This window comes from Paenibacillus wulumuqiensis (assembly GCF_000971965.1).
GTDB lineage: Bacteria > Bacillota > Bacilli > Paenibacillales > Paenibacillaceae > Saccharibacillus > Saccharibacillus wulumuqiensis.
The window spans coordinates 173,014-230,684 of record NZ_KQ040795.1; the positions used below are offsets into that span (position 1 = coordinate 173,014).

A 57,671-nucleotide genomic window follows, 5' to 3' on the forward strand; every position below is an offset into this window, starting at 1 on the left:
GAAGCGTGCCGTCCAGATCGGATCATACAGTTCCACCCTGTCTCGTTCCGGCATGCAGGCATCCACAATCCGCTGAATATCCGGCAGCGCCATCTCTGCCGAACCGTTATGGTTTGAATTCAGCGGTGCATATTCACCTTCGGCATCGTCAGGTTCCGGTCGGGACCATTCTCCATGAGAAGAAGTAACATCCGTCTGACCATGCGCCGACGAACCGCTCTGACGCTGCTCACCGGTGAACGGGGCATCCGGCGGTGCAGCGATAATGACCCGGTACCGCTCTTCGGGCATTGGGAAAAAGGCTGCAATATACCCTTGATGCAGATAAATTCGTACTCCCTCCGGCTTCACCGGCCAATGAACATGGACATCGGCCAGTCCAAACTGCTGGGCAATCGCATCTCCGCCAAAGGAGAGACCGAGCAGATGCCGGACTGTACTATGGGCTCCATCGCAGCCGACGACCCAGCGGGTACGAATCATTTCGCTTCCCTTGGCAGAGGTAATCGTCGCTTGCACCGTAGTATCCGATAAATCCGCCCCTTCCCCCTGCAGCTGCTCCAACGCTACCAGCTCGGTGGATCGCTCGACAATTCCTCCCTGCATGGTCAACCGCTCATACAGTACCTGTTCTGTCCGGCTCTGCGGCAGGGTGAGAATATACGGATACCGACTGCGGATAATCGGTGTCAACTCCACATCCGCCAGTATACTGGTACCGCTGCGTACCTGTACGGCTTTTACCGGCTGTCCCTGCTCCACCAGCTGCTCCGTAATACCCGAATGATCCAGCAGTTCCAGCGTACGCGCCATGATGCCCAGCGCCTTGCTCTGGCGGGAAGGCTCTGCTGCCTTGTCGATAATCCGGCAGCTTACCCCTCTGCGCATTAATTCTATCGCCAGTGTCAGCCCGGTCGGACCGGCTCCGACGATCAGTACATCACACTGCTGCCCTTCTTCCGGTGGTCTGCGTTCCTGATTGCTCGGCATTGCCCCGCCTCCTTGGATCGATTGGACTGTCCCTCATTTGGAATAGTGTCCGGTGTGGTTCGATGAGATTCTCTCCGTATAAAAAAAGACCGCTATTTATAATATAAACAGCGGTCTGCCCATCGTCGTCTTGATCGAATAAAGCGAATTTAATTCTATTATCTTCCTGCTTGCCGTCCTGCCTAATATTTCATTTCATATTCATCCCGGTCATTGGACCTAATATCTGCGTAATGGATTGTATTCCATATAACGTCATTGCGTAACTATCAGGAAAAGCACCGGGTTGGAAAACATCAGATTACGGAGTTTCGGTGTCAGTTTCGGTTTCAGTATCTGAACCAGCCAGTTCGGTGAGTGAAGTGACCGGATACTGCTTGCCATCGACTTTGACCTGATTAATATTGGTGACTTCAATATCTTTGGGCAGGCTGACGGTTACCGTAAAGGGATGCGTCGTCTCCAGCTCTTCCTCGGTCAGCGTCTCCAGTGCGGCGGAATCGGTATCCGTGCCGGCTGCTGAACTGCCGCTTGCCGAAGAGCCGGTTTCAGTTCCGCTACCATTGGTGGATGTTCCGGTACTTGAACGGTTTGCCGAACTATCCGTCACTGCTGTAGATGAATCTTCTTTGGTCACAACGTTCGGGTCATTGGTCGCTGCAGTCCCGGCAGCTGCGCCGCTGCTCGTCTCTGCTGATGTGCCGGTAGCAGCGTCCGTATTTGTTTCCGAACCGGTGCTTCCCGCTGTACCCTTGCTGTCAGCAGTGGAAGAATCCGCCGCTCCCGCATCGGCAGCAGGGGCGTCGCAGGCAGACTGCGGTTTAAGCTGATTGTAGTCTGCCGTCTGTCCGGTACCCAGGATGAATGTAGCCTGTTTGGGCTGGAATGCCTGACAGGCCGTCATGCTGGTAAAATGGAACACCATTCGCACATCATCTGCCGAACCGGTCGTCGAGCTTCCGGTTCCGGTAGACGTGCCGGTGCTGCTCGTCTTGACAACGCCGGAAGATGCAGCGGCTGTGTTGCTCCCGGTTAGGGAGGCTGCGTCGGTCGAGTCGGTCGCTGCTCCTGCGGCATCTTCCTCATCCGGCAGCCCGGTCAGCGTCACGATCACTTCCGGCAGATCGGCCGCTGGCTGCGGATCGGTTCCTGTGCCTGGTTGAGACGTGGTCGGAGTCGCGACCTGGATCGGATCGCCACTGAATACGTTTACCAGATAGAATGCCAGTCCGACGATAACAGCCAGCCCAACCACCGACAGCAGTCCTAGAAAAGGCAGCCGCTTGCGGTTGCGCTTCATCCATTTGGCCAGCGGTGTCGCCAGTTCGTCGCGGGCACGGCCGTAGACCGCCCGCAGAGCGGGTCCTTCGCTGCCAGAGTCGCTTTTGGACAGCGCGCCTTTGCGGAATGCTTCCGGATCGTATTTACGGAAATAAGCCAGGATGGCCGCTTCATAGGCAGGGACAAAGCGCCGCTCTGCCGCTGCACGCTTGGTTGTCCGCTCATTACGAGCGCCGCGTTCGGCAGCTCGCTGCGCCGGTTCGGGGAATCCACGATCATTTCCTCCAGCCTCCCGTATAAATTCGGGACGTCCCTCTGACCAACGGAAAAAGTCATAGATCGTCTGCGAATCCGGTGCCTGTTTGCGTACTTCTTCCACCATGCCGGAATAGTCCATATCGTTCGGCTGGGCGCTGTAGCTAAAAGCTCCCAGCAGTCGCCCAAATTGCTTGCTGCATATATCTTCACCGAGCCAAGAGCGGCCCAACTGCTGAATCCGGTCCTTTTCCGCAATAGGCAGATGTTCAAGCAAATCGACTACCTGCTCGGGATTTTTAGTTTCGGTAAACCAGATGTACAGCAGCTGAAGTGCTAGTTTTTTGGAAGCGGTACGACGTTCTGCCAGTTCGGGATAATCGTCGCTTGGCAGCGGACTCGCCAGAAAATCCGCCTGCAGCAGGCGTTCCCGGGTGAGCGAGGACCATTCCAGTTCGCTGAGCAGGAAACGTTCTGCCAGTGCACGCATTTCCTGACCAAGACCGGATCTGATCCAGGCTTCGCTGTTGATATCTGCTGCCTGGTTATCCTGCTCCACTTCCTCCAGCATATGAAAGGCATTACCGGTCGCAGTCATGAGATCCGGACTGCGACGCAGTGCCTCCATAAATGACTGACTGGCGCGACTGCAGTAATCTTCCATTTCCAGCAGCTGTGGATATTTGCTGCCCCACTCGGCAGCGAGGTGAATCACTTCCTCCACCGACTGTGCCTGCTGGAACTTGCGGTCGATCAGCGGTGTCAGCAGCATCGTAGCCAGACCCGGCTGGCTGCCGACAATAGCGAGGAATGCCTCATACAGTCGGGGCTGATTCTCCATCATCGCATAAAAAGCCTGACTCTTGACCGTCTGGCCGCTGCTAATCGCGTTGCGGATCGCCCAGATAAAATATTCCACAATTTTACGGCCGGTATGGTCCGGATCAATGCCGTAATATTCCGCAAATACTTCAGCGATCGATACATCCGGCACCTGACCATTCCGCACTACGTCAAATTCACGGTCAAACCGCGACAGAAAAAGATCATTCAGCCGGATCGCCGACTCCAGTGCACCGGCCGGACGCAGATGCTTGAGCAGAGACTGCAGAATCATGCCCTGCTGCTCGCGGTACAGCTGCTCGTCTCCCTGTTCCACCCGGAACAGCAAGGTCCATTCATCATACTGCCCCGGATCAGGCAGCGATTCCCCGGCAGCATCGATACCCGCCTGTCCCTGATCGGCAAATTCCAGCAGTTCACGCAGCCGCTCCGGCTGATTCAGATGCCGCCAGGCCCAGTCGATATAGATCTGACCGGATTTGCCCGCCTGGGCTGCCTGAATACGTCCATTGCTCAGGTCGAAAATGTAATCCCGTTCAATATTGCGGTCACCCGCACGGATCGAGCCGGTCTCCACGAATAATAGCTGCATGCCTTTACGGCTTTCCGGCTCTTTGGCATATGTAGTGAAGCCCAGTCTGCGGCGGAACGCATACGGCAGTGCCTGCATGAGGACGCCGATCAGCTTTTTCGCCTGCACCGGCAGTTCCAGTACAGGTACATTCAGCGAAATATATACTTTGCGGTGCTTATGAATCGCCGACATGACAGCGCCCAGCATTTGCCGGAACATCGCTTCATCGATATTCAGTTCAGCCAGCACGGTTAATGGATCTGCAGCGGCAGCCGGCTCTTGCGGCAGTTCATTCAGCGGCTCCAGCACCGTGCCCTGCTCCACATCATAACTGCTGCGGAAGGAAGCATTCAGCCACCGCTCATAATGATGCACCCACTCCTCTGTCAAAGTCGAAGCAAATACGTAGTTATGGGTAAAAAAGGTACTGCGCAGACCGGTAAAGTCGGCAGCGACATACTGGCTGCGGCCAAGTACCGTATCCCGGTTATCCAGCCTCACCAGCTGCAGCGATTCGGGATAGAGCGATGCATCTTTCTCTCCCTGTGATGACAGTTCCACCGGTGCATCGTAGCTGCAGAGCGGGTGAAGATACTTTTTGATATAGGCGTCATCGAGACCGGGCGACCGGGCAATCGTATCGTAGCCCTCGGTCGTCCGGAAAATGCCGCTTTTCTCGCGTGTATACAGCTGCTGCTGAATCGGAGTGTTCGACAGTAAACTCAAACTTTTCGTCTCCCCTCAATATAATTCAGTTTGTAAAGCAGCCAGATAAACGGCTCATCCACCCGGATCGGGCTGACCACACTCTGCAGCTTCTGCTCGACCGGGTTGCTGCCCAGCGCCGAGACGGCAAAGTAGGCGGTATCCTTGAAGTACACATCCATTGTCCCTTTAAAAGGACGATCCACCCGCTCAATAAAGCGGCGGATCTCTCCGTCGATATTCTCAAACTCATCCAGATCAAAATGATCCCGGTGCACGACATTATGGAAAATATTGCTGTTGGACTTGATATATTCGCCATCATCGCCGCGCAGCGATTCCAGCATGTCACTTTTCGTCAGTACAACAGCCGTCGGAATATCCGTCTTGCTGTCTTCCTGATGGGCGATAAAGTCACTAAACAGCGTCAGCACCACATCACGCGGCTCGTCATAACGGGACACCCATTCGCCGCGGCTGTCACCGAGCTGAATACGGATACGGTCGCGGATGGACCGGATCTGCAGCGGATCAACCATGAACAGGATGCCTGACGAATTTTTGATATGCTGACCGTGCAGTCCCAGATAATCCTGATCCACCATTCCCTCACCGGCCACATCAAAAAAGACCAGTGTGAGCGGCGGCTTATCCTCATCCTTGAACACAAACTGGAAAATAAATGGCTCCTGCATCCGCTCCTTCTGGGTAGATGCCAGCAGATCACCGCGCTCAAACAATGGTTCCTCATAATTCATGCGGAACTTGCGGCTGATCTCCGTCGTCAACGGCATACAGGCCGCTTCAAAATTATCCGCTGTCGTGTTCTGCAGCGTATGAATCAGCGCCGTCATATAGACCGATTTGCCGACCTGGGAAGCGCCGACGATCGAGATAATATTGCTTGGCACTTTGCCGGCAGTAACCGGCAGCTCGTTATGACAGTCCGGACAGAGACGACGACGGGTGACCTCGCCATACCGGTCATTCAGTCCCACCAGTACATGATCCGAGTAGATCCGGTGCTCTTCCGGCACATCTCCCGGCAGCAGCACCGCTTCCATATCACGGACCGTATCCAGACCGAAGCGCTCACGATAGCGGTTCAGACGCGCATCTTCACGCAGCGCATAATCTTCATCATCCTCACGATGATGGCTCGCCCGGAATTCCACATCATCCGGTGAGAACTTGTTAAAGCAAAACGGGCACACGATATCGTAAAATAGCGGTCTGGGTTCGGCATCCGGCTTTTTCTTGAACCAATCGAAGATCTTCATCTCACCATCTTCCCCCTATTCCAAAATCAATTCATACATCTGTCCATACATACGCCCATCGGTAAAAAAGAGCCGTACATACTCGTTCTTGCCCATCTCTATAGCCGGCAGCTCATTGCGTCCAGCCTGGAATGGTTCCGCAAACGGGTAGACGATTCCGTCTTCCCGGTTTGCCGGATAACCGCCTTCTTTTTTGACATAACAGAGCACATCGCGGGCGACCGGTACTTCGGCATGCACCTCGATGCGCACCGTTTTCCGTTTACTCAGCCAGCTGCCCTGCTGACGGATCGAATAATGGATCTTCGCCCGGCCAGCGCTGACTTCAATCCGGTTGCGCCCATCCGGCTGGCGCAGCAGCGCCTGTTCACCGTTATGCTCGACAACCAGGTGGATCACATAGCCCATTTTGCCAAACTGGTCGAGCCGGTCACGGTAGCCATTGGCGGCTTTATATTCTTCACGGGTATACAGCTTCAGTCCGGCAGCGGAAGGAGCCTGGCCGCTTTGCCTATCCGCTGCTGCCGAAGCATATTCTTCATTAGCGACAGCAGGATCTGCTGTGCCGCTCCCGGATAATCGCTGAATATATACAGCTTCGGCGTCACGCGGCCATAACCACCGCAGTGTACACCATCCATCCTCCACCTGAGCGGTCAGCCCATGAATCTCCTGCTCACCTTCAGGCTCTGCATCGATATAACGCATTGCACCATCTCCTTCCTGCTCGGGACTTGATTGTACCCTCATATTTATGATCTACTTTCATTATCCATGCAATTGTAAATGATACCACTCTACCGCTGGAAGCTGCGCGCACTCTCACCGCGTCTGCGGCGTGGACTGCCTGAGCTTGTTGGCGGTGGCGGTGTGTCGTTGCGGCGAATCATGCGCTTGTTGTTCTCTCCGATTGGAATCACAAGGGTGAACAGGGCAATGACCAGCGCCAGAATCATAATCGCCAGAAAGCGAATAACACCGTCCGTCCAGTCCGTCTTGCCAATCCCCCATTCCAATAGCAGACCGGCCAGCAGACCGCCAACGCCGCCTCCAATACCGAAGCTTCGTGCCAGGAACCGATTATCAAACAGCAGGCCAAGACCTACGCCGAGCAGTGCTCCCAGAATCATGATCAGGACCACATGCAGAATCTGATAGTACAGGTTGCTGTTGAATGGTTCACTGCGCTCTGTGACCAGTGTACGCTTGTCCAGCGTGTCATAGATCTGCTGGAATGTTTTCGGCAGGTCGGTAGCCTGGGACACATCATAGTATTGTCCACCGGTTTGCGAAGCAATCTCAGGCAGCAGATTCGGATTCACCCCATTTTGCAGACTCAGACCAATCGTATGAATGGCAATTCCCTGCTGCTGAAAAGGCTGCAATGTGTTGGAATCCAGCGTACTGTCTCCATCCGACAGCATAATAACGACAGTACCGCGGGTATCATCATTTTGTTCCTGGATCATCTGCATCGCCGTGTTAAGGGCAAGCGTAAAATCCGTACCGCCATCGGTCGTAACCATCGTATCCATGGTCTGATGCACCTGCTGCTTGGAAGCTGGATTCAGTACGGTCAGCGGTAGTGCCACACTGGCTTCATCACTGAACTGCACAATGCCGACACGCATATCCTTATCCATGGAATCAACCATGTTCTTCACAGCTTGATAGCGCAGATTCTGTGGATCGGTTCCCTGCATACTGCCCGAATTATCAATGACAACCACAACATCTTTTACCGTCTTGGCTCCGTTAAAATCAAGCTGGTACAGTGCCTCGGCCGCCAGTCCGCCGATGAACATGACAACGAGCGTAGCCGGCACGAGCAATTTCCATGATACATCCGTATACCGCTGTCTCCACGACGCCCCGTTTAATTTAGGCGAAATCACTTCAGCCAGCAGGCAAAAAATGCCGATCATCAGACTGATAATCCCAAAATAAATCCCCATCAAAAAAATACGGGGCATCCGGTCCAGATAGGAATGTAAAAACCATTCGCTGAGAATAAAACCGATTGCTCCTCCGATCAGACTGAATAAAACCATAAGCCAGTTTACTTTGCGCTGCATCTCTGGCGTCTCCCCTTTTCACATTATAAGTATCCATCGGTTCTCTTGCTGCATCTGTCCGTGGGTGGGCGGAAGGGACAGCGCTGCGGGGGAAGATGATCCAGCCGATCGCTGTTGAAAACGGATATCCGAAATGACTGCCTGCCGCAGTCGATATCCGTTTTCAAAGGCGAACGCTTCGCTTCTATTGGATCATTCTTCCCCCTTCGCTCCGTGCTTCCTGCCACCCGGGAACAGACTGGCAAAGAGAATGATGGCTTGCGCTGCGCGCGCTGTTATGTCGGTAAATATTAGTGGTTGTAGAATCTGGTAGTCTTTGATTGCTACTTTTATTGATTTGATGCTTGTTGAATCTGCTGTATGGATCAGTTGGTGTGAATCGCTGTATCCGTAAAGTCTTCTTTATGATTCTACCTCTTAACCGGTGGATCTACTGCAACTTATGTTTCTTTCAGGCCGGATTCTTCGGTATGGAATTCGTAGCCGTTTTGGACATACGTATCGTAGTACGTTTTGCCGTTGCGGTAGTAGATCAGATCGGTGATGCCGAAGCCGCCCATCAGGTTGAGTTTTTCGACGCCGCTGGTGCGGTCTTCATGGATGAAGCCGGTTTTGTAAATGCGGGTCGTATTATCGACGCCGGCGGCGTAGCGGACGAATTCTCCGTTCGCGTTGCCGAACATGTACTTTTCTTCATACCGGTGCTTATGGGTATAATCCAGCAGCCGGATATGAATGGTCGCCCGGTCTTCGAGCGTCCGGTACAGCTCCTTGAACAGGTCCTCCTGCGACAGGGCCTGTTTGTTGGCGTAGTCGATCGTAACATTCGCCCGCTGCAGCAGCTCCTGCTCGAACGTCTGGGACAGCGCCGGTGACGGCAGCAGTTCCTGGCGGCATACGGTAATCAGGCGTTCGATCAGTACCGCGGAACCCTGCTCCAGCAGATGAGTTACATCCGCCATGCTGCGCTCTTCGAAAAAGGCTTTCTCGCCGCGCTTATCCTCGATATCCCGCATCACTTCGGCCGTCAGGCGGCTGTAGTAGTCGGTGATATTCTGGCCGATATAATCATCGGCGGTACGGATACTTTCTGCCGCTGCAATATGCAGGTCCTGACCGATCTGATCCATCCGGCGCACCAGTTCCATGCTGCCCCGGTGCAGAGCAGCCAGCTGCTCTTCCCAGCTGCGATACAGCCGGAGCCGGGTCTGCAGACGAAGAATATGCAGACGATGCGGATAGATCGCCTGAATCAGCGCCCGGGTCAGATTACGCACATTATGCTTGTCCATAAACGGCATTTTGGGAAAGGACAGCTCATCGGCTCGGCTGTTATACCATTGTTCCAGCTCCAGCTGCGCCTGCTCGATCGCTATATTCAGATCGCGGATACGGCTGCGCAGCATTTCCCACAGACTGGTGCTCTCCGCTTCATCACTCCACGCAGCCAACTGGTAAAAGTGTACATCCGGATGCTCCTTCATCTGTTCGTCAACCAGTGCCTTGAATTCCTGTGCAGCATTCCACTGGGCCAGTCTGCGTTCGGCTTCCTGCTCATAATTGTCCCGGAAGAACGCATCGCCGCCCTTTTCAAATAAAGCATACTCCGCTTCCCGCAGACTCATCGATTTGAGTGAAGAGAAGCTGACCGAACGCGTCATCAGGCTGTTCATATCCTCCAGCCGCGATTCGTCCGGAATCAGACGATCCAGCCGCCGGTCCATCGATGGTTCATCCATCCCCAGCAGCTGTTCGCGCTCCCGCATATTCAGCGCAGGCTCCCGCTTCATCCGCTCCACAATTCCCCGGAAAAAGTGCTCCAATACAGTCAGCGCAATTGCCAGATCCGGTCTGCGCACACGGGCATACCCGGCCGAGACGAGCCCCTGGCTGCCATCCGCATTACGGATATTGTTTTTAAAAGCCGTATTGTTGTAATCCGAGCCGCTAAAAGCCAGATCACTGCTGCCTTCCAGACGCTGCCGGTTTTTGAGCAGGCTGATCCGGCAGATCATATCGTAGTTGCTGTTCACGCCGCCGCTCACCGCCACCCCGCGCTCGTTACGATCCGACAGTATATAAGCCAGTTCAAACAGCGGAGCCGCCGTATGATGGACCATCACCGCCAGTCCATCCTCGGTGCGCTGCAGTGGTGCACTCAGACTGTAATCTTCCCGCTGCATCTGCTCCAGCTCTCGCAGAAAAGCAACTCCGGCCGAATTGGCATAACCAAAGTTCTCCTCCTGCTCTCCTTCGTGAATCAGCGCATAGACATCCATCTGCACTGATTTGAAGGACTGTCCCAGAATCGAGCGGGCCAGCAGAGCAATCTGCGGAACCAGTATATTCATTGGATCTTCCACCCGTGTCACCACCGACAGATGCAGCCGGTCAAAGGAAGAATACATTCTTCCAAAGTCGGCCAGTCTGCGGGCCGCCTGGCGAAATGCCCGGTTCAGCTCCAGCAGATGCTTGCCGTCTTCCCGGAAATGCGTACTCCAATCCGGTCGCTGCACCCGCTTGCCGGAAGATACAGCAGGTAAAGACAGGTATGACAAAATCTGCTGCGGATCATCCGCTTCTGGTGATCGGGAAGAAGAGTCTGCAGCAGATTCCGGTAATACTTCAACATACATGACACCAGCGCCATTATCCCACTTTTGTGCATTTACGCTTCTGATATGAGCAGCCGCATCGCGGACATGGTCCCCGATAAACAGGAAAACGGCGGGGTAGTGAATACTGCTCCGCCCGTCTCCCTGCCCGGCTGTTTTCTCTTCAGCAGCAGCATATGCCTCTGCGAATTGTCTCAGCCGAACATCCATATTATCTCAGCTTCCGGCGCAGATCGTTTAATTTGGTTACCATTTGCTTGTAGAACTGGTAGGCTTCATCCCCATTAACCAGCTCGACACGCTCGTATTCCAGACGATCGCGCGCTTCCAGATAAGTCTCATATAATTCATCCAGCTTGGACAGCAGCGGGGTAATATCCTCGGATGCTGTCAGCTCGTTGTCCCGGCGGTCGGCTTTGCGCATCAGTACCGCACGGTTTTTCTCATCCAGCTTGCGGAAGGCTTCAAACACTTCGAACTCGACTACATTTTTGGTTTTCATCAAGTTGGCAAATGGTTCCCAGGCTTCTTCTTCCGGATCGCGATCATACACATACAATGCACCTTTTTTGGTAATCGTATCGGTATACAGTGCCTGTACAAACTGATCGGTCAGCTTTTCCTCGCCTTCAAAGCGGCCCAGCATACTTTCCAGCTCGCTGATTTTCAGCTGGATCGCATCATACTTGGCCAGCTCCGTGCGTACACGTTCGATCAGTTTCGGGGAACGGATCAGGTTCTCTGCCGCCAGATCTTCGTTATAGCTGTTGAAGATATCTTTGGACGATTCAGCCGGCAGACCTTCGCTCACCAGACGGCGCAGTTCGGTCAGCGCACGCTTGATTTCACCCAGATTCGGACGGGCAGCATCCAGACGCAGATCGTATCCGCTCAGTACCGCATCCAGATCGAACGGCTGACTGAAGCGGATCGCGAACCGGTTGCTTGTGTTTTGCTCCACATCTTTTTCCGAAATGATACCCAACGCATGGGCACGGGCAAAATCAGCCCGGATACGCGCATTGTACGATTGTACACGCGGATTGACATACGTCTCTCCCCATGAGCGCTCAGGGATCGGAGACGGCAGGTACGTCCAGTTTTCTTTCTCGGTCATTACCAGGTGACGACCTACGCCTTCACGGTCCAGAATGGTACGCTCGTAGTTCTCCTCGTACACCTTGAGTGGTGTATACACGAACAGCGGCACACCGTTACGGGTGTTCAGCCAGAAGATCCGGTTTTTCACCTGACTCTCCTTGATTGTGAAATGGGACTTGCCGATCGCATTGGTCTGGTAGTTACGAATACCGCGCAGAATGCTTGGCGCCTGTACCGGCACCGACACAAAGCCCCACGAAGGGAAGTGCAGATTGCCTGCGCTGTTGCTCAGGTGAAATACCGGTACCGCATCATCATCCAGACGACTGGCAATCTGGCGCTCCACAAATTTCTCGATCGGCTCGTCTTCGCCGTATTTCATCACGAGGAAGTCTTCCATCGAACGGGTGATCAGATCGCCGAACTTGTCGCTCAGGAAATCCGAGATGGAGCGCACAATGTCCACTTCCTGCTCTTTGACCCACTGGTCGGAATGATCCAGCAGTTGAGTGGAGAAATCACGAATCAGATCATCGCCGTCCTTGCTGTCCATAATGTCGCTGACCGCTTTGGAGATGTCCGGCACGCTGACCAGATTCCAGTAGTACGTTTTGTTGCCGCGATGATCGGCCTGCTCGGTTCCGCTGGTCAGCAGCTCACCATTTTTCTCGAAAATGGAGCTCAGAGCATTCAGCACTTCCGTGAACACGCCGTAAATCCGGTTATTCTCACGATTCAGCAGCTGATACAGATCTTCATAGAATTCGATCATCTGCTGGGTACGCTCGATATCCGCACGCAGCCAGTATTCGTCGATTTTCGCTTCGATATACACATTTTTCTTTTTATCTTTGGAGACAAAAGCGCTCTTGGCATCGCCCAGACGATCATTCGCATACTCTGCCGCCGATTCGATATCACGCGGGATGCGTGTCAGGCTCTCACGCAGTGTCTCGATATAGGACAGCAGCATTTTGAGCAGAGAGAAGCCATTTTCCGTATACAGCAGGCGGGATACGTAGAACGGTCCCTGTTCCGGATGCAGGAACATGCGGCGGATCTGGTCGGAAAATTGACCGACAATCTCGCCCGGCAGCTGCTGCTTGGCCTTGATATATTCTTCACGGGCACGAACGAGGAACGTCTGCTCCAGCTCGGTATCCATATTGACCGCCTGCATTTTGACTACATTGTTGTAGCTCAGACGCTCGCTGTTCTCAAAGCCCGGCAGCGGCTCCGGTACACGGGACTCGAATGTTTTGGTCATCGTATCCAGATCAACGCCCAGCTTGCGGGCAAAGTTCTCTACCGCTTCCTGATCCGGTGCCTGATCAAACATTTTGTCCATCTTCTGGAACAGTCGGTACGCCAGATAGGTCGTCATTTCCTCAATCGGCAGCACCGCGGAAGAGGCACCGATAATGTTGTATTCATAGTTCGCCGGATACGCGCGGTTCATCTGCGCGATATTCGTACGGATATTGCTGATATAGTCATGAATCGCGAACTCTTCGCCGGAGGCTTTTTCCTCACTGGCCATAAAGTTGGTGATATTCTCAGCTGTTACATTCATACAGTAATCGTAGGCATTCTCCAGCAGTTTGCCCTCGGTATTGGTCGCCGAGATCAGGTGACACAGGTTAAATGGCGGCAGCGGAGAATTCACGTTCAGGATGCTGCCGTACTGCTGCTTGAAGCGTTCGCCGCGGCTGTCCACGTTCATCCAGTAATCCAGTTCCTTGAGCGCGGCATAGCCGTTTTTGCGGATATATTCACGGGTGTGCTCGCTCAGGCTCTTATTGGACAGGTTAACGTCCGGTGTGAACAGGTAGCCCAGCATGGTCAGACGGTCGATCCCGGCAGAGCCGTAATCGCGCTCCACAATACCGCGTACGATATACGAGATATCGAGGAACGAGCCGCTGCCCGTACCGCCGGACAGACCGGTCAGCAGGAACACCATCAGCTTTTTATTGGTGCCGACAGACAGGGTTTTGATCTTTTTATCGATGCTCTGTACGACCTGGTTGATCTTGGTGAACAGCAGCAGACGACCGGCCTGGCGTACACCGGCCGCTCCGTTCATGCCGTCGGTGATGCTCATCTCCGGCGACAGCCATTCGGTGATATAAGGCTCCAGCAGGCTTCGGTTTTGCAGCAGTCCGCCGATCTCCGGATTGGACAGCAGTACAAATTCGTTATGCGGATCAAGGCCGATGCCTTTATATTTTTTGTTGCGGTCCTGTTCGTTGGTCTCAAAAGCGAGGAATTCCACATTATCCGGTTTTTCCTGCTTTTTCTTGGTAACCGGATCTTCCGGCAGACGGAAGCGGCGGTTAATCTGGTATTTCAGACGCAGCAGGGCATCAATCCCTGTGCCTCCAAGGCCGATAATCAGGATCGGATTGTCGATGGTATCGACTCTTATTTTCTCACTGACAATACCGCCGCCAAGCGATACGTCGAGCTGTTGGATATGTTCTCTAACGATTGGTTTCATGGATGATCCCCCTTGTAACCTTCTATTTTTAACGTATTGAATTATGCTTTGTTTGGTTTCCCATTTGTCTGTTGTATTTTGGTATTTCCAGTTGGTGTCTGATTTATTGTACGGTTCAATAATGAATTAAATATGTCCGGCTATCTGTCTGCACCCAACTGCCATGCCATCTCCCCGTTAACCTTGGCTATGGAAATGGCATGTTCATCATCAGGTCAGGTATTCCAGCAGAACGGTCTTGTCCACCTGGCGCAGTGCAATCGTCAGACGATCGCCGCTCTTCAGTTCATAGCCGCGGGAAGCATCGATTGCACGGCCGGATTTCTCAATGATGCTGTCCGCACTGTTGCGAACGATGATACGGTCATTATTGCCCGGTGTAAAGGTAATGCTCTCGGTCTCCTTCAACTCCGGCGCCAGCTGCAGCAGCTGATGCAGGTTGAACTTGCCGCGGAAGGTCGTCAGTTTCTTGTACTGCGGGTAGGATTTCTCCCCGGTGTTCTCGTCGCGGATCTCAATGACCATCTGACCGACGAATCCTCTGTTTTTCTGCTTGAGCAGACGCAGCAGGAACCAGATTCCGGTCAGTACGAGCAGAACGCCGATCGCGATCAGTACCCATGCCATTGTGCCAAGGCCGGCCGCTTCCTCTGCGCTGCCGGTCCCTGCACCACCGCCGGTCGCATCTAAAGTAACCGGAGTCGTCTCCCGGTAAAAGCTCTGCTCTTCCGCTCTCACAACGAGCTGGTATTTATGATTATCCGGCACTTCAAAAGTTCCTTTGAACTCTGTTCCATTGCCGCTAAGTGGCACCTGGCTGGTCGCTCCGGTGTCCATGTCTTTGACGTTCAGTACGGCTTTGAGGTTACCTACCTGTGAGGCATCGGTCAGCTTTTGCCCATTGCTGGTCAGATAGGATACGATATCGATTTTATCGCCTTTGCCATAGTTTTTGGCAGGAATCGGGTCCAGCGCCATCTCCAGGCTGTAGTTGAAGATCAGGTTGATATCGATATTATCCTGATCGGCACCTTTGACTTGCAGCGTCCAGTCTCCCTGCTGCGGCTTCAGCAGTTTGACCAGGGAATAACTTTTGGAAGTAGAGACGCTCACCTGATCCGAAGGAACATCCACCGCTTTGCCTGACGGATCGACCAGCTTCACTTCCACTTTCTGTGAAGACATGATCGAGATATTGGCTTCCTTGACGCTGGCATTCGGGATATTGATCTTCACATCCTGAAATTGTCCGTTACCGGTAATCGAATCCACCGGCACGACATTCACCTGCTGGTGAGCCGCAAAGATTTCACTCAGGATCCCCGGCAAATCATCCGCTGAGCTGGTTACAAAAGATTTACCACCTGTCTCGGTGGCGATGTTCTTCAGCGCCTGCTGATTCAGCTTGCCGTCGGCATTCAGACCGACCGTATAGACCGGATAGCCCTTCTGCTTGGCCTGCTGCACCGCTTCCTGCAGCTGCTGATCGGCTTCGCTGTTGGAGCGGCCGGAGTTGCTGTTGAGTTCGTTATTGCCATCTGCGAACAGCACGATCATCGGCTCATTGCCCTGCTGCGAACTGTCCTGCAAAATATTGACCGCTTCTCTCATCCCGATCGAAATATCGGTATACGGACCGCGGTTCAGATCATCGATAAAGTTTTTGAGATTCGTTTTGTCATCGGCTGAGTTAATGCCTGTCAGCGCCTTCTCCCGTTCAATCTGATCGGTATAGGCAACCACGCCGACCCGGTCACCCTGGGTGGGCAGCATATCGATAAACAGCTTCATCGCTTCATTCCCGAGCTGCTCGGGGTCACTGGATTTCATCGAGTTGCTGACATCCAGCAGCAGTACCGCGTCCACCTCAGAGGACGGGCTGTTATTGTTGGCTGCGGCCGATGCGGCGAACAGCGTACCTGGCAGCTGTGTCAGACACAGAATCATTGCCAACGTTATATACATAAGATTGAGTTTTCTACGGAACATCATTCTACTCCTTCGCTTAAGGTAAAATGTAGACACACAGGACAGGCGATTTTCTCATAGTTTAGCGGATTATGATTAAGAGCCGGTTAAATTCACCTTAACATGCCTTAAAACACATAAAGTGAAAAATTTGATACCATTTTCACCACAATATCCATAATAATCCATCCACATCCAAAAAGTCTCGTTTGCCATCTGATTCTTCAAAGGAAGCCGGATACCATTATAACGTATCCGCTCGAATTCTTTCCCCACCCTAAGACGGGGGAAATCACTGGACTACAGGCTAAAAGTTGAATATTCTTCACCGCTCCCTTTATTCTGGAATAGAATTTCGCATAAAATAGAAAATAACCAAACTTCTACTACCTGAACATACAGAAAGGATTATCCTATGGATATACTTGCATACGCATGTGTCGCGATTATGTTTCTTTTTGTCGTAAGCCGGTTGTTATCTTATGCCTTTCGCCGTAAAAAAGCCCCTTCCGAGGAAGAATTGGAGAAACAGCTGCTGGCCGCCGTCAACGAACGGGAATAACCAAATATGAATTACAGAGAGTGATTGCATACTATGACAACTACCAAAAAAGCGGTTCAGCTGCCTGTGCTTGAACGAAGCCGCCGCAACTATGACCGGCTGCGGACCTGCCGCCGATGCGGGAAGTACACCATCCTGCCCGGCGAATCCTGTCCGAACTGCGGCAGAGCCAGGCTGGTACCGGTAATGGAACGGGCGCGCTCCCGGGCACGCCGGAAAATGCTGAACGAAATTTTATTTACAGTGCTGCTTATTATCATAGCCATTTTGCTGGCACAGGATATGACCCAGATCGCTATTGCCGCCGGTACCGGTCTGATCCTGCTGGCTCTGCTCGTACTCGTACAACGCCGGATGACAGGCCGGGAGACGTTGCGTCAGCTCAGCCGGATGTTCCGCTATGATCATGCCACCATCCATGACGGACTCGTGCATGACCAGTCGACCGGCGTAGAGACCGTGCGCAGCGGGAAAGATGTGGAAGGCTATCATATTTTGCGTCAGACCGCCGTACTCGTCCGCAATGATCGACTGCGGCTCGCGCTGCTGTCCCTGCTGCAGAACTTCCGGCTGCGCAGCGATATGGATCTGGAGCTGGAATCGCTGATTACCAGGGATTTTGATCCGCTGGTCGCCGATTATATCGGGGAAATTGCCCGGCTCAAACGGGATATGATCAAGGACCGGGCGATCCGCTACATTATTGCCAACGAACCGCGAATTCTGGAAATGGAAAACGGCTGGAATATTCTGATCAGCGTGGCATCGGCTGCTGTGCGCATGAAGCGGTATGTGACCATGTATCAGGGCTTTATCCGCCGGTACGCCCGCTTCCTGCCCCGGGAACGCTTCGTCCGATTATATCATGTGGTCCACAGCGATCCGGCTTTGCAGAGCGAAGTACTTGGTCAGGATATGGAAAGTATCCGGGCAGAACTGTATCCGTCCGATCCTGCCTTTGAACCGGATGCCGCCGGAGCTGAACGTCCATGAGCGTGCTTCGGCTGTTTTCGTTACGCAATCTGCTGCTCGTCTGCTGCACAGTGGGCCTGATACTGATCGTGTTCAAAAGTGTCGGCATTTATCACAAGATCAGCTGGATCAAGCTGGCGGATCAGTATTATGCCCGCCAGGAATGGATTCCGGCAGAACAGTGGTACAGCCGGGCGGCCGAGAACCGGTATCTGTCCTACCAGGAACAGCATATCCGCAGCCGGCTGGCTGAGCTGCAGCCAATCAGCCAGTGGAACAGCGTCGTATCCGCCAGTGCCAGTGAGCTGCAGGCTGCTATCGACACCCGGCAATTCGATTCCTTTCTCAGCGCCTATGAGCGCTGGAGCGGGCAGGTCAGCGCTCAACAGCAGGCCGACGATCGCTTTCAAAAGGAATACAAACAGATTCAACAAAACTATACGATGGAAGAAAAGCTGCAGACCGGTTTCACCCAATTTCGCCAGAGCTTCGAAGAAGGTCTGCAGCAGAATCTCAAGACTGCGAATTACAAGGATGAATCCCATAAATGGAACCTGCTGCGTATCCCGCAGGCTTACTGGGATACCAGGGAACCGATGCAGCAGTATATCCGCGATGTGCTGGAAAGCTATGACCAGACCAAGCTGAACCGGCTGGCCGCAGCAGGGAATTTCACGGAATTTCTGAATCAAGCGGTATATGCAGCAGAGACGTATAAGCAGCACGATTACCAAGCTCCATGGATCGTGACCCTCGCCGAAAACGGGACCCGATCGGTCATTACCAAGGACATTCAGGCAAAACGGACTGCGCAGTTTGTAGCCCATGCCCGCAGCTTCAGGGATGCTGCCAGCGAGCTGGGACTGGATTCATCTCCGGTGCTGACGCAAATCAGCCAGCAGATCCTTTCCCTTCAGGGTCAGGCTGCTTCATTGTCTGCTGCCGGGCAGTTCCAGCAGGCTGTGAATCTGTATGAATCCCTGGGCACACTGGAAGATATGAGTGAGCCGATCGCCCGTACTCAGATTGCCTGGGCGACCGCCGATCCAGTCCATCTGCTGCAGAGCTCCAACGCTTCTGTCGCCTACGAGCATGTAACCGGCGGGGTCAACTGGGCGGATGTGCCGGTGTACAGCATCGCTACCGATCATAATAACCGTCTGTTTTTCGGTAAAATGTCGTCCGATGGCGCAGCCAGTGTATGGTCCGGGGAGATTGGCCAGACTGCGAATCAGATACTGTCGCTGACCCTTGAGCCGCGGCTCAGCAGCAGCGAGCAGCCGGTCATCGTCGTCCAGTCCGGCTCGGCTGAAGATGACCGTCATCAGTATTCCTTTTATGGACTGACCGGAAGCGGGTTCCGCAGTCTGCTGTCTGTTGCGGCCGCCGGTTATGAGACCGCAGAGGATGGCAGTATTGATGTACATGAACCTGCTGACGGCGCTGCTGGACAGACGGATATTTACCGCCCTGTTCAGGATGGCAGCTATACACTCAGCGACAGCCGGACCGATAACAGCATGTATCGCTCTATCACAGCTGCTGAAGTGGCTTCTCATCCGAATGAGACGATACAGTTCAGCGCCGAGATCATATCGGTGGATGAGAATGGTGCGCTGGCACGGCAGAGAGACAGTTATGTATGGCTGACCGGCGATATGGAATTTGCCACCGGCAGCTTTACCATTTATGGACAGTTTAACGGACAATTCCAATCGCTGACCCCGGAGCAATCCGGAGCAGGCGCCGATAATACAGACAACAGTCCCGATTCCGGTGCTGCCACGGATAATGAAGCTAACGGCAGTGCAGATACCGGAGCACCGGGAATGCCCGATCCGGAATTTGAACCGGAATATGGATTGGGCGACACCCAACCATCCGGGCTGATCGGTGTAACTACGAGTGCTCCTGTGGTCCGTGTCGATCGGATCGAATAATGTGATTCCTACGAGCACCGACTCCACTTCAATAACCGATTCACCTTCACAATGAATCGCTAACAAGCCCATGCAGATATTACAGCTGCATGGGCTTGTTGGGTAAGTCGATATGGTTTACATATTTATATTATAGATGATGGTCTTCCGGCTTGATGGATCTACAGCCTTAATAGGAACGCAGCATTAGGAGCTGCCGCCCAGACCAATGAAGATCATGATAAATACGAGTTCCAGCATATATCCGATCACCAGCATCATTGGAATGGTAATAATCAGCAGAACTTTCTGCAGTCCCGGCTCGACCTTGTAGGTGGTCATCCAGCGTCGCAGCCAGAACCATGCCATTACCAGCGCAGGCACCAGGATCAGTATGCCTACGATCACAACCCCGTAATACAGCCACATCGCTGCCTGCGTACCTCCAGCACCCTCCAGCCATCTTTCCTTGCCGATTATTAGCGCAATTACCGATGCTGCCATGATCAGATAATATATTTTAAGTATTGTACTGGAGCGAAATGTACTCTTTTTCACGTTTTTCATCCTCTCACTCTTCATGGTACCGGCTCCGGCGCAATCTGTAAATTTTGCGTGGTCTGCCGCGTACCGACTGCTGCTCTTCCCCTTCCACTTCAGCCAATCCGATCCGGCACAGACTGCTCAGGATACGCTGTGCATTGCGAATCGTCATGGACAGCTGCTGAGCCAGCTGGGAAGTGGTAAAGCCGTCCCAATTCAGATGGCGGGTCAGCGCTTCGATTCGGTTATAGGTTTTGACGCTGATTCCGGCTTCATTCAACAGAGCGAGCAGGCTGGGGTCCACGGACCGTGAAGCATAGCTCCACTGCGCTTCATCTTTGACCATTTCACGAATGTCGCCGTTATCCTGCATGATGACCAGGAGCGGCTGCTGCCGACTCCGTACATGCTGCAGTGCCAGTATCGCATGATTGCCCGCTGCAAAAGCCGTATCTCCATAACCGATGCCGACCGATACCGGAATATCCAGCTCCAGCTCCAGTTTGCCAATCGCCCGCCGCAGCTCCGGCAGCTCCCGCTCAATCGCGCCGCGGGTACTGATCAGCTGGTAGCTGCCTATTCCATGCGGCATCATGACCCCATCGATACGCTCACACAGCTCCAGCATACGCTGCTGCATCCGCAGCTCCGCATACTGGATGGAGTAACGTCCTCTTCCTGTACGATTGCTCAGCGTCATCAGATCCGCCTCGATCATCTGCATGCCGATCTGGGTATCCTTGAAATACGAGCTGCGCGCCTGCTGGATGAGCAGCTCGGCCGCCTGACGAATATCCTGCCGTGTAATGGTCAGCCGGTATACCGGCATGCCATGCTTCTGCAGCTCGCTGTAAATAAAATGCATACAGGTCAGTGCAGCAGCGCTTTTGCCACTTTTCCATAACTGCAGGTGGAAATCGATAATCGTCTCCGGATCTTCTGCCGCATCAAAAATATGCATATACAATCCTTCCGTCGCAATCCCCAGCTCTGCCAGGGATTCATGCAGATCCAGATCTTCCGAACGTACCATATCAATGGAATAGGGCGAGCTTCCGATATTTTGCGTCATCAGCATCTGCACCATTCCCCTGTAGAGTCCGGAGCCGGCAGGCTTGCAGTAGACCGACAGTTCCGCTTCCCGCAAGTAAGGACGCGCCACAGACATCGGTACCGGACCGGAGAAGAGCCAGCCTTTGAGACCGGGACGATTCTGCTCCAGAATGCCGGAAATCTCCTGCGGATGATTATAGACAAATGGAATAAACTGCGCATCCTCTGCCATATTCCGGGTCACTTCCAGAATATGATCGATGGACGGCTGAGGTCCGATTACACCAAGACGGTACGTCATAGCATTCTCCTTCACCGTGTCACCTGTTATCAATCCAGCTATCATTATTACAGCAAGTATACCAATTTCCCTATCAAAAAGAAGCAATGAAAAAGCCTGACCTCCCTTTACCGGGAAATCAGGCTTGCTGTGTACAGTTACATTTATTTACTGCGTTTGCGTGCAGCGGTCACCCATGCTCCGATGGCTGCGATCAGAGCGACGATGGAAATGATCAATGTCGCTGTCTGCATACCGCTGTTTGCGGCTGGAGCGGCTGCCGGAGCAGCATTTGCATTGCTGTCTGCAGCTGGCTGCGCGGAGCCAGCTGTATCTTCATCAGTCGCAGCATGTCCGCTATCCGTACCGGCAGTGCCGCTGCCTGCCGTACCTGCACTATTATGCCCATGATCAGCCGGCGCTGCTGCACCGGACGCTTCGGCACTGACCACAGTCATGGAGTGAGGCGTATCACTGCCCTCGTCTCCGGTCCATTCCACAATACTGCCGTCACTGTAGTACTGGTAGGCATCCCAGGCGAGTTCGCTATCCTTGGCCGGGTTCTCGCCGACAAATACAAACTGCTGGAACTGTCCGGCTTCAATGCCGCCGCTTTCCGCTTCCCAGGTGATGGCTGTGATTTCGCCCGCATCATTTTTCTCGGTGGTCGTCTTCCAGCCCGGAACCGGCTGATACTGTTTGAAAGAAAGATTTTCCGGTACTTTCAGTGTTACCTTGGTTGTCGGAATTTCCTTTTCCGAAGGTACCTTGATCGTGTAGGTTTCCCAGGCACCGGTCATGGATGCGGCAGGCTTGACGGTCACGTGCGCACTGGCAACGCCTGCGAATGTGACGAATCCGGCCAGAACAGCAGCCGAGATAAGCGAGATCATACGGGTAAATACGGATTTGGATTTCATAAATGAATAAGCCCCTTTGTCTGAGTTATGCACATTCCATCATGCAATGTGTCCTGCGATTATTGCTGTTTATTATCCTACCTTGATCGTAAACTGCACATCCATGCTATCCAGCTTTTTGGTCAGGATATGCATGTCGATCTGCCAGCGTCCGTTCATGCTGATCATGGACTTTTTCTGGTAGACGCCATTTTGCTCATCTGCGCTGCTCATCGTGAATTCCGCAGGTGCCATCGTCATATCCATGTGCGTCATCGTGATCTGAATCTGCTCCACATCCACCGGCTTTCCTTTGGCATCCTTGACCGTCACGATAAAGTCATTGCTGCCCATCTCCAGCGGTGTCGCTTTGAGACTCACTTCATAGCCTTCGATCTGCTGCGTCTGGGCGGTAATCTCTTCCGGCTTGACCTTGACCAGCGAGCCGCCCATAGGCGACAGATGCACGAGGATCGCAGCCAGCACCAGAATGACGAATCCGGTCAGCACTTCCCAGATCAGATCCTTGCCCAGCTCTTCCTCCTGCTTGCGGCCTTTGACATAATTCAATCCGGCAAAAGCAGCCATAATCAGGAACAGCAGAATTTTGCCCAGCAGTGTCAATCCATACGCAGTCGTGAACAGCGAATTCAGCTCCGGCAAATAGACCAGACTGCCATAAATCCCGGTCACCAGCAGCGCCGCTACCGATACGATCGCCCACCAGGAGAACCGGCGAACGATGCTCCAGTATACAAGTCGGCGCTCTTCACCGCTGTACGCTTCCGTAATCTTCGGCAGAAATAGTGCCAGTGCAAGCAGCGCTCCGCTCCAGATCAGAGCCGACAGTAGATGGATAAAGTCAGCCGCAATCGCAATACCTGCATACGGCTCTGCATAGGCATGTCCATCAAATGCCTTGGCCAGCAGCGCCACGACCAGCATTACAAATGCTGTCATACCGATCCCTTTGCGGATCGATACGGATAACTTGCGCAGCTGCATGAGCAGCAGACCTGCGATGCCCAGTACGGTAAAGATCATCTGGAACAACCAGACCTTGCCGAACACGGTCGCCTGCAAAGTCGTCATCACTTCGGCACCGGTGCCGGACAGCGGTACATCCGCATCCCAGGCGATTCGCAGCGGCAGCTGTGCCACCAGAGCTGCCAAGGCAATCACACCGCCCGCTATCACGAACCAGCGGTAGCGGCCGCCTGTCATCCATCCGGTATGCTCCCCGGCACGCAGCCGCTGCGGCAGCAGGAACAGGGTCAGACAGAGCGCCCCGAGCAGCATCGCCTGTCCGGCATACTGCAGCCATCGCATAACGACCAGCAGCGGATTGACCGGCTTGTCGCTGATACGCACATCCGTATCGTTTACGTCTTTGCCGGCGCCATCGCCGACCTGGAACACGATTCCGCCCTGTACCGGATGTCCGTCGCCGGATACGGCTTTCCAGGAAATATTGTAAATATCGCCTGCCAGCTTCATCGGCACATCCGCTTTTAACACGGTACCGTCATTCTCATCAATCTTCGCCTGGATCGGTCCGATCACCTTGCCGGACGAATCCATCAGCTGGATGCTGTAATACGCACGCTGAATATCTTCATTAAAACGGATCTTGATCTGCTGCGGGGATTGCTCCAGCACTTCATTCTGTGACGGTGATGATTCCACCACCGCCGAGTGCGCCATACCTTGCTGCGGGAACAGTACACACATCAGCAGTACCAGCAGAGCAAGTACGCTGTGCAGCAAAGCTTTGCTTCTGCCTGCTGCGCCAAGCCGGGCTGCATGCTTTCCGCGGTAGCTCCCACTTTTCGCAGACCCGTCATAGCGATCAGCGAACGATAATAACCCTGCTGTCTGTACATTCTGTGATTTATCTGATCGTATTATCATGTTGCTCAATCCTTCACCTGCTTTCCGAACGGTCATGGGACCCCAATCCAATGAACCTTTCTCATCATAACGGAACATCTGCCAGTGGAAAATGACTACATAGGGCTATATAACCGTCATTCACCGGTTCAAATTTGAATGAATTATGGACGCGGACGCTGATCCGAAGCCAAGCCCTGCTCCAGCGCATATCGGGTCAGCTGTACACGGTTCTCAAGTTGCAATTTTTGCAAAATATTTTTGAGATGATTTTTGACCGTCTGCTCGGAAATGACCAGCTCGGCGGCAATCTCCCGGTTAGTCATCCCGGAGGATACCCACTGCAGAATCTCCCGCTCCCGCCGGGTCAATGTATCGGCAGCCGGATCGCTCTGCGCCTTGCCAAACGGAAATTCCTGCAGGATGCGATGGGCAATCTCCTGGCTCATGCCTTCCCGGTCGGATGCCACACTGCGCAGATATTCCAGCCAGGTGGACGGAGGCAGACTTTTGAGCAGATATCCCTGCGCGCCCTGCTTGATTGCTTCGAACAGATGGGCGGCATCATCCGACACGGTCATCATAATAATTTTGACATACGGAAATCGCAGCTTGATCAGCCGCGTGGTCTCCAGTCCATCCATCCCTTTCATGGAAATATCCATCAGGATGAGATCCGGCATCCATTTCTCCGTAAACTCCAGCGCTTCCTGTCCGCTGGCAGCGGTACCGGTCACTTCAAACATCGGTTCTTCCGATAAAATCACGCTCGTTGCCTCACGGGCATGCGCATGATCATCCACAATCAGTACACGTACTCTATCCATGTCTGCTTCCTCCTGTCAGTATGAACCGGGTCCATTCCCCTTCCCGCCGGAGCGCAAAGGTCCATCCTCTCAGCTCGGCCCGTTCCGCGGTAATGCGCAGCCCGAATTTGCCGGGATCGTTCAGTGCCTGTTCATCATATCCATGCCCATTATCCTGCACGGTCACCTGCCACGCCTCGGCTTGCTGTATACCGGAAATAGTCGCATTCCGTGCGCCCGCATGCTTGTGAATATTCAGCAGAGCCTCACGGATGCAGGCGAGCAGCTCCGCCTGCTCATCCGGGCGCAGCAGTGCCTCGTCCAGCTGCCAGCCCAGCTCCACCTTGACTCCGGCAAGTGGAATCATCTCGCGAATACGATATTCCAGTGAAGTCTCGCCGGCATCTTCCTGGCGCGGTGAATATTTGAGATTGGCAATCGACTGCCGTACATCATGATTGGCTTCGCTGACGGTACGGCTAATATCGTTCAGCATCTTCTGCACTTCGGGATCATCGAATCGGCGCCGGGCCTGATCCAGCTTGACTCCGAGCAGGAACAGCGATTGTGCGACTCCGTCATGCAGCTCTCCGGCCAGCAGCTGCCGCTCTTCCAGCTTGCCTTTGGCAATCCGTTCCTGATCCAGTGCTGCCTGCGTATGCTCCATCATCGTAAACATCCGGCGCAGCAGAGTAACGCTGACTATATATACAATGACCGGCGACAGCCAGTTGCCGGCCTCCATGGACAGATACGGCATCAGCAGCTGATGCCTCACATACTCCCATAACCCAATTGTAACGGTCGGTAAAAACAAGATTGTCCATTTCATCCATCGGTAAGACATATCATTCTCCTTTAGTAGCTTAATCGGTACAAAATGAATTGACTGGCTGCTTTCATTATTCCAGAATGTGCTTGCTGCATCTACTATTGTAATTATCCCATGATCCAACCGTGTATAACCTGTGAACAGTTGAAGATTTTCCAAAAAAATTTAGATAAATGGTTTGCAATTCACCGGTTGAATGCTTACAATGAGAATGTAGATGTGATAATGATTATCATTCCTGATCGGTTGATAATCGATTGATAATTACTTATATAAGGAAATGCTGTTACTGCCGCAACGTGCACACTGTGCCTCATTATATACGCGCTGCTATCCCTGCGCTTCAAAGGAGACGGAATCTTGATGAACGCAATGACCCAGAAAACCTCACTACAAATCGACGATTATCTTGATCTTCTCAATCTGGCTGTTCATGTGGGTGACCACAAATGGCAAAAGGAAATCATTCGCAAGCTGGAATATCTAAAAAAGTGCTCTATTCCTTCCCGCAGCCGCTAATCATCCGCAGCCATTGGAACAGACTCATCCATATATGACAAAACCGACCCATAACGAGGAGTCGGTTTTTTTGTTTTATTCTTTTATTCATGGGCTAATATGAAATTCGGCGACCGGAGGCAGAGCCGGCTGGTATCGCTTGGGCGTTACATTGTGCTTTTTTGCTAAATAGTTCAATAAAAATAGTCCGGTAAAGTGAGAAATAAGAACCTCGAATTGCCATACCAGGAAGAGTGGAGATTATCCTACACTCCTCCTGGTATTACTAATCCGTTTAAACCTTTTCCCCCATGTTTTTTCAATATAACCTGTGCCAAATAAAACACCAGCTACAATAAACACAAATCCAATCAATTGTGGAGCTGTAATAGTTTCATTTAAGAAGAGGGCTGAGAATACAAGACCAAAAAATGGAACAAAGTTATTAAATATCGCTGTTTGTCCAGCCCCTATCTGCTGAATAGCTGCATTAAAAACTATATATCCTACTCCTGTTGCCACTATCCCGGATACGATAAATAAGAAGTAAATAAATAAAGAAGCTGAAGTCATTTCACTGAGTCCTTTAGGCTCCGTTATAAAACTAATGATCAACAAACCAATTGAACCTAGTAGGTACATTATTGTTGTGACCTGTTTTGAATCAATCGTTGCAGTTGCTTTTTTTACGAAAATAAAACTAATGGCTTGGACAACCATAGCAATTAATAAAATCAATTCTCCTTGAGATAATTGCATATTACTCAATGAACCGCCCTGAATAAAAAAGACGCCAGTTAACGCAAGAATAAAACCAACAATTCGCAATTTTGTTAATTGTTCACTTAAAAAAAGGACGGCAAGTATTGCTGTTGTAAGTGGTACTAATGCAAGAATCAAAGAAGCATTCGAAGCATCAATCATTGTTAGACCTACTGCTATAAGCGAGTGATGTAAAATCACTCCAAATAACATGCCGAGTAGTGTATAAATCCATTCCTTTTTGGATAAATGGCGAAATGACTTTCCAAGAACGATTGTAATTAATGCCGTAAACCCAGCCATCATAATTCGAAATGCCGTCATTGTTTGTGGAGGTAAATATTCTACCAATACTTTAATAATAACAATATTAAGTCCCCAAATAGCCGTTACAAAAAATACTAACCCGTAAGTAAGGAATAGTCTTTTTTGATTCATAATTTCTCCTTCTTTCATTATGGATTAGATTATTCACTTACCTTGATTCAGCCTTCAGAGGCTTTATTGCGACCTAACGGAATCCCGGTAAATGTATCATATGACTTTTTAGTTAGTGGTCTCATTTCCCATCCTTAAAATTAGCAACATATCGTTTATCTGTCTTTCTATAAAAAATCCTCTGTTCCCCAATCCAGTTTCATTTTTCCATTCCCACCATCTTCCTTCCATTTAATGTATTGTTCAACTTCATGGGTTATATCTTACTTCGTCATATGTATAACACTCAATGTGGTACTATAACACTACATATACGTATAACATTAAGGAGATCATTTATTATGCGAATTGATATCCAAAGAAATGTAGGAGTATCACTTTCTGACCAAATATATCAATCAATTGTTGACCGTATTCGCTCAGGACTTTTGAAAGAAGGACTGAAGTTGCCATCAGTACGCATCCTTTCAAAACAACTGGAAGTAAGTTTGGTTACAGTTTTCAAGGCATATAAACAATTAGAACAAGATGGTTTTATTACTTCTATCCAAGGAAAAGGTACATTTATAAAAGCTAAAATAATAGAGGAAAGGGGAGAAAAAGAAATAATTCCTTCATACGATTGGCAATTATCGCTTCAAGATTATTTACCTAGATCCCAGTTTGCTCGTTATCATATTGCTCCTCAAAAGGTCCATCTTTCATCATCGATGATAGATCCCAAACTTTTCCCCAATCGATATTTCGAGCGTGAGGTTCACCAAGTTCTTACGGAAAACCCAGAGTTATTGTCTCTATATGGAAACATACAAGGGGATAGTCAACTAAGAAACGAAATGTCTAAGTATTTAAAAAGGTCAGGGGTTCTTTCTACACCAGAAAACATTTTAGTTACAAGTGGTCTTCAACAAGGTATTGATTTAATAGCTCGTACATTTGTTGGATCTGGGGATTTTGTAATAATGGAAGCCCCTACCTACCCTGGAGCAATTGATGTTTTTCGTGGAAGGGGCGCTACCATACTTACTGTGCCTGTTGATAAGGATGGACTGCGAATAGATATACTCCAAAATGTTTGTGAAAAATATAAACCCAAAGTTATTTTTACAATTCCTACTTTTCATAATCCAACCGGTGTTGTTATGACATTAAAACGACGTAAGCAGTTACTCGATATAGCTCAAAGCATCCAATGTATTATTGTAGAGGACGATCCATGCAGTGAAATTTATTTTGAAAAGAAACCACCTGCTACACTTAAAAGTATGGATCAGTTCGGGCATGTGATTTATTTGCGAGGATTAAGTAAAACCATTGCACCAAGTTGCAGAATAGGAGTATTAACAGCTTCAGGCTCCATTTTTCGCCGTTTATTAGCCGCCAAAGCAAATGCTGATTTAGGAAGTCCTTTACTCACACAAAAGGCAATTCTTCCTTTAATTAACTCTAAAAGAATGCTAGATCACACAAAGAAATTGCGGATAGCTTTAAAAATTCGAAGAGATTTAGTTATTGATTTACTCACAAGACTTTCACCTGATGATGTATCTTGGACAATACCAGAGGGAGGGTTAAATTTATGGATTAGTTTACCGACCTGGATTGATAGTCACCTACTTTTATCAGAAGCAAAAAAACAACAGATTACATTTTTACCAGGGTCAGCATGTTACCCGGTTGGACAAGAATATAATCATTTGCGAATTAGTTACTCATATGTAAATGAGGAACTGCTAACTTATGGAATCACAACACTGTGTGCTATACTTCACGATATGATCTTATCGAGAATGATAAGCGATAATAAACCTTATTTTTAAAAGATGGAAAATGTTATGATAAAAATCACCCTTAATCTAGTATGCTTCCGTAAATTATTGAAGTACATTACACAGTGCATCCATTTTTTGCATCTTTACTTGCTTAAGCTTACCAGTTAATCATGCGCTTATCGAGGGTGGAGGTAGTTTATAAACTGGTGTATCTTCTAACCGCCTGCCTATACTCTGACAGTATTCAAAAAGCCCGGTGAGCAGTTCACCGGGCTTCTTTTTATGCAATTAAACAGGTTGTTGTATACGTTATGCCATTTACAGCAGTGCTTCAATATCTTCTTCGAGATCATAAGGATCAGTCGTAGGCTCGAAGCGTTTGACAACTTCGCCATTCCGATCAATCAGGAACTTGGTGAAATTCCATTTGATTGAATCGCCCGGCATGTATTCCGGATGGCGCTCATGCAGCAGCGGCAGCAGAATCTTTGCGACCGAGTGCGTCATATCAAACCCTTCAAACGGCTTGGAATCCGCCAGATACGTAAACAAAGGATGCGCATTTTGATCCCGCACGTCTACCTTTTGGAACATCGGGAACGTAACACCATAATTCAGCATGCAGAAAGCCTGTATGCGCTCATTGTCGCCAGGTTCCTGATCTGCAAACTGGTTGGAAGGAAAGCCGAGTACGATAAGTCCTCTGTCTTTGTAACGATCATATAACTTCTGTAGGTCCTCAAATTGAAAAGTAAATCCGCACTGACTTGCTGTGTTGACGACCAGAATTACCTGATCACGATATTCCCCCAAAGATACTTCCTTACCAGCCATGTTTGTTGCCGAGAATTGATATACGCTCATAATGGGCTTTGCGCTCTCCTTTGATTACAATGATGTATTTGCTTATTTTATTATAACCAATTTAAGCTTAATTTGAAACTATAGTCCTAAAATATTTTTATTAATCAAAGGTATTTAGGACTAGTTAAGCAATTATTTTGTCGAATGCGGAGTAAAGGGTTAGCAATCTGGCTGATCTGTCTCATTTCAGAATTCTTTTTATAATAACCAGCCTGTTAGTCCTGATCTGCAGAATGCTCATCAATCGGATGGGTATCCATAAAGGGCTTGTTCACATAATAGTACATCATCGACATAAAGACCGATCCGCCGATCAGATTACCGATTGTCACCGGAATCAGATTATGGATTACACCTGCAAAATTGATCGTCGATGGATGATCCACTACAAGCGCAATCGCAAATGTACACATATTCGCGATACTATGTTCATAGCCCGAGATAAAGAAGCAAAATACAAACAGCATCATACAGAACAGCTTGGCCACTTCATTTTTGAGTCCCATTGGGATAAAGAAGGCCAGACAGACGAGCCAGTTACATAAAATCGCCCTGAAAAACAGCTGCGATGTAGGTGCCTGCATTTTGTGTTCGACCACATTCAACAAAAAGGCATTGACCGAGTGATCCGAATAAAGTCCTGTCAGATAGATCAACAATGCAAATGCACAGGCCCCCATGATATTGCCGATATAACTGGTCACCCACATCTTTACAACTTGCAGCCAGCGCAGCCTGCGCCTAAGTGCCGCATAGGAATAATAGAACGTATCCCCCGTAAACAGATCCCCTCCGCCCAGCGAGATCAGAATAATCGCCGCTCCAAAGGTAAGTGCTGCCATCGGGTAGGCTGCCGGGGATTCCACCGCATAAAAGAAATTACCTGTCTTAAAAGCGACAATAACCCCGAATCCGATAAACATACTCGCCAGCATGGAGCGCGACAGGTAGCGGAGTTTGCTCTGTCTGAAGATCATGTTCTTTTCCAGCGCCAGCTTCTCCACCTGTTTTAACGATTGTACTTCCATTCATTCACCATCCTAGTATAAATTCGATTTGATTGATTCCCTGCTTTCCAGAATGCATCGATAGCTGTTCCTGGCTGTTCTACAATACCACATCCACATCATCGCATGATTATGCAGATACATTCCCTTATAAAACTATCTACACGCAAATCACCCATTTTAACCCGATCCTTTTAGCCCACTCACGTTTAGTTCATTAGGCATAGGAAATTATTCCTATTCTTCGACAAATTATGACTAAAGTCACAAAAGCTATTCACTTAGTGAAACATTCTGCCGAAATGATATTATAAGCAAACACAGTCACAAATTAGACACATCATTTTTCTGTAACCAATGATTATGGTGTTTTCACACCTAATCTTGATGATATATAGATGTTATCAGTGATTAATTCATTTCAATGTCGGGTATTCTATGAAAAAAGTAACATATTTAAGCTCGTTTTAATGAACATTTTGTGAAAGTGTGTTAATGTAAATTTACAATCAAAATATGAGGTGACCGAAAATGACAAACCATAACAAAGTACAGCAACTTCGGGAATTGCTGCCACAAGAACAACAAGGAATTACACGCTACGTTGAACATGCACTGCAATCTATCGACGAGCTGGTTGAAAAACACCGTCAGTATACTGCTTCTCTGGCAATCTATGGCGACCGTATCAATGGTAACGAAGAGCGCGTATATCGTGATACCATTTCCGAAATCAAGGCACAACTAATCGAGACACTGGAAAGAACTGTAGAAGACTTTTCTCATCTGGGTGACAAGAACTGGAGCAAAAACTACAAAGACGGCATTAAGTAAGCAGCGAATACTCTGCTTGAACCATCCATTATGGCATACACCGACATTCCATGAGATGATGATTAGATAGAGCACCTGTTAATCTCTATAGCAGCACAGCAAAAAACCGCGGCCCGGGAAGCCGCGGTTTTTTGCTGTAGATCTGCCATTTGGTGCCCAGCCTTCAAGCTGCCTGGCATCCATGGTACATCTCTGTATCGAATGCTCAATAATAAGGTGCCATCATCAAGTAGACAATAACTCCAGTAGAACTTACATACAGCCAAATCGGCATCGTCCAGCGGACGATTTTTTTGTGTTTGGCAATCTGCATCGTCCATCCCCATACCAGTGCGAACAGCGCCAGCGGTACAATGATTGCAGCCAGGAAGCTATGCGTAATCAGAATGAAGAAGTAGACGGTACGAATAAAGCCTTCCCCGCCGTATTTGGCGGTCTCCGGCGAGAGATAGTGAAAGGTCAAATAAGTAACCAGGAACAGCAATGTTGACGAGAATGCTGCCAGAATGAAGCCCCTGTGCAGCTTAATATTTTTTTTCAAAATCGAGATCAGTGCTGCAACGAGGAAAATGAAGGTAAAGCTGTTAAAAATCGCATTCATCCGCGGCAGCAGGGTAATATCAAAACCAACCGTTCCTTTGTACCCGATAGCCGGTGAGAAAAACAAAAGCAAAATGATGACGTTCGCAATTACAGATACGGTAATAATCAGACCTGTAAAATTCTTGTTCGTCGTTGGCTTGAGATTGCCGGTTTGTGTACCCTTGTCCATGTGTACTCTCCCATCCTTGCGATTCATACTGGGAATATCGAAATATCCTCATTATATTATATTTTAATAAACCGGATAAGGATAAGCGGATTGGTGACAACAGTTTGAACTTTTTGCAATTGGGCCGTTATTTACGTATCCTGACGCCAGATATCATGATATTCTTCATTGCGCTTGAACTGTGCCAGTGCATAGGAACAGGCCGGTACAATCGTCTTGCCCTGCTCGCGCGCCACATCCACTACACGCTGCACCAGCTGCTGGCCTACCTTCTGACCACGCAGCTCTTCCGATACAAAGGTATGATCGATAATGATCGACTGCTCATCATACGGTCCGAACCCGATCTCCGCTTTGGGTTCTCCATCAACTTCCATTACGAATCCTTTATCATTCTCCACAATTTTTTGCATTATTTTCGCTCCTTCCGTAATAAGCCAGATATCTTTTTTATCCCCGTAATTCATCATTCAGAAACAATCCGCTATCTTACGGCTGGCACGATTGCTCTTTGTTTTTGGCTAATTAATCCTCCTTATTCGTAATTATTTTCTTAATTCCTTATATGTAAAATAAATACATTTAGTACTTTATACCTATTACCATATTTTTACTGACGTCGAAATATATATTGAATCTTATGTATCCTAATGGAGGTAACCTTATGAAATGGTTCCATAATCTTAAAACATCTGCCAAGATCATCTCTTCCTTTATTCTGATTGTGCTCGTACTGATTGCTTTTGGCATATATAGTCTTCGCAATCTGGAGCAAAGCAGCGAACGAACCAGCCAAATATCCGACAATAATCTGGTGTCCGTTCAGAATCTGATGAATGTGCAAATCTATTATCAGCGTCTGAGAATAGCTGTCCGTGATCTCAATACAACAACAGACTCTGAAAAGCAGCAGACCTATCTCGCCAAAATGGCTGAGTTCAAAACTGGCATTGATGCCAATATCAAAACTTATGCCCCTCTCGCCAACTCACCGATCGAGCAGCAAGGACTTACTCAATTCGCTGCCGCTTATGCCAAATATATTGAACTGTATAATCAAGCAACCAAACTGGCACAGGTGCCCGGTGCTGCCGGCACAGCCGCTTTTATCGAATTCAAGGATAACACTCTCAAACAGGCCGGTGATGAGCTGGGTACCATTCTCGATGGACTGGTTGAATATAATGCCAAGCTGGCTATACAAGCCAGTGCAGATGCCAATAATGCTTATCATAATGCCAAGACGCTGACCATCGCTATTCTGATTTTTGCTGTCATTTTCAGCCTGCTGCTTGGTTATTGGATTGCCCATATGATCTCCAGTCCACTCAAAAAGCTGTCGGCACTGATCTCCCGGTTTGCAGCCGGTGACCTTAGCGGCAAGTCCGATATCGACACCCGTGATGAAGTCGGTCAGCTGTCTGCTTCCGTCAATACGATGGCGGATAATCTGCGCGATCTGATCGCCCGCATTTCCCTATCCTCCCAGAGCGTGGCGGCGGCTTCCGAAGAAATCTCTGCCACTACAGAAGAGATTGCCAATACCAGCAACACTCAGGCTGAATCTTCTGCAGCGATTACTGAACTGTTCAAGGAGCTGTCGGCGGCTATCGATTCTGTCGCTCGCAGTGCTACCGAGACAGCAGAGCTATCCAACAAAACGCTGGAAATGGCCCAGCAGGGTGGCAAGGTCGTGGACCAGTCCATGATCAGCATGCAGAATATGAACAGTTCCATGCAGCGCCTCGAGGAAGACTCCCAGCGAATCGGAGAGATTATCAGCGTGATCGACGACATTTCCAATCAGACCAATCTGCTGGCACTGAATGCCGCGATTGAAGCTGCCCGTGCCGGAGAGCAAGGCAAAGGATTTGCCGTAGTAGCCGATGAAGTCCGCAAGCTGGCCGAGCGCAGCATGGACGCTACCAAGCAGATCTCCAGCATCATCAAAATCATGCAAAAAAACACCCAGAACAGCGTATCTTCGGTGAAGCAAAGCGTCGAACAGTCAACCCAGACCGGAGATTCATTCCAAAAAATCATTCATATGGTCAATGATTCGGCGATTCGCGTGAATGATATTGCGGCTGCCTGCGAGCAGGAATCGGCTCAGGCCAATGAAGTCATGTTCTCTGTCGAATCGATCGCGGCTGCCAGTGAGCAGTCTGCTGCAGCTGCCGAAGAGACAGCAGCTTCTTCCCACTCTCTCGCCAAGCTGGCCGAAGAACTGAACGATTCCGTGTCCATTTTCAAAATCTAATTCATGTACTCTCTGCGCATTTTCCAATAATAATAAGCCTGTCTGCTCCTGCCACTGTTCTGATCAACAGAACTGGCGGGAATGGACAGGCTTATTTGTATATGCATCGTTCATACTCTTCTCTGCTCCCTATTCTTGCTGGCCGCCCTGATAAATCGTCTCATCCTGCGGAATCTCTCCCTGACGGCGCTCCTCTTCGGCAAGCAGCTCGGCGGCATCATCCTGCGGCTTATAGCCAATTTCCTGCTCCAGATAGGCAATGTCATAATAATTATCCGTATTGGCGGATGTACCGTACATATTCATATACTTGCGGCTGTCATCCGCCTCGATACAGCAGCGCATCAGCTGCACCATATCCCGCTCCGAGATCCAGATATGAGCGGCGCGCTGGGAATGCGGACGATCATCACCGGGGAAATTACCGATACGTACATTAAATGAAGACAGCTGATGCTGATCCGCATACAGTCGGCCGAGCAGCTCGATATAACATTTGCTCAGTCCATAGATGCTGTCCGGGCGGTAGGGGTCATTCACATCCACTTCTTCACCCACCTTGTAAAAGCCGGTCGCATGGTTGGAGCTGGCGAAGATCAGGCGCCGAACGCTGTTTTTGCGGGCGGCTTCATACAGATGGTACGCTCCGGTGACATTGACCGGCAGAGCGACGCCGAGAAAATCGTCATTGTCCTTTTGCCAGCCTATATGCAAAATGGTATCCACGCCCTGCATCATTTCCTCAATGCGCTCGGGGTCTGTAATGTCCAGCTTCCGAATTCCCTCTGCCTCATTCGCCTCTACGTCCGTCGCAACGATATCATACTCTTCCTTCAGTCCCTGATAGAGCGCGCTGCCGATGCGGCCGCCAGCTCCGGTAATGAGTAATTTGCGCTTCATAGTAGTCCTCCCTGGTCCAGTTGTTGGAGATGATATGCACATTCCTTGAGAATACGGTCTATTTCCTGCTGGCGCAGCGGCTTACTGATAAAGTCCTGCATCCCTGCATTCAGACACATCTGACGATCTTCATCACGGGCAAATGCTGTCGTAGCGACAATGACCGGCTGCTCATGCTGCTGCAGGCGGCTACGAATCTCTATGGTCGCTTCGATGCCATCCATCTCGGGCATCTGGATATCCATAAAAATTAGATCATACGGATGAGTGAGAGCAGCCACTACCGCTTCCCGGCCATTGTAGGCAATATCCGTCTGATAACCGAGCTTGCGCAGCATTTCCTGCATCAGCTTCTGATTGACCGGATGATCCTCAGCAATCAGAATGCGCAGTGATCCATATTTGCCGCTGCTGCCCGTATAGGCTTTCTGCTCGCTGATGGCGGAATTCTTGGCAGCTTCCATGATCTCTTCTTCCACAATGTACTGCAGAGGCAGGATAAAGCGGAAAGTGGAACCCATGCCTTCTTCGCTGTCTACGCTGATCGTACCGCCCATCAGTTCAATCAGTTTTTTGCAGATGGCGAGTCCCAGTCCGGTACCTCCATATTTGCGGTTGATCGCCGGATGCAGCTGGGAGAAGGACTGGAACAGCAGACCCTGCTTATCGCTGGAGATACCGATGCCGGTATCGCTGACCTCGAACTGCAGTACACATTCATCCGCCCGACGTTCCAGCTGGCATACTGACAGATTGACACTGCCCTTATCAGTGAATTTGATGGCATTGCTGATCAGATTGACCAGCACCTGACGCATCCGGGAAACATCGCTGATAATAGTCGATGGAACCTGATCATCGGTATGATAATTCAGCTCGATCCTTTTCTCGGCAGCACGTGCAGAGAAGAGATCGAACACGCTGTCCAGCAGGTTCGTCAGCTGGATCGGTTCATGATCAAGTACCATTCGACCCGCTTCGATCCGGCTGAAGTCCAGTATTTCATTCAGGATATGCAGCAGGGAATCGCTGCTGTCGCGAATAATATCGATATAGCTGCGCTGTTCTTCATCCAGTGGCGTATCCGCGAGCAGACCGGTCATGCCAATAATGCCATTCATCGGTGTCCGGATCTCATGACTCATAATCGCCAGGAATTCCGACTTGGCCCGATCTGCCCGTTCGGCCAGTTCCTTGGCCCGGATAATCTGCTTTTCATTGGTAATATCGTTAAAGACAACGACGGCTCCCTTGCGCTGGCCGCGATCCCAGATCGGGGTGATCCGGTAGGAGACGAGGACGCTGGAACCATCCTTGCGCAGGAAAATCGCTTCCTGTTCTTCATACGACGTGCCTTCCCGCAGCGCCTGGTCGATCGGATTGTCTTCCGGCGTGTACGTGGTGCCGTCCGCATGCGTTAGCTGGAACATATCCAGCAGCAGCTGACCGGCCAGTTCACGGGTGCTGAATCCGAGCATCCGGGTCGCTGCCGGGTTAATGAATGTCGCCCGGCCCTCATTGTCCAGACCGAAAATGCCTTCCGATACGGAATTGAGGATCAATGTATACTCATTGCCCAGCTTCTCGATCTGCTCCATATGACGTTTCATTTCCGTGATGTCGGTGGCTATACCATAGACGCCCACAATCTGCTGATCGACCACAATCGGCAGATTAACGACACTGATCCTGCGGTATTGGCCGCCTTTGACCACTACTTCGGATTCGTACGACTGCGGCTCGCCGTGCAGGGCATGTTCAAAATGCTCTGCCGTATCATATATACTTTCCGGAGCGATAAAGCACTCAAAGGATCTGCCGATCAGCTCCTCTTCCGAGCGACCCATCAACTGCTCCATCTGTGCGTTGATCGTCGTATATCTGCCCTGGGTATCAAAGGAAAATACGCTGGCCGGGTTATAATCAAACAGCGATTTGTATCGCTGCTCGCTTTCCTGAATCAGCAAAGAAGCCTGACGACGCTCGGTAATATCCCGCGCAATCGAGATCATTTCTTTGACCTGACCTTCTTCATCATGGATATAGCGGCCGGATGCTTCCAGCCAGACATATCCCCCGGATTTGTGACGGTGCCGATAAATGACAGGCTTCGTCTGCTCGCCGGCCAGATGAAGACTCATGTATTCCTTGACCGCATCCACATCATCCCGATGCACATAATCCAGACTAGGGCTTCCTTCCAATTCTTCCGGCTGATAGCCCAGTATGTTGTAACAGGCAGGGGAGCAGTACAGATATACAGCATCTTCCACAGAATGACGGGAGATAAAGTCCAGCGATTGCTCCGAGATCAGCCGATATTGACGTTCACTCTGCTTGAGCCGCTCCTCCATCTCGATCCGAGGAGTAATATCCTGGGTCATGCCGATAATCTGAACCGGCTGGGACTGATGATCGGTTGTGACATTCCAGTGAGACTGCAGGTAACGGACCGATCCGTCTTCCAGCAGGACACGGAATATACCCTCTCCGTTGCTTCCGGTCTGCATGGACTGGCGGATTTTGGCCTGCAGGGATGGCAGGTCTTCCGGATGCACGATCTCCCGGACTTTCTCGATCGGTACATCGGTATATTCGAAAATGTAGCTGAACAGCTCCTGTGTCTCACTGCCCACCGTAATCCGGTCTGTAGACATATCCCAGTCCCACGAGCCGATATGCGCAATCCGCTGGGCTTCACGCAGACTGTCTTCGTACTTTTTGCGGTCATTGATATTGCGACCGATTCCGAGCACCTTGGTAATTTCGCCATGCTCATCGCGAACGACCTGGAAGGAAATTTCAAACCACAGGTAATAGCCCTTTTTGTGCTTGAGTCTCCGGGTCGTCATGCCCTGATCCAGATAACCCTGACCGCTGGCAATCATGCCTGCCGAATCGTCAGCATGATAGTACTGCATCCGGCTCTGACCGATCATCTCTTCGGGTGTGTAGCCCAGCACCGTATAAAAAGAGTCCGACACATAACGCAGAATTCCATCCGGCGTACTGTAAGAGACAAGGTCATTGGCATTTTCCGTAATCAGACGATAAATTTCCTGGTCAATACCGGTCAAATACGCATGGCGACTAACCGGTTTAATTTCCTGAAACTGTGCAATATGATATACGGCCCGTCCCGCTGCATCGTATACGGTAGAGACCTCGACGCCTATCTGCAGCATGTATCCGAGCTTGTGTTTATAGTATTTGCGGGTACAGTACGGTTCCCCCTTGGAGACAGCCGCTTCCGATGCAATGGTCGGGTATGGATAGGTGGTCGGACTTGCCGGGTGAACAAGATCTTCTTCATGCAACGCATACAGTTCGCTCTCTTCATAGCCCAGCAGCTGGCAAAGCGCAGGGTTCACCTGCGTCCACGTACCGTTCTCCGGATCAATTATTGCAATCCCTATAGAGGCAGCATGATAGATATGTTCGTAAATTATTCGGTCATGTCCTGATTGATTAATCACATTATTCCCCTCCAATAACACCACTCGCCCGGATTCTTCTTTATATTTTCTTGACAATTTGTATATACTGCAAATTACCCTTATATTGGATAACCGAATAGTGTCGCGCTATCTTTCTTCCATGAAATGTTGGGTACAACAAAGCTGCAAATGAAAAAGACACCGGCGCTGCAATTCGTGCATCACCAGTGTCTTGCGTATGACCTCACTGCCCGGCTGGAGTACAACCGGAACAGAACAGGTTAGACTTCAATTATCTCTTGTCTGATTATTGATTGAGCGTAGTTGTCGTTGTCGTGCCTTTACGCTGACGCATGGAACCTGAGATATTGCGAACCTGAGTCATTACTTTGTCACGTGCACCTTTGTTACGCATAAGATATACAGCACCGAGTCCAATTGTCGTCCATAGAGCTTTTCTTCCAGTCATGATGTTTTTCCTCCTTAGATGTTCAATTGTTTTGCTTTCTTCTTCGCGTTGTTGCTTAACTACAATTTACCCTTCTCTACAGAAAGTAAACATTATTTTAACCTGATGTAAACAAACGATGAAAGATGCCTCCACTATAAAATAAGACTATAAACAATCAAAATGCACCCGCTCCTCCGCCACCCCCGCTTCCAGAAGAGTCACCGGAGGAACCGCTATCGCTGGAAGAACTGTTGTATGTTCTATGGCTGTGATACGTAGAATGATAGTTCGAAGAGGAATAATACAAATCGTCGGAAGAAGACATATCATTGTTATACTCATCAAAATCATCAGTAATCCGCGATAGGGTTTGATACGTATAATTGATCGTCGATACAGCATCTGCACCGACAGCAAGAAGCGGATAATTGTGATTCGAACGACTTGCGCTCAATGCTTCGCCATGACTTTTTACGAACAGTTCACCAATTCCAAGAATTATGCTTATTTGCAGCATCATCTCCAATTTTTCCGGATGACGTACTGCCTTATATTCGCCCTGAATAAGCTGGCTTTTCCATTGCCGAATCGTCTGGTTGGCCCCTCGATTCCAGTATATGGGCAGAATGTAGCTGCATAACAATACACTCATAAACAAGATTGTAAGGGTCCATATTAGCAGGCTCTCACCTGCAGCAGCCTTCCAAAGCATACAAGTAATAATTCCCATGTAAATCAAGGCTGCAATCCGGCTTCGATACAAAAGCGTCATGATCAGACTCATAACAAACAGCAGGATACCTATGATCAAAACGGGTTCCAAAGACATGGTAGCGGCAATAACAAGCCAGATGACCATGAGAGAAGTAAAAACACACATCATTATAATCAGGTGATATTTGCGTCTATCGTTATTTTTAATTCTCGGCAATTTCCTTGATTCCAGTACCTTTTGCTTCCATATCTGCAGTTTACTTTGATACTGGCTCAGCTTTTCCTTGTACATTTGTATATGATGTATTTGATTCTCATCCATAGTTGGTCCCGAAATAGAATCCAGAGTGAATGTATATCCATCTTCTTCAATAAACAGCCAGTCCAGCAAGTAAATTTCGTCTGCCGATAGACCATTATGATTATGCACAAGACGGTGAAATTTTAAAGTGATTGATGGATTGCCTGGCTCGGATCGGAATCTCTCTTGCAATGGAATCTGGCTGACAGTAATAATTTTCTTTTGGTAAAGTGACAGCAGCCCGGCGATGATGTCTTCTCTTTTGATTCTTCGTTTATTGAAATAACAGGATAGATCCAACAAGTCTATTTGTGATAGCTGCTCCAAAAGGTTTTTCATTCGCTTCTGCCGGAACCAGTAAGCAATCCGAATGAATAAACATACAACAGACACACCCAACAGAAGAAAAGCTGCAAATCCGGCTGCCACAGTAATCAAATATAGATGTCTTTCTCTTATCATATATTGATTGGCACTAATATATGCTGTATTCATAAGCTCATTTTTCATATACAAGCGATCAGATGGCATAGCCGGAACCCACTCAGGCGAAAACAGTATCCGCAGTTGTGATAAGGACCGTGCCGGCAGCAGATCATTATGATACACAATAGTACGATTATTTTCTAAACTCAACTTGCCATGGTTGCTATCTTCCATATAATAAGAAAACGGTTCTGCAGTTGTCTGCTTGGGAAGAACAACGTGAATAGTCAAGTGATTCAAATCACTGGGATTCTGCTGATCAAAAAATCTCCAATAAAATTGTGCAATATCCTGATGCTTTTGCACGACTCCGTTTAATCGGTAACGATACAGTATTTTCTTACTCTCATTCACAGAGTGAGTAAATATCCGGTATTCTGTAATATCAGAATAATCAGTACTTTCCACATGCAACGGAATCGCCTTTTTCAATTCCTGTGCCGTTATATGTTCCAATGTTTGTCCATCAGTCATCTGGTAGGCTTTGAAAAATTCTGTTTGTTTATATCCATCATGTCCAATCGTACGGACTGTTCCATTAAATTCTCCGGAAAATGAATATGTATACAATTCTTCCACATACATATCCCCGTTATTTTGCAAATAGGCCCGAATATCCACCTGATTAATAGTAAAGGACTTCTCGTTTGGCTGACTCCAGCCGCTCAGTATAAAAACAGATACCAGAATCAACAGTATCCGTATATACAGCTTCACAGAATGATTCATGCCGCACTTCCAATCTATAATTCTGATTTCTGCTTGTTTCATATTATTCAGATTATTTTTTGTGTAACTACTATTTAGCTTGCTCACCGTTAGTTTCAACAGCTGCTATCAGAGGAGTCGCTGAATGAATCGTTGCTGTCATTATCGCAACTTGTATAAGAATCACTGCTGCTATAATAATCAGCGGCATTTCCCGCCGAAGGATTATGTGCAGAAGCTGTCGATCTTTGCTCTGTTATTCGCTTCGGAGCAGGCTCCAGCTGATCTAATGTATATCTTACAATCAAGGCAGTCGTCAAGGGCCTGGAGAGCAAAGAAGTAGCATTCTGGTGAAGCTTCAGGATCGGATGAGTCGATACAAACTCCCTCGCTACATCAAGTAGAATACTGGCCTGCAGCATCTTTTCCAGCAAGCCTGCTTCACTTCTGCTCGCATACCCTCCGTGCATCATCTGTTTGCGCCATTTTGCTACAGCTCTGGTAGCGACTCCTTTTACGGTATAGCTGAATATATAACATCCTAGCAGCATAGCCATGTGTACCAGCAGCAACAGCACCGATAACTCGTTCAATCCCAGCAGCGCAGAGCTAAATAGGCTTGCCACAAATGCATACAAAGCAAATACAAGCGGCTTATGTGATAACAGAATGGCTAGCAGCGCCAGAATGATCAGCCATATAGCGATAATTTGCATGTACGTATTATGCAGCGTATAAACATTCATCATCCAGAGCATCAAGCTTACAGAAATAACAATGCTCGTAATGGTTGCCAATCGGGTGAGCTTCAGTGGGGTTAGATGTAAGAGCAGCTGATGCTTGAAACTGAGCCTTCTTGTCCACCCGCGCCATTTTTTTGGATTTTTCTTCTTCCGGCGTGCAGATTGTTTTTTGCCCTGCGCTGCAGTCAAGTCTGATCCAAGCAGGGAATCCAGAATAAATCGCTGGCCATTATTTTCTGTAAACAACCATTTCAGCAGATACAGTTCATCTGCTCGAAATGCACGATCATCCCTATCCTTCCTGTCCATGCATAAAGTATATCCCGGGTTCAAAGGCTGGCTGCGATAGGCGGGTGAAGCGTAAATGCGTGTCATGGTGATCAATCCGCGCTGGTACATAGAGAACAGGCTGGCAACAAGATGAATCCAGCGTCGGTTTTCACCATGCCATAAAAGACTGATGGTCAGCAAATCCATTTGTACCAGCCGTGCATAGATCCTAGTATCTTTTGCAAAAGTACTCCAACAATGCAATATCAGCTGGACTACCAGACAAATGATGACGCCAAACAGCAATGTACCCAGAACAAACAGCAGTACACTGTGCAAATCTCCGGCATGTTGATAAAGATCCTCCACGATAAAACCGATTCCGGAATCGGACTGTTCTGCGGTGATATATGTATATATTTCTTTTTTATACTGGTTATCGCTGCCGAGCAGATGTGCAGAACCCCTAGCATACTCCGATCCTGCCAACCATCCGCTCACACCAACGATCACTAACAGACATATACTTATAATTATCTTGTTCAGCAAATTTTCCACTTCCCAATTTATAAATTCAAATACCGGCTACCTTATTATAGTATCGGAATTTGCTTCATAAATTGTGGTAATTTCCATAAAAGACAGATTCACACCAGCCGGGTACCCAGATAATCGGATAACCCCTCGATGCCTTCTCGTACGACCCGGTTATGATTCCAGATAAAAAAAGGCCTCATCCAAGGCTCGCACCATTTCATCCAGACTTTGCGTGGCTCGGCTTCCCAATAATAATGCAGCCGGGTGCACTCCCCAATCGGCTCCAGCCGAAAGACTCCATGACCTTTAAGATCACCGGATGCCTTCAGCCGGATCAGATAGGGCTCTTCCTTCTCTGTCACATAAAAACGAAAAGACAGGCTGTACCACAGCTTGGTCTTCATTTTCATCAACTAGGCATCGCCTATTCCTGATGCCTGTCCGGTATCCTGCAACCGATAAAATGAAACGCCCTGCCAGCAGTCAATCTGCTCAAAGTTGCTGATCAGATTCCATACGTCTGACACTGCTGCTTTCAGCAGCCAGCTGTCCGTAAACTGGTACTTCCCCATTCTCAACCCTCCATGATCTCGTTCATTGCCGGGAATTAGCGGTATATTGTAGTCTCATGGTGAGTGTCCGTAACTTCCGCATTCAATTGTCTGGCTACACCGTATACGCCTTCGTCCATCACCTTGTCATGGCTCCAGATGTACACCGGGCGCATGAACCGGTTGGCGGCTCGCAGCATACGATGGTCGATACGCACTTTCCATTCACAGCGCAGATGGGTAGAGCGGCCATCGCCCGATTTGCTCATAAAACATGTACCAGTACCAGATAATGGACCCTCGACCTCCAGTGTAAACTGGTCGGGCTTCTGCTTGTCTGTTACTTTGAGCAGGATCGATAGCCGCAGCAGCATCTTGGTCTTGAATGTGCAGCGAAATACATCGCCGATGCCTTCGGGCCCGCTGCCCTGTTCAATCTTTTCAAAGTCTACATTGTCCCAGAATTCAATGTCTTCAATATGATCAGCCAGCTCCCATAACTGCTCTCTCGGTGTACTGATCTTCCAACTGCTGACGAACAGATAGTGGTGTGCCATATCAAATCATATCCAATGGTACTTTGTGTGACGGCGCGGCAAATGCCTGGTCCAGCTGATCGAGCTGCTTCGAAGTCAGCTCGATCGCAGCTGCTCCGGCGTTGCTCTCCGCATGTTCACGGCTGGACGCCTTGGGAATCGCCATGACGTTGCCGGTGCGAATACACCAGGCCAGCATAATCTGAAAAGGATGCGCTCCCTGCTGCTCCGCAATATCCTGTAACACCTGATGGGACAGCAGTTCCCGGCGCAGCGTACCTGCCTGCGCCAGCGGCGAATAAGCCATGATCGGCATCTGGTGCTCCTGCTGCCATGGCAGCAGATCCAGCTCGATCCCGCGTGATCCCAGATGGTACAGTACCTGATTGGTCACACAGTTCTTGCCGTCTGTCAGGCTGAACAACGCATTCATATCCTCGACATCCAGATTGGAGACGCCCCAGCGGCGGATTTTGCCCTGCTGGACGAGCTTCTCCATGCCTTCTACGGTCTCGTGCAGCGGAATCTGTCCGCGCCAGTGCAGCAGGTACAGGTCAAGATGGTCTGTGCCGAGACGCTGCAGGCTGTTTTCACAGCTGTTCACGAGCCGCTCGCCGCCAGCATTGTGCGGATATACCTTGGATACGAGAAATACGTCATCCCGCCGTCCCTTGATCGCTTCACCGACCAGGGATTCAGATCGTCCTTCCCCATACATCTCTGCCGTATCGATCACGGTCATTCCGAGTTCCAGTCCATACTGAAGCGCCTGAATCTCTTCCATTCTGCGAGCAGGATCATCTCCCATATTCCACGTCCCCTGCCCAATGGCAGGCAGCTGTGTTCCATCTTTTAACGTAATATAGCGTGCGTTATTCATCGGTGGAAGCTCCTCTCTACTTGGCTGTTTATGATAGGCTTTTTATATTTTTTTGCCTGGATAACGCTATGTCGGCTTCCGGCTTATACTGCCGGTGTTCCCTATCTAACCATTAACCGTTATGGACTGGTGAAGAACCGAAAACATGATGAATCTGTTGCCTTTACAGGAGAATAGCTAAAAGAGAGATACGTCATAGTCAAGAAGCGGATATTTATGTTATTTTACACTCATCTAAAAGTGATAATCATTCTCAATAAGGAGATGAGAACGTGTATCTCTGTTCATCTATGCAGTTAGCCTCCATTCCATCCGGTCACTCGGTCCGCATCCATTCTCTCGCCGGTGTAGATCTGCTGCTGCGACGGCGGTTGATGGACCTGGGCGTTCGTGAAGGTACGGTGATTTCCATTACCCGCCGCGGCCTCTGGGGCGGTCCGGTCATTATCGAATACAAAGGACAGTTTATCGGTCTGCGCCAGCGGGAAGCCCGGCTGCTGGAGGTTACCGTTTCATGAATATTATTGCCCTGTTCGGCAATCCCAATACCGGCAAAACTTCCCTGTTCAACAAGCTGACCCGCTCCTATGCCAGCGTCGGCAACTGGTCCGGCGTCACCGTCGAGAAAAAGGTCGGCACCCTGCGCGACAAATCCGCGCTGCTGGTCGATCTGCCCGGTGCCTATTCGCTGCATCCGCTCTCTCTGGATGAAGGGGTGACTTCCCGCTTTCTGATCGACGAACCGCCTGCGAGCCTGATCAATATTGTGGATGCTTCACAGCTGGAGCGCAATCTGTATCTGACTGTTCAGCTGCTGGAATATGGCTGTCCCATGGTCATAGGCCTGAATATGATCGATGTCGCACGCGGTCGGGGAATCTTGATTGATGAGCAGCGGCTATCCAGGCAGCTGGGCATTCCCGTGCTTCCGATTATCGCCCGCTCGGGTCAAGGGACGCGTGCTTTGCTGCAGCATATTGCTGCTCTTCGTACCGACTCCACGGCGGATGATATTCCTTTTCGACTGGATTATGGCAAAGTCATCGAACATACGCTGCAGCAGCTCACAACAGCGATTCAATCTGCACTGCCGGATCGTACGCCTCAGTATGCGCGCTGGGTCGCCCTGCAGCTGCTGGAAAGCAATCCGGTGGTAGAACAATATGCCGCTTCCCTGCTTACACCTGACTTTATCCGGCAGCAGACAGAGCAGTGTCAACAGCAGCTGGCCGCCGGTGGAGCAGATATCACTCCTTCCGAACAGCTGCGCCGGGTTCGTACGGAATGGATCGCCCGGTTGTACAGCCAGGTCGCCGATCATAGCAGAGCAGACAGCAGGACGCTCACCGAGAAGATGGATGCTGTGCTGACCCATCCGCTGCTCGGTATTCCGATCTTCCTGCTGATGATGTTTACTATATTCAAGCTGACTTTCGACTGGGCAGGCAATCTGCTGGCGGATCAGATCGACGCGCTAATCTCCGGGCCAGTCAGCAGTGGTGCCACTTCCCTGCTTCAGCTGGCCGGTGCTTCGGCATTTACACAAGGGTTGATCGTCGATGGCATCATCGCCGGTGTGGGCGGAGTACTCGTGTTCATGCCGCAGATAGCCATTTTGTTTCTGATGATTTCCCTGGTGGAAGACTCCGGTTATATGGCGCGTATTACGCTGCTGATGGACCGGATGATGGAGTATGTAGGGTTGAACGGCAAAGCCTTTATCCCGTTTATTATCGGGTTTGGCTGCAATGTGCCTGCGATCATGGCTGCCCGCACGATTGAGCAGCGGCGGGAACGCCTGCTGACCATTCTGCTCGTACCGCTCATGTCCTGCTCTGCCCGGCTGCCGGTCTATATCCTGTTTGCCGGGGTATTTTTTGCCAGTCATCAGGCCGTGGTCGTTATGCTGATGTATGTACTGGGCATGATCATCGCGCTCGGGCTGGCCCGGCTGTTCTCCCACAGTCCACTATTTGCCCGTGAAAAATCGTTCTTTCTCGTGGAACTTCCGCCATATCGTGTACCGCAGCCGCTGTCGCTGTTCCGCAGCACATGGGAAAAGGTCAAAGGCTTCCTTCACAAAGCTGGTACGATTATCCTCGCCGGTTCGGTGGCGATCTGGCTGCTGTCTCATCTGGGCATGCAGGGATATGGCGTTGACATGGATCACAGCCTGCTCGCTGCGATCGGCGGGCTGTTCGCTCCACTACTGGACCCGATCGGATTTGGCACCTGGCAGGCGGTCGCTGCGCTGCTGACCGGATTTATGGCCAAGGAAGTGGTCGTCTCTACGATGAATATTATTTATCATGCGCCGACGATGGAGGGACTGGGTGTACAGCTGGGCAGTGCATTTACAGCGCTGCAGGCGTTCAGCTTTATGGTATTTATTCTGTTGTATACGCCTTGCCTCGCTACAGTAAGTGTCATTCGCAAGGAGACCCAGTCCTGGAAATGGGCCGGATTCTCCATTCTGTATGCGCTGATAACCGCCTATATCGCAGCCCTGCTGATTTACCAGCTGGGTCGACTGATCGGATATTCCTGATTTCATGGATGATGAGCCTATTTCAAGCTGCCCTGTCCAGCTTGGGCATACGGCTTGGGATTTTTTGCTGGCGTCTAGAAAAGGAAAAGAGGGACTATTTATGATTAACTGGATTTTGCTGCCGCTGATCCTGCTGTATGCAGGTTGGATGTTTTACCGCTTCTGGCAAAAAAGCCGCCAGGGCGCCTGTACGAGCTGCCCGGCAGCGCGAACGTGCGCTGGCTGCTGTACCACTGAACAGCCATCGATGGCCAAGCCCGAATTAACTGGTACCAAGTAGTGATTTTGAGTTGAATTTATCTATTTACTCAGAATACCTCCCAAACCAAATAAAGCAGGCTGTAGATCATCATACCTTATGATCTACAGCCTGCTTTTATATATCCATTACTTGATTCGGCGCTCGCCATCGTACGTGGCGATCATCTGGTACAGATCCGGACGACGGTCGCGGAAAATGCCCCATTCCAGACGCTGGGTCTCCAGCAGATCCAGATCGAACTCGGCCACCAGTACACCTTCGCTGCTGCGGTCGGCTTCCTGGACTTTGTTGCCCTGCGGGCCGGCGATAAAGGAAGAACCGTAGAAGTTGATCGAAGAATCTTCGTCTTCTTCCTTGCCAATCCGGTTGGAGGCAATAACAGGGATCAGGTTGGCGCCTGCATGACCAAGCATGCACGCCTGCCAGTGATCTTTGGAATCAATGGACGTATCCTGTGGCTCCGAGCCGATCGCTGTCGGATAGAACAGCAGCTCTGCGCCCATCAGTGCCATGCAGCGCGCCGCTTCCGGATACCATTGATCCCAGCAGATGCCTACGCCGATTTTGGCATATTTGGTGTCCCATACCTGGAATCCGGTATCTCCAGGGTTAAAATAGAACTTCTCTTCATAGCCCGGACCATCCGGAATATGACTTTTGCGGTAACGACCCAGAATCTCGCCGTCTGCATCGATCACAGCGAGTGAGTTGTAACGCGCATAGTTTTTCTTCTCATAAAAGCTGATCGGCAGCACCACATCCAGCTCTTTGGCAACTGCACGGAAATGATTGATCGCTTTGTTATGCTCCAGCTCTGTAGCGTACTGGTAATATTCCGCTTTTTCCTTCTGACAGAAATACGGCGTCTCAAACAGTTCCTGCAGCAGAATAATCTGTGCACCCTGTGCCGCCGCTTCGCGTACCAGGCGGTCTGCTTTGCGGATGTTCTCGTCAATATCCCAAGAACAGCTCATTTGGGTAGCTGCTACTTTTACATTTCTCATGATAGTGGGTTCATCCTTTCCGGAGTGGATTGCGTTCACAACTGCTGTCTTGGGCAGAGCATGAACGCTGTTGTTTCTATATATACCGTTATGGTTGTCTGTAAATAAAACAGTATCTGCCGGCGCTTACTTGCCTGCCGGAATCTGCTGGGTCGTACAGTGTACATTGCCGCCTTCGCGGATAACCGCCATTCCGTCAATTGTACGAATCTTGCGATCCGGGAATGTCTGCTGCAGCACTTCAATCGCCTTGCGGTCCGCTTCTTCGGCAGTGCCGCCGAATACCGGCAGAATAATGCCGCCATTTACAAAATAGAAATTCAGATAGCTCAGGGTTAGACGCTGCTCGCCATACATGACCAGCGGCGGCTGTTCGATCTGAATCACTTCCAGCTTGCGCCCGCGTGCATCTGTCGCTTCGCCGAGAATACGCAGATTCTCCTGGGTAATCTCATAATTATCATCGGCAGGATCGTTGCATACCTGAAGAATGACTTTACCCGGCGCAGCAAAACAAGCGACATTGTCGACATGACCATCGGTCTCGTCACCAGCCAGACCGCGATTCAGCCAAATAATTTGCTCTACATTGGTAAAATCCTTAACATGCTGTTCGATCTGCTCGCGGGACAGCTGCGGATTACGGTTGGTATTCAGCAGGCATTCCTCGGTGGTCAGCATGGTTCCTTCGCCATCCACATGAATCGAGCCGCCTTCGAGTACGAGCGGAGCATCGAATTGACGCATACCGAGATGCTTCAACACCGCTGGGGCTACCGCATCATCCAGATCCCATGGCTCATATTTGCCGCCCCAGGCGTTGAATCCCCAGTTGATACCGGCACGTTCTCCAGCTTCGTTCACGACGATGGTAGGGCCATTGTCACGCAGCCAGGCATCATTATGCTCCAGTGGCAGGAAATCCACAGCCAGTCCTTCGAACAGCGGCTGAACCGCCTCCAGATCTTCCGGATTCACGACCAGTGTGACCGGCTCGAACTCGGCAATCGCACTCACCAGCTCCTGGTATCCTTTACATACATTCTCGTAATCTTCCGGATACACCATCGAGTCCTGTACCGGCCAGGATAGCAGGGTACGTTCATGCGCTGTCCATTCGGCAGGCATCTTATATTGCAAATCAATTGGTTTCATTCGTATTATTCACCTTATTCATATGGTATAGGTCATGCCTTCCGATCAACCGCTCACCGGCTTTATCAATTCTATGATTCATTGGAACAAACTATATCATACAACACCTGTACACGTTGTAAAGTGATTTACGCAAATTTTATGTAAAGGAATATGGTTTCTGTACACAAACAAAAAACCACCCTACCGGAGCCTCTTCAGATGCTCTCAATAAAGTGGTACGTGTATATGATCCTATGTGCCAAAATATTATTTCTTTTTAGCGGCTTTCCCCTTGCTGGAATACGCATAATCCAGAACAGGCAGCTCTTTCTGGCCTCGGGTCATAGGTGACTTGCACTGTGAGCAAACCGGCTCTTCTGCGAGCGCATAATCGTTACGCATCCAGCCATTGCATTCCGAATCCGTGCATACCCAGATCTCAGTCATTTCTGTAGGAATTTCTTGCAATGGATTTTTCCGTGAATAGTACATGTAGTCCCCTCCCAGAGCTTGATCAATATTTCGCTAGTATTTGCGTCCATCTATTCAATGTACACGGAGTACTACCGATAAATAATATAACAACAGTAAGAAATACCGTATCATCCAGCTCATAGAAATACATGGGCTTGCTTAATAAAAAAACACCCTTAACAAACGTTAAGGGCGTCTCTTAGCTGAATTACAGTTTTACAACGTTTTCAGCTTGTGGTCCACGGTTTCCTTCAACTACGTTGAATTCTACGCGTTGGCCTTCGTCCAAAGTTTTGAAGCCGTCACCTTGGATAGCGGAGAAGTGAACGAATACATCGTTGCCACCTTCAACCTCGATGAAACCAAAACCTTTTTCTGCGTTAAACCATTTTACTGTACCTGTTTGCATGTGGAATACCTCCAAAATTAAATTTACATGACCTTCTTTATTCAGAGGAAAATACATCCGATAAAATAGAAAAATCACATATTGTACAAGGTTATAAACCTTCAAAATAATAACCCTCTACAATATGTGAGTTCAGGTCACGATTTCGATATTCTTATTATAACCCATAACCTGAAGAAAAACAATGACTATAAGGTAATTTTTGTAATTTTATTTTTAGAATCCCGTTAATCGTACTTCAAATGCTGCAATATCAAGGTATTAACGCGCTTTGGATCTTCATGATGGAGCCAATGTGTGCAGTGATCCAGATGAATTAATTCTCCATTTACACACTTGCGGATGCTCAGATCGGACATTTCTTTGCTCAGCGCCTGATCATTGGACCCCCAGATCATTCGGGTCGGAACCGTGATCATCGCCGTATCGGAAATCTCGGGTCTTTTTTGCATGAGTGCACGATACCAGTTGAGCATGGCTGTGTCGGCTCCCGGCTGTGACCAGGCTTCGCGGTACAGATCCAGCTCCTCTTCGGAAAATGCCCCCTCATTGGCAGACTGCTGCAGCATACCGGTCAGGCGCTTCCAATCCTTGGCCGCCAGAATTTTCTCGGGCAGATCGGGAATCTGGAAAAAGAATACATAGGCGCTCTTCATCATCTGTTTGGCATGGCTTTTCAAAAAGTCCATCATGACTGCCGGATGAGGCACATTCATGATGACCTGACGACGGATCAGTTCCGGATAACGCTCCGACAGTCTCCACAGCACAATCGCTCCCCAGTCATGACCGATCATATCCACCTGTTCACGGCCGGACGAACGGATCAGACCGGCGATATCATCCACCAGTACATCCAGTGTATACGATTCGATGCCCTGCGGCTTGTCGCTCAGATTATAACCGCGCTGGTCAGGCGCCCATACCCGGTACCCTTCGGCGACAAGTGCCTCGATCTGATTCATCCAGCCATGCCAGAATTCGGGGAATCCATGCAGCAGGATCACGAGCGGTCCATCAACCGGACCCGCCTGGGCTACATGCAGATGGATTCCATTCGTAGCGATCGTATGATGTTCAATCTCCAGCGGTGTCGTAAAAGTAGTCATAGTCTGCGCCTCCCTGATCGATATTGAATATTGGATGTTATGTGCATCAGTACGTTATTGCGAATCGAAGTGACAGCCGGTTCCCTTATTCGTTCATCCCTGTATATTTAACACTCCAGTCAAAAGTGAAACGAGATCCGCCATATTTTTATAGATCATAGAGCGTGTAGGCACCGCCTATATAGGAAGGATGCCAGTCACTCAATTTAACCCCGAGTCCGTGCTCTGTATCCCATGTACAATGAAAATTCAGATACATTTCGCCCACCCCCGGTGCGCTCTGGATCAGGCAGCCGTTCAGTTCAATATAATCCAGCAGCTCCTGCGGCCGGGTGACATGAGGGACGATGGATTCCAGCTCCAGCGGTTCTCCTCCGGCCTGCTGACCGGCATAAGCCTGACGATATTGATCCTCTATCTTCATATAGTAGGTATGGATCGCCTGGAGGATCTCCGTATGAATATTTTCCTGCTGCTGCAGATAAGTCTCCCAGATTTCCTTTTGCCGGGTCGTCGGTTCGGTAATCTCGTCAATCTGTTCCTCACTCTCCGGCGCAAGCACAAACTCCACCTGTACCAGAGCAGGCTCTTTTCCCGCAAAAGATACCGGAAATTCGCCGGACAGAATAACCTCTTCCGATACGTCGTACGGGTAGTCATCCAATTCCAGTTCTTCATACCATGATGGCTTCATATCAATAATCTCCTTTTTGTGGCGAATGTTAAAATTCGCTGTTTTATTTGGTGACTGACTGGTAATGCTTGCCTTTTAATCTGCCGGAATAATGATCTATAATAATTAAGTTAACGTGCAATCTACATCTGAACAGGCAGTTTGGTGATGTTATGAAATTTTTAGAGCTTCCCCATGATGATCCGGAGCAGCTGGGCAAGCAATCCAAATGGATCCGCAAGTTCATCCATTCCTATTGGCTCGTCGTCTCCGTTCATACGATCTCCCAGTTAGTATCTTTTCTATTTCTGTATTACCCAATAAGCTGGTATGAGTTCTATATTGATACGCTGCTGATTCCCATTATACTGATGAGCGGGATGATTCTCTGGACGCAGTGGATTCACAGGCAGCAGCCGCATCTTGTATTTTATGCCATGTCGATTACGAGCACGTTTATTACGTGGGTTATCATTTATCTCAATTATGATATCCGTATTATTCCGGCGCTCTGTCTGATGCCGATACTCTCTTCCGTCATTTTTTTCAGAAAACGCCTGCTCTGGTTTTCTTCCGTCCTGCAAATGATAACGTTTGTAACTCTATATTTGAGTGACGCACACTTCCGTGATTTCCTATCCTCCTTTGACGCTGTCGCTACTCCTTCTTTTATTCTGGCAGGTACTCTCATCGCTCATATCATTCTGGTTAGCGGCCGTGAGCTAATGGCTGATCTGCAGACTACCATGCAGGCCAAACAGGAACTGATCGTCCGCAATGCCATCATGAGCAAACTCTCCAAAACTGACGGATTGACCAACTTGTACAATCAGATTTCATTTCGGGATTATTATGATACGGCCTTCAAATATGCCAATCAGGGGACGCCGCTGCATCTGGCGCTGCTGGATATCGATAATTTCAAGCAGATCAACGATACGTACGGACACCGTGTCGGTGATATGGTACTGGGCATTGTATCGCAGGTCATCCAGCAGTATGTCTCCTCCAGCGATATTGCCGCACGATATGGCGGAGAAGAGTTCGCTTTGCTGATTCTGGACAAAAATTTCGATGAAGCATACCAGCTTGTCGAAAATATCCGCAGTCATCTATCCGGACTGCGCTGGAAGGAACTTAACAATCAGGCGGTTACCGTCAGCGTGGGACTGCACAGCTGTGAACCCGGACTGACCAAGGAGCAGCTGTTTGAGCAGGTGGACCATTATCTGTATCAAGCCAAGCGCACCGGCAAAAACAAAACGATCACTGCACGCAGCATCGCATAGACTCCTGAATAACAAAAGCACGGCGGACGGATAGACCATCTGCCGTGCTTTTGTTATTTACAGTGATATGCTGTCTGCTTCCTTATTGAAAACCTACTACCGGATGAGGTACATATGGTTCTTCCAGCTGGCGAATCTCTTCTTCGGTCAGCTTCACGTCCAGCGCGGCTACGGCATCCTCCAGATGATTCAGCTTGGTCGCACCGACGATCGGGGCGGTGACCGGTTCTTTTTGCAGTACCCAGGCCAGCGCGACCTGTGCACGCGGAATGCCGCGCTGCTGGGCGATCTGTGCCACACGCTCCACGACCTGGCGGTCGGCATCGGCCGTATTGGCGTAGAGTCCCTGTCCAAATGTATCGCTCTCGGAACGAGCGGTCTCCGCTTCCCAGTCACGTGTCAGTCGGCCGCGGGCCAGCGGGCTCCATGGGATCACGCCGATTCCCTCGGACTGACAGAGCGGCAGCATCTCCCGTTCCTCTTCCCGGTACAGCAGATTGACATAGTTCTGCATGGACACAAAGGAAGCCCAACCGTTGGCTTTGGAAATATCCAGCGCCTTCATAAACTGCCACGCATACATCGAGGAAGCACCGATATAACGTGCCTTGCCTGCACGGACCACATCGTTCAGCGCTTCCAGCGTCTCTTCGATAGGTGTATTCGGGTCCCAGCGATGAATCTGATACAGATCCACATAGTCTGTACCGAGCCGCTTCAGGCTGTTGTCGATCTCCGTCATGATCACTTTGCGGGATAATCCGCCGCCATTCGGGCCGGGGCGCATTTTACCATGTACTTTGGTGGCGATAACAATTTCATCACGATGGGCAAAATCCTGAAGCGCCCGTCCCACAATCTCTTCACTCGTTCCGTCCGAGTAGACATTGGCGGTATCAAAAAAGTTAATGCCAGCTTCCAGTGCCTGCCGGATAAACGGGCGGCTCTCTTCCTCATCCAGCGTCCAAGGGTGAGGCCCCCGATCTGGAATTCCGTAGCTCATACATCCCAGGCAAATCCGGGATACATCCAGCCCTGTACGTCCAAGCTTCATATAGTCCATTATATTGCCTCTTTCCGCCATTTCCGGCATAGGATAGGATTGTTCTCTCTCATCTTACCCCTTTTGCCCCGGTATCCGTCAAATTCGCAAAAACACAGGCAGCCTGACTTTTGGCAGCAAGCTGCTTAGAGGCAGTCCCGGCATATCCGGCTCAAAACCACAAAAGCCCCTCCCGGCTGTTGAACCGGAAAGGGCTTTTGGAAGGGGCAGAAAGGTGATCTGCCGGATTACTGGATATTCAGCTGTGCTTCACGGGAAGCCGCGGATAATGCGTTAACAGTAGCATCACGTCCGTTGGCTACGGACAGCACGAACGCTTTGTAAGCTACGCCCGGACGAATGGACGCGCCATTCACATCGACGTTGGCTGTCGAGAATGCCCATTCACTGTACGTAGAGCCGGTAACGGTCTGATAACGGGAACCGCTCAGACGGTTGGCATCCGCCAGGGTAAAGCTGTCCGCATTGGCAGATGGCACCAGCATAATCGAATAGGAACCAATCGCCGAGCTGTCGGACGGACGGGTAAAGGTTACACGGATCGCGCCTGCATTATTGTCAGCCGCTGCATTTACATTGGTCGGTGCCGTTACGGTTTTGTTGGCGATCACAAACTCGTTGGAAGCTCCGGACAGGGCGTTCGCTGAACGTACGGAACCGTCCGCCACAGTCAACACAAAGACGCGATAGCTTACATTTTTGTCGATGGCATTGCCGTTATAGTCCTTTGTACCGACAGGCAGAGCCTGGGTCACTTTGGAAGCAGTCTTGGCAATACGTGTATAGTTGGATGAAGACACGGAATTGGCCGTGCTCAGGTTAAATCCGCTGCTCTGATCATTGCGCACCACGATCATCCGGTATTCGGAAATGCCGGTATCATTGGCAGGCGTGAAGCTTACGGTCACATCGGACGGGTTGCTGTTCGCTCCACTGTTGCTTGTAGTCACGTTGTTCACTACAGAGGCTGCCGTGCTGCCTCCCAGTGTGATGGTGCTGGATGCAGAGGACAGGGAATACGAATCCGAGGCATCGCCCGAGCCGACGCTCAGTACGAATACACGGTAGCCGACTCCGTTTTTGATCAGATCGCCATCCACATCACGTGATCCGGAAGAGAGTACAGCAGTACGGTTGGAGCCGTTTTTGCTAACCGAAGTATAGTTGGAGCTGGATACTTTCTGAGCCTTGGTCAGGGTAAAGTTGCTGGAATCGCCTGCTTTGACGACCAGAATACGATACTGGCTGACCAGATTCTCGTCGCCTGCTTTGTTAAAGGATACCTGAAGATCGCGTCCGTCTCCATAATCACTCACATCACTGGCACTTACACCGTTGGTGCTGCCTACGGTTTTGCTGCTGGATGAGAGGGTGATGGTCGAAGAAGCGGAAGACAGGGAATTGCTGTAGGAGCCTGTTCCTCTGGACATCACGAATACACGGTAAGAGACATCATTTTTGATATTGTCGCCGTTATTGTCCTTGAGCGAAGCGGACAGGGTGACTTCGCGGTCGCTGCCAGTTTTGGATACATCCATATACCGGTTGGAATTCAGCGCACTTGCTTTTTCCAGATCAAAGTCGCCGGAATTGGTACTGCGCACGACGAACACACGATAGCCGCTGATTCTCGATTCATTGGCAATTTTGTCAAAAGAGACCTGAAGATCGCGTGCATCGCCATTGTTGCCCACATCGGATACTTTGGTAATGGACGGTGCATCCACCCCTTTGCCCAGTGTCAGTGAACCGGAAGCTGCGGACAGACCGAGTGTATCTCCACTACTGCTCACTGCTGTAACAAATACGGTATAAGAGACACCTTCTGTCAGTAACTTGCCATTGGTATCCCGTGCGGTGGACTTCAGGCGTACGGTATGGTTGGAACCATCCTTGCTCACACTGGTATAGTTGTCGCTGTTTACTTTGCCTGCTTCGGATACGTTGAAGCTGCTTGCACTGCTGGAAGGAACGACAAAGATGCGATAGGAAGACACTTTGCTCTCGTCCGATACTTTGCTGAATGATACGGACAGATC

Annotated in this window: 47 protein-coding genes (2 of these 47 only partly in view); 11 read left to right on the forward strand and 36 right to left on the reverse strand. The window is 49.9% G+C overall.

The features are described from left to right. The 8 genes from WH45_RS23885 to WH45_RS07590 form a co-directional block, all read right to left on the reverse strand. Positions 1-990: the 5' portion of an FAD-dependent monooxygenase gene (locus WH45_RS23885; protein WP_052723668.1), read on the reverse strand. The gene continues 855 nt to the left of window position 1, outside the view; only the first 990 of its 1,845 coding nucleotides appear in the window; it begins with the start codon at positions 988-990; the stop codon falls past the left edge of the window. A 301-nt stretch (positions 991-1,291) separates the two neighbouring features. Beyond that, the gene (locus WH45_RS07560; RefSeq protein ID WP_046213785.1) at positions 1,292-4,669 is read right to left on the reverse strand and encodes a GAP1-N2 domain-containing protein; all 3,378 of its coding nucleotides are present in this window, start codon (positions 4,667-4,669) and stop codon (positions 1,292-1,294) included. Beyond that, the gene (locus WH45_RS07565; protein WP_046213786.1) at positions 4,666-5,928 is read right to left on the reverse strand and encodes a TRAFAC clade GTPase domain-containing protein; all 1,263 of its coding nucleotides are present in this window, start codon (positions 5,926-5,928) and stop codon (positions 4,666-4,668) included. Before WH45_RS07565 ends, WH45_RS07560 begins: the two co-directional genes overlap by 4 nt. A 15-nt stretch (positions 5,929-5,943) precedes the next feature. Further along, positions 5,944-6,636: a hypothetical protein gene (locus tag WH45_RS07570; RefSeq protein ID WP_046213787.1), complete on the reverse strand. Its 693-nt coding sequence runs from the start codon at positions 6,634-6,636 to the stop codon at positions 5,944-5,946. A gap of 89 nt (positions 6,637-6,725) precedes the next feature. After that, on the reverse strand, positions 6,726-8,003 hold the full coding sequence (locus WH45_RS07575; protein ID WP_046213788.1) for a vWA domain-containing protein: 1,278 nt from the start codon (positions 8,001-8,003) through the stop codon (positions 6,726-6,728). 440 nt (positions 8,004-8,443) lie between these two features. Next, complete coding sequence (locus WH45_RS07580) at positions 8,444-10,828, reverse strand: hypothetical protein (RefSeq protein WP_046213789.1); 2,385 nt, start codon at positions 10,826-10,828, stop codon at positions 8,444-8,446. A gap of 1 nt (position 10,829) precedes the next feature. Next, a complete protein-coding gene (locus WH45_RS07585) occupies positions 10,830-14,219 on the reverse strand; it encodes a tubulin-like doman-containing protein (protein WP_046213790.1) in 3,390 nt (1,129 codons plus the stop codon). Between the two features lie 210 nt (positions 14,220-14,429). Beyond that, positions 14,430-16,208 carry a vWA domain-containing protein gene (locus WH45_RS07590; RefSeq protein WP_046213791.1) on the reverse strand — a complete coding sequence of 593 codons (1,779 nt, stop codon included), beginning with the start codon at positions 16,206-16,208 and terminating at the stop codon, positions 14,430-14,432. A gap of 394 nt (positions 16,209-16,602) precedes the next feature. Here WH45_RS07590 and WH45_RS23730 point away from each other — a divergent pair, with 394 nt between their 5' ends. Genes WH45_RS23730 through WH45_RS07600 form a run of 3 tightly spaced genes read left to right on the forward strand, consistent with a single transcriptional unit; the run spans position 16,603 to position 19,661 of the window. Continuing rightward, positions 16,603-16,749 (forward strand): hypothetical protein, encoded by a 147-nt coding sequence (locus tag WH45_RS23730; RefSeq protein ID WP_200897666.1) that lies wholly within the window; start codon positions 16,603-16,605, stop codon positions 16,747-16,749. Between the two features lie 33 nt (positions 16,750-16,782). Further along, positions 16,783-17,742 carry a hypothetical protein gene (locus tag WH45_RS07595; protein WP_046213792.1) on the forward strand — a complete coding sequence of 320 codons (960 nt, stop codon included), beginning with the start codon at positions 16,783-16,785 and terminating at the stop codon, positions 17,740-17,742. Continuing rightward, positions 17,739-19,661 carry a hypothetical protein gene (locus tag WH45_RS07600; protein ID WP_046213793.1) on the forward strand — a complete coding sequence of 641 codons (1,923 nt, stop codon included), beginning with the start codon at positions 17,739-17,741 and terminating at the stop codon, positions 19,659-19,661. Before WH45_RS07595 ends, WH45_RS07600 begins: the two co-directional genes overlap by 4 nt. Before the next feature lie 186 nt (positions 19,662-19,847). Here the strand turns inward: WH45_RS07600 and WH45_RS07605 are convergent, their stop codons facing one another. From WH45_RS07605 to WH45_RS07630, 6 genes are all read right to left on the reverse strand, one after another. Then, positions 19,848-20,198 carry a hypothetical protein gene (locus WH45_RS07605; RefSeq protein WP_152663505.1) on the reverse strand — a complete coding sequence of 117 codons (351 nt, stop codon included), beginning with the start codon at positions 20,196-20,198 and terminating at the stop codon, positions 19,848-19,850. A gap of 13 nt (positions 20,199-20,211) precedes the next feature. Then, positions 20,212-21,537, reverse strand: coding sequence for a GTP cyclohydrolase IIa (locus tag WH45_RS07610; protein WP_046213795.1), 1,326 nt, complete (start codon positions 21,535-21,537; stop codon positions 20,212-20,214). A 143-nt stretch (positions 21,538-21,680) separates the two neighbouring features. Beyond that, entirely contained in the window at positions 21,681-22,436 is a 756-nt protein-coding gene (locus tag WH45_RS07615) for a YcnI family copper-binding membrane protein (protein ID WP_046213796.1), read from the reverse strand. A 72-nt stretch (positions 22,437-22,508) separates the two neighbouring features. Then, positions 22,509-24,326 (reverse strand): copper resistance CopC/CopD family protein, encoded by a 1,818-nt coding sequence (locus WH45_RS07620; RefSeq protein ID WP_162198441.1) that lies wholly within the window; start codon positions 24,324-24,326, stop codon positions 22,509-22,511. A gap of 143 nt (positions 24,327-24,469) precedes the next feature. Further along, the gene (locus WH45_RS07625) at positions 24,470-25,132 is read right to left on the reverse strand and encodes a response regulator (protein ID WP_046213798.1); all 663 of its coding nucleotides are present in this window, start codon (positions 25,130-25,132) and stop codon (positions 24,470-24,472) included. Then, on the reverse strand, positions 25,125-25,958 hold the full coding sequence (locus WH45_RS07630; protein WP_046213799.1) for a sensor histidine kinase: 834 nt from the start codon (positions 25,956-25,958) through the stop codon (positions 25,125-25,127). Before WH45_RS07630 ends, WH45_RS07625 begins: the two co-directional genes overlap by 8 nt. A gap of 345 nt (positions 25,959-26,303) precedes the next feature. On the opposite strand from WH45_RS07630, the gene WH45_RS23560 reads away from it, so the two are divergent. Beyond that, positions 26,304-26,462, forward strand: a complete 159-nt coding sequence (locus WH45_RS23560; RefSeq protein ID WP_156075151.1) for a hypothetical protein — start codon at positions 26,304-26,306, stop codon at positions 26,460-26,462. 240 nt (positions 26,463-26,702) lie between these two features. Here WH45_RS23560 and WH45_RS07635 read toward each other — a convergent pair whose 3' ends face one another. Next, positions 26,703-27,641, reverse strand: a complete 939-nt coding sequence (locus tag WH45_RS07635) for a DMT family transporter (RefSeq protein WP_046213800.1) — start codon at positions 27,639-27,641, stop codon at positions 26,703-26,705. 341 nt (positions 27,642-27,982) lie between these two features. Here WH45_RS07635 and pdxR point away from each other — a divergent pair, with 341 nt between their 5' ends. Next, complete coding sequence (gene pdxR / locus WH45_RS07640; RefSeq protein WP_046213801.1) at positions 27,983-29,461, forward strand: MocR-like pyridoxine biosynthesis transcription factor PdxR; 1,479 nt, start codon at positions 27,983-27,985, stop codon at positions 29,459-29,461. A 270-nt stretch (positions 29,462-29,731) separates the two neighbouring features. On the opposite strand, the gene WH45_RS07645 is transcribed toward pdxR, so the two are convergent. Next, complete coding sequence (locus tag WH45_RS07645) at positions 29,732-30,277, reverse strand: glutathione peroxidase (protein ID WP_046213802.1); 546 nt, start codon at positions 30,275-30,277, stop codon at positions 29,732-29,734. 215 nt (positions 30,278-30,492) lie between these two features. Then, on the reverse strand, positions 30,493-31,305 hold the full coding sequence (locus WH45_RS07650; protein WP_046213803.1) for a formate/nitrite transporter family protein: 813 nt from the start codon (positions 31,303-31,305) through the stop codon (positions 30,493-30,495). A 510-nt stretch (positions 31,306-31,815) separates the two neighbouring features. On the opposite strand from WH45_RS07650, the gene WH45_RS07655 reads away from it, so the two are divergent. Next, entirely contained in the window at positions 31,816-32,118 is a 303-nt protein-coding gene (locus WH45_RS07655) for a hypothetical protein (RefSeq protein ID WP_046213804.1), read from the forward strand. Positions 32,119-32,323: 205 nt separating this feature from the next. Here the strand turns inward: WH45_RS07655 and WH45_RS07660 are convergent, their stop codons facing one another. Together WH45_RS07660 and WH45_RS07665 are read right to left on the reverse strand one after the other, a co-directional pair. Continuing rightward, entirely contained in the window at positions 32,324-32,890 is a 567-nt protein-coding gene (locus WH45_RS07660) for a DUF420 domain-containing protein (RefSeq protein ID WP_046213805.1), read from the reverse strand. Between the two features lie 131 nt (positions 32,891-33,021). Continuing rightward, positions 33,022-33,303: a GNAT family N-acetyltransferase gene (locus tag WH45_RS07665; protein ID WP_046213888.1), complete on the reverse strand. Its 282-nt coding sequence runs from the start codon at positions 33,301-33,303 to the stop codon at positions 33,022-33,024. A gap of 251 nt (positions 33,304-33,554) precedes the next feature. Here WH45_RS07665 and WH45_RS07670 point away from each other — a divergent pair, with 251 nt between their 5' ends. Further along, on the forward strand, positions 33,555-35,150 hold the full coding sequence (locus WH45_RS07670) for a methyl-accepting chemotaxis protein (RefSeq protein ID WP_046213806.1): 1,596 nt from the start codon (positions 33,555-33,557) through the stop codon (positions 35,148-35,150). Between the two features lie 129 nt (positions 35,151-35,279). Here the strand turns inward: WH45_RS07670 and WH45_RS07675 are convergent, their stop codons facing one another. The 9 genes from WH45_RS07675 to WH45_RS07705 form a co-directional block, all read right to left on the reverse strand. Next, complete coding sequence (locus WH45_RS07675) at positions 35,280-36,050, reverse strand: NAD-dependent epimerase/dehydratase family protein (RefSeq protein WP_046213807.1); 771 nt, start codon at positions 36,048-36,050, stop codon at positions 35,280-35,282. Further along, positions 36,047-39,526: a PAS domain S-box protein gene (locus WH45_RS07680; protein ID WP_052723669.1), complete on the reverse strand. Its 3,480-nt coding sequence runs from the start codon at positions 39,524-39,526 to the stop codon at positions 36,047-36,049. The genes WH45_RS07675 and WH45_RS07680 overlap by 4 nt, the downstream gene beginning before the upstream one ends. Positions 39,527-39,794: 268 nt before the next feature. After that, complete coding sequence (locus WH45_RS23735) at positions 39,795-39,956, reverse strand: hypothetical protein (RefSeq protein ID WP_200897667.1); 162 nt, start codon at positions 39,954-39,956, stop codon at positions 39,795-39,797. Between the two features lie 157 nt (positions 39,957-40,113). After that, positions 40,114-42,168: a DUF2207 domain-containing protein gene (locus WH45_RS07685; RefSeq protein ID WP_046213808.1), complete on the reverse strand. Its 2,055-nt coding sequence runs from the start codon at positions 42,166-42,168 to the stop codon at positions 40,114-40,116. A gap of 95 nt (positions 42,169-42,263) precedes the next feature. Next, on the reverse strand, positions 42,264-43,709 hold the full coding sequence (locus WH45_RS07690) for a hypothetical protein (protein WP_152663508.1): 1,446 nt from the start codon (positions 43,707-43,709) through the stop codon (positions 42,264-42,266). A 98-nt stretch (positions 43,710-43,807) separates the two neighbouring features. After that, positions 43,808-44,110 carry an SRPBCC family protein gene (locus WH45_RS07695; RefSeq protein WP_052723670.1) on the reverse strand — a complete coding sequence of 101 codons (303 nt, stop codon included), beginning with the start codon at positions 44,108-44,110 and terminating at the stop codon, positions 43,808-43,810. Continuing rightward, positions 44,111-44,269, reverse strand: coding sequence for a hypothetical protein (locus tag WH45_RS23565; RefSeq protein WP_156075152.1), 159 nt, complete (start codon positions 44,267-44,269; stop codon positions 44,111-44,113). 35 nt (positions 44,270-44,304) lie between these two features. Further along, the gene (locus WH45_RS07700) at positions 44,305-44,805 is read right to left on the reverse strand and encodes an SRPBCC family protein (RefSeq protein ID WP_046213810.1); all 501 of its coding nucleotides are present in this window, start codon (positions 44,803-44,805) and stop codon (positions 44,305-44,307) included. Between the two features lies 1 nt (position 44,806). Beyond that, positions 44,807-45,664 carry an aldo/keto reductase gene (locus WH45_RS07705; protein WP_046213811.1) on the reverse strand — a complete coding sequence of 286 codons (858 nt, stop codon included), beginning with the start codon at positions 45,662-45,664 and terminating at the stop codon, positions 44,807-44,809. 272 nt (positions 45,665-45,936) lie between these two features. Between WH45_RS07705 and WH45_RS07710 the strand changes: the two genes are divergently transcribed. The 3 genes from WH45_RS07710 (at position 45,937) to WH45_RS07720 (ending at position 48,492) form a co-directional block, all read left to right on the forward strand. Then, the gene (locus tag WH45_RS07710) at positions 45,937-46,182 is read left to right on the forward strand and encodes a FeoA family protein (protein WP_235338314.1); all 246 of its coding nucleotides are present in this window, start codon (positions 45,937-45,939) and stop codon (positions 46,180-46,182) included. Then, positions 46,179-48,212 carry a ferrous iron transport protein B gene (feoB, locus tag WH45_RS07715; protein WP_046213813.1) on the forward strand — a complete coding sequence of 678 codons (2,034 nt, stop codon included), beginning with the start codon at positions 46,179-46,181 and terminating at the stop codon, positions 48,210-48,212. The genes WH45_RS07710 and feoB overlap by 4 nt, the downstream gene beginning before the upstream one ends. Before the next feature lie 100 nt (positions 48,213-48,312). Beyond that, positions 48,313-48,492, forward strand: a complete 180-nt coding sequence (locus WH45_RS07720) for a FeoB-associated Cys-rich membrane protein (RefSeq protein WP_046213814.1) — start codon at positions 48,313-48,315, stop codon at positions 48,490-48,492. 107 nt (positions 48,493-48,599) lie between these two features. Here the strand turns inward: WH45_RS07720 and aguB are convergent, their stop codons facing one another. The 6 genes from aguB to WH45_RS07750 form a co-directional block, all read right to left on the reverse strand. Beyond that, positions 48,600-49,478 (reverse strand): N-carbamoylputrescine amidase, encoded by an 879-nt coding sequence (gene aguB / locus WH45_RS07725; RefSeq protein ID WP_046213815.1) that lies wholly within the window; start codon positions 49,476-49,478, stop codon positions 48,600-48,602. A 126-nt stretch (positions 49,479-49,604) separates the two neighbouring features. Further along, positions 49,605-50,633: an agmatine deiminase family protein gene (locus WH45_RS07730; RefSeq protein ID WP_046213816.1), complete on the reverse strand. Its 1,029-nt coding sequence runs from the start codon at positions 50,631-50,633 to the stop codon at positions 49,605-49,607. Positions 50,634-50,882: 249 nt separating this feature from the next. Continuing rightward, on the reverse strand, positions 50,883-51,107 hold the full coding sequence (locus WH45_RS07735; protein WP_046213817.1) for a cold-shock protein: 225 nt from the start codon (positions 51,105-51,107) through the stop codon (positions 50,883-50,885). Between the two features lie 190 nt (positions 51,108-51,297). After that, positions 51,298-51,498 (reverse strand): cold-shock protein, encoded by a 201-nt coding sequence (locus tag WH45_RS07740; RefSeq protein ID WP_017813974.1) that lies wholly within the window; start codon positions 51,496-51,498, stop codon positions 51,298-51,300. Positions 51,499-51,725: 227 nt separating this feature from the next. Continuing rightward, positions 51,726-52,607, reverse strand: coding sequence for an alpha/beta fold hydrolase (locus WH45_RS07745; RefSeq protein ID WP_082096599.1), 882 nt, complete (start codon positions 52,605-52,607; stop codon positions 51,726-51,728). Between the two features lie 148 nt (positions 52,608-52,755). Further along, the gene (locus tag WH45_RS07750; protein WP_052723671.1) at positions 52,756-53,301 is read right to left on the reverse strand and encodes a DUF6985 domain-containing protein; all 546 of its coding nucleotides are present in this window, start codon (positions 53,299-53,301) and stop codon (positions 52,756-52,758) included. Between the two features lie 152 nt (positions 53,302-53,453). On the opposite strand from WH45_RS07750, the gene WH45_RS07755 reads away from it, so the two are divergent. After that, positions 53,454-54,569, forward strand: a complete 1,116-nt coding sequence (locus WH45_RS07755) for a GGDEF domain-containing protein (RefSeq protein WP_046213819.1) — start codon at positions 53,454-53,456, stop codon at positions 54,567-54,569. An 82-nt stretch (positions 54,570-54,651) separates the two neighbouring features. On the opposite strand, the gene WH45_RS07760 is transcribed toward WH45_RS07755, so the two are convergent. After that, on the reverse strand, positions 54,652-55,632 hold the full coding sequence (locus WH45_RS07760) for an aldo/keto reductase (protein WP_046213820.1): 981 nt from the start codon (positions 55,630-55,632) through the stop codon (positions 54,652-54,654). A gap of 227 nt (positions 55,633-55,859) precedes the next feature. Continuing rightward, positions 55,860-57,671, reverse strand: partial view of a copper amine oxidase N-terminal domain-containing protein gene (locus tag WH45_RS07765; RefSeq protein ID WP_052723672.1) — the 3' portion only. Its footprint extends 915 nt past the window's final position; only the last 1,812 of its 2,727 coding nucleotides appear in the window; its start codon lies beyond the right edge, outside the window; the stop codon is at positions 55,860-55,862.

What these genes read in the sequence shown, in the direction of transcription:
- WH45_RS07735 (WP_046213817.1), bottom strand. Translation starts at nt 51,107, where the DNA reads ATGTACTATTCACGGAAAAATCCATTGCAAGAAATTCCTACAGAAATG.
- WH45_RS07655 (WP_046213804.1), top strand. Translation starts at nt 31,816, where the DNA reads ATGACAAACCATAACAAAGTACAGCAACTTCGGGAATTGCTGCCACAA.
- pdxR (WP_046213801.1), top strand. Translation starts at nt 27,983, where the DNA reads ATGCGAATTGATATCCAAAGAAATGTAGGAGTATCACTTTCTGACCAA.
- WH45_RS07740 (WP_017813974.1), bottom strand. Translation starts at nt 51,498, where the DNA reads ATGCAAACAGGTACAGTAAAATGGTTTAACGCAGAAAAAGGTTTTGGT.
- WH45_RS07615 (WP_046213796.1), bottom strand. Translation starts at nt 22,436, where the DNA reads ATGAAATCCAAATCCGTATTTACCCGTATGATCTCGCTTATCTCGGCT.
- WH45_RS07630 (WP_046213799.1), bottom strand. Translation starts at nt 25,958, where the DNA reads ATGTCTTACCGATGGATGAAATGGACAATCTTGTTTTTACCGACCGTT.
- WH45_RS07720 (WP_046213814.1), top strand. Translation starts at nt 48,313, where the DNA reads ATGATTAACTGGATTTTGCTGCCGCTGATCCTGCTGTATGCAGGTTGG.
- WH45_RS23730 (WP_200897666.1), top strand. Translation starts at nt 16,603, where the DNA reads ATGGATATACTTGCATACGCATGTGTCGCGATTATGTTTCTTTTTGTC.
- WH45_RS07745 (WP_082096599.1), bottom strand. Translation starts at nt 52,607, where the DNA reads ATGACTACTTTTACGACACCGCTGGAGATTGAACATCATACGATCGCT.
- WH45_RS07755 (WP_046213819.1), top strand. Translation starts at nt 53,454, where the DNA reads ATGAAATTTTTAGAGCTTCCCCATGATGATCCGGAGCAGCTGGGCAAG.
- WH45_RS07585 (WP_046213790.1), bottom strand. Translation starts at nt 14,219, where the DNA reads ATGAAACCAATCGTTAGAGAACATATCCAACAGCTCGACGTATCGCTT.
- WH45_RS07730 (WP_046213816.1), bottom strand. Translation starts at nt 50,633, where the DNA reads ATGAAACCAATTGATTTGCAATATAAGATGCCTGCCGAATGGACAGCG.
- WH45_RS07570 (WP_046213787.1), bottom strand. Translation starts at nt 6,636, where the DNA reads ATGCGTTATATCGATGCAGAGCCTGAAGGTGAGCAGGAGATTCATGGG.
- WH45_RS07645 (WP_046213802.1), bottom strand. Translation starts at nt 30,277, where the DNA reads ATGAGCGTATATCAATTCTCGGCAACAAACATGGCTGGTAAGGAAGTA.
- WH45_RS07750 (WP_052723671.1), bottom strand. Translation starts at nt 53,301, where the DNA reads ATGAAGCCATCATGGTATGAAGAACTGGAATTGGATGACTACCCGTAC.
- WH45_RS07580 (WP_046213789.1), bottom strand. Translation starts at nt 10,828, where the DNA reads ATGGATGTTCGGCTGAGACAATTCGCAGAGGCATATGCTGCTGCTGAA.
- WH45_RS07575 (WP_046213788.1), bottom strand. Translation starts at nt 8,003, where the DNA reads ATGCAGCGCAAAGTAAACTGGCTTATGGTTTTATTCAGTCTGATCGGA.
- WH45_RS23735 (WP_200897667.1), bottom strand. Translation starts at nt 39,956, where the DNA reads ATGACTGGAAGAAAAGCTCTATGGACGACAATTGGACTCGGTGCTGTA.
- WH45_RS07600 (WP_046213793.1), top strand. Translation starts at nt 17,739, where the DNA reads ATGAGCGTGCTTCGGCTGTTTTCGTTACGCAATCTGCTGCTCGTCTGC.
- WH45_RS07635 (WP_046213800.1), bottom strand. Translation starts at nt 27,641, where the DNA reads ATGAATCAAAAAAGACTATTCCTTACTTACGGGTTAGTATTTTTTGTA.
- aguB (WP_046213815.1), bottom strand. Translation starts at nt 49,478, where the DNA reads ATGAGAAATGTAAAAGTAGCAGCTACCCAAATGAGCTGTTCTTGGGAT.
- WH45_RS07620 (WP_162198441.1), bottom strand. Translation starts at nt 24,326, where the DNA reads ATGATAATACGATCAGATAAATCACAGAATGTACAGACAGCAGGGTTA.
- WH45_RS07760 (WP_046213820.1), bottom strand. Translation starts at nt 55,632, where the DNA reads ATGGACTATATGAAGCTTGGACGTACAGGGCTGGATGTATCCCGGATT.
- WH45_RS07565 (WP_046213786.1), bottom strand. Translation starts at nt 5,928, where the DNA reads ATGAAGATCTTCGATTGGTTCAAGAAAAAGCCGGATGCCGAACCCAGA.
- WH45_RS07705 (WP_046213811.1), bottom strand. Translation starts at nt 45,664, where the DNA reads ATGAATAACGCACGCTATATTACGTTAAAAGATGGAACACAGCTGCCT.
- WH45_RS07590 (WP_046213791.1), bottom strand. Translation starts at nt 16,208, where the DNA reads ATGTTCCGTAGAAAACTCAATCTTATGTATATAACGTTGGCAATGATT.
- WH45_RS23565 (WP_156075152.1), bottom strand. Translation starts at nt 44,269, where the DNA reads ATGGGGAAGTACCAGTTTACGGACAGCTGGCTGCTGAAAGCAGCAGTG.
- WH45_RS07670 (WP_046213806.1), top strand. Translation starts at nt 33,555, where the DNA reads ATGAAATGGTTCCATAATCTTAAAACATCTGCCAAGATCATCTCTTCC.
- WH45_RS07660 (WP_046213805.1), bottom strand. Translation starts at nt 32,890, where the DNA reads ATGGACAAGGGTACACAAACCGGCAATCTCAAGCCAACGACGAACAAG.
- WH45_RS07650 (WP_046213803.1), bottom strand. Translation starts at nt 31,305, where the DNA reads ATGGAAGTACAATCGTTAAAACAGGTGGAGAAGCTGGCGCTGGAAAAG.
- WH45_RS07610 (WP_046213795.1), bottom strand. Translation starts at nt 21,537, where the DNA reads ATGACGTACCGTCTTGGTGTAATCGGACCTCAGCCGTCCATCGATCAT.
- WH45_RS07700 (WP_046213810.1), bottom strand. Translation starts at nt 44,805, where the DNA reads ATGGCACACCACTATCTGTTCGTCAGCAGTTGGAAGATCAGTACACCG.
- WH45_RS07595 (WP_046213792.1), top strand. Translation starts at nt 16,783, where the DNA reads ATGACAACTACCAAAAAAGCGGTTCAGCTGCCTGTGCTTGAACGAAGC.
- feoB (WP_046213813.1), top strand. Translation starts at nt 46,179, where the DNA reads ATGAATATTATTGCCCTGTTCGGCAATCCCAATACCGGCAAAACTTCC.
- WH45_RS07625 (WP_046213798.1), bottom strand. Translation starts at nt 25,132, where the DNA reads ATGGATAGAGTACGTGTACTGATTGTGGATGATCATGCGCATGCCCGT.
- WH45_RS07665 (WP_046213888.1), bottom strand. Translation starts at nt 33,303, where the DNA reads ATGCAAAAAATTGTGGAGAATGATAAAGGATTCGTAATGGAAGTTGAT.
- WH45_RS07675 (WP_046213807.1), bottom strand. Translation starts at nt 36,050, where the DNA reads ATGAAGCGCAAATTACTCATTACCGGAGCTGGCGGCCGCATCGGCAGC.
- WH45_RS07685 (WP_046213808.1), bottom strand. Translation starts at nt 42,168, where the DNA reads ATGAATCATTCTGTGAAGCTGTATATACGGATACTGTTGATTCTGGTA.